This is a genomic window from Bacillus sp. UNC125MFCrub1.1, from assembly GCF_000701305.1.
Lineage (GTDB): Bacteria > Bacillota > Bacilli > Bacillales > Bacillaceae > Bacillus > Bacillus altitudinis.
In genome coordinates this window covers 1-56497 of record NZ_JNIG01000010.1, presented here as the reverse complement: position 1 = coordinate 56497, position 56497 = coordinate 1, and the positions used below count along the sequence as shown (strand labels likewise).

Below are 56497 nucleotides of genomic sequence, written 5' to 3'. Positions count from 1 at the left end.
CCCTTCAAAAAGGAATTCAAACTGCTTTGGAAATGACAAATCGAAAAATTGTTTCATTGGAGGGATAACCAATTGAGAAATCACCCGAAGATTCCAATCTTAAAATTATATAATTGTCTTCTGATTTCAATACAGTGGGAGCTTGATGATCAAACAGCTCTTCACTTTCAAGAAGACTTGCTGAATAAAATTCATGAAACAGGAGCAAACGGTGTGGTCATTGACTTAACATCCGTCGATATGATTGATTCATTTATCGCCAAGGTATTAGGTGATGTGATCACCATGTCCAAGCTCATGGGGGCAAAAGTTGTATTAACAGGAATACAACCGGCAGTCGCTGTGACGCTTATTGAACTTGGCATTTCACTGGAAGAAATTCAGACAGCACTAGATCTTGAACAAGGGCTTGAGACACTGAAGCGGGAATTGGGGGAATAGATATGAAAGACCAATCCTGTGTAAAAATATTGACGGAATGGGACATAGTCGCAGCAAGACAATTGGGGCGCAATGTTGCAAAAGAACTTGGTTTTGGAACAGTTGACCAAGCAAGAATTACGACGGCCATTTCAGAATTAGCTCGTAACATCTATTTATACGCTGGTAAAGGTCAGATTTGTATAGAAGAAGTAATGGAGCGCGGAAAGCGTGGACTCAAAGTCATCGCAGCCGATGAGGGTCCTGGCATTATGGATATACGTAAAGTAATGGAAGACGGATTTTCTACATCAGGCGGACTCGGAGCAGGCTTGCCGGGCGTCAGAAGACTGATGGATGAATTTAAATTAGATTCCGCACCAGAACAAGGAACTGAGATACAAGCTGTCAAGTGGCTTCGCTAGGAGGGAAACCATGGATTTTAAGGAGGTAATGGAGCAGCGGTATCATCAGCTGCTCAGTCGTTATATCAGTGATTTAACTGAAACATCGCTTTATCAAGCTCAAAAATTTAGCCGTAAAACCATTGAGCATCAAATACCTCCTGAAGAAATAGTGAGTGTTCACCGAAAAGTGATTCAGGAGCTTTACCCTGATTTGCCGGAAGATGTCTTTCATTCACTAGACTTCTTAATTGAAGTCATGATTGGATACGGACTTGCCTACCAGGAGCATTTAACACTAAGAGGCATCCAGCAAGAAATTAAGTCGGAAATTGAAATTGCTGCAAATGTTCAGCAAACCCTTCTGGAAACGAAAATTCCAGAAGGAGACACATTTGATATCGGAGCCATCAGTGTGCCGGCAAAACAGATGAGTGGGGATTATTACCATTTCGTAACAGATCACGATACAATCAATATCGCGATTGCAGACGTCATTGGGAAAGGCATTCCAGCTGCGCTCTGTATGTCGATGATTAAGTATGCGATGGATTCCTTGCCAGAGTCAGGCAGCGGTCCAACGAAAGTGCTCAAAACCCTTAATCGTGTGGTCGAGCAAAACGTAGACCCAAGCATGTTTATCACCATGTTTTATGGCAGCTATAATAAAGAAACACATGAATTTAAGTACGCATCGGCTGGACATGAGCCGGGCTTTTTCTATTGCAAAAAAGAGAATCAATTTTACGATTTAGATGCAAAAGGTCTTGTCCTTGGAATCGCACCAGACTTTGATTACAGGGAGTATGAGCAGCATTTGGACGTAGGAGATATGGTGATCTTATTTTCAGATGGGGTCACCGAATCCAAGTCAGAGGACGGCTTCTTAGAGCGCGAAGATATCAAAGCGCTCATAGCAGAGCATCTTTCCTATTCAGCACAGGAAATGGTCGACGCTATCTATGCAAGCTTACTCAAATTACAAGATTTTCAGCTTCACGATGACTTTACTTTACTTGTCCTTAAAAGAAAGGTTTAGAAAGTGAATATGCGGGTATATAAAACTTTAGGAAACAAGAATTTCGAGGTGAATGCATAATGAATATGTCTGTAAAAGAGCATCAAATAGATCATAAGACGAAAATTAGTGTCAGCGGAGAAATCGATGTGTACTCTGCTCCTGAGCTGAGAGAAACCCTTATGCCCAAAGCAGAGAAAGGAGAGCATCTTGACATTTGTCTGAAAGATGTTACTTACATGGATAGTACAGGTTTAGGTGTGTTTGTTGGGCTGTTCAAAGCGGCTCAAAAAGCAGGAGGATCATTAAAGCTTGAGAACTTGTCGGATCGGCTTGTCAGATTGTTTGAAATCACTGGACTAAAGGACATCATTGACATTTCTGCAAAGTCAGAGGGTGGGGTACAATGAACGAATCAGTAGATCTAATCGAGATGAAAATACCGGCGAAACCAGAATACGTAGGCATCATTCGTCTGACTCTTTCAGGCGTTGCAAGCCGGATGGGCTATGCCTACGAAGAGATTGAGGACTTGAAAATTGCCGTCAGTGAGGCGTGTACCAATGCAGTTCAGCATGCCTATAAAGGTGCAGATGGCGAAGATGGAGAGGTAGCGGTTCGCTTTCTTGTCTATGAAGATCGTCTAGAAATTATTGTCGCTGATAAAGGCGGTAGCTTTGACTTTAAGCAAAAGCAGGAAGACCTAGGGCCGTACACATCTGCTCATACGGTGGATCAATTGGCAGAAGGAGGTCTTGGTTTATACTTAATGCAAACATTGATGGATGAAGTCGAGGTGCAAGCAAACTCCGGAGTTACCGTGGCAATGACAAAGTTTTTAAACAGGGAGCGAGTTGACCATGACACAACCATCCAAAACTATGAAACTAACTAAAGATGAAGTGGATCGCCTCATTCAAAGCTATCAATCCAACCAAGACGAGCAGGCGCAGCTGACACTAGTTGAGTGTTATACAAACCTTGTGGATATGCTCGCGAAGAAATACTCCAAAGGAAAAAGCTTTCATGAGGATTTAAGACAAGTTGGAATGATTGGTCTACTCGGCGCAATTAAGCGTTATGATCCACTTGTCGGTAAATCATTTGAGGCATTTGCCATTCCAACCATTATTGGGGAAATCAAACGCTTTTTACGTGATAAAACATGGAGTGTCCATGTACCAAGACGAATTAAAGAGCTTGGACCAAGAATCAAGATGGCAGTTGATCACCTGACAACGGAAACGCAAAAGTCACCTAAAGTACAAGAAATTGCAGAATATCTAGATGTAACAGAAGAAGAAGTTCTTGAAACAATGGAGATGGGCAAAAGCTATCAAGCGCTGTCTGTTGACCAAGGCGTAGAGGCTGATTCTGAAGGAAGCACTGTGACGATTTTAGACGTTGTCGGCTCACAAGAAGAAGGGTACGAACGTGTAAACCAAAAAATGATGCTTGAAAGTGTGCTTCACGTTCTGACAGATAGAGAAAAAGAAATTATCAATCTCACGTATTTGCAAAATAAAAGCCAGAAAGAAACAGGCGATTTACTCGGCATATCTCAAATGCATGTATCAAGGCTGCAGCGGAAGGCAGTTAAAAAGCTACGAGATGCATTGTCAGAAGATGCGTCTATGGAGCTAGGGTAATGAAGCAGATCGAACAGCATGAGCATGTAAACGCCATTATCTATCAATCAAACAAAGAAGGAAAATCATGCTGCGGGGACAGTTTTTTTATTAAAGCAGATGATGAAGAACTAATTTGTGCTGTAGCAGACGGATTAGGCAGCGGCCAGTTCGCCAATGAATCATCTTCTTTAGTCAGCGAAATTGTCGAAGAATATGGACATGAGGATGTAACAACCCTCATCGATAGATGCAATCAGGCCATGAAAAATAAACGCGGGGCCACTGTAGCCATATTAAAGGTGAATTTTTCCCAGCAGCAGTTTACCTATTGTTCGGTTGGCAATATCCGATTTATCTTGAATGCACCTTCTGGCGACTATATTTATCCACTTCCGACATCAGGATATCTATCAGGTAAACCTAGAAAATATAAAACATACACCTATTCCTACGAAAAAGGATCGACATTCATTATGTATTCCGACGGACTGAATGTGCCAAACATGCGAATGTGTTTAAAGCATAGCCATTCAGTTGCAGACATCGCCAAACAACTTGAAACATACACACAAGACAAGAAGGACGATCTCACCTATGTACTTGGTCAGCTTACATGAAATAGCTGACCTTTTTTCTGTTTTGCCGGTTTTTTTGATACACTAAAAGAGAAGACACAGTGAGAGGATGCAAAGTATGAAGACATCTGACTTTTTATTGAAACAAATTGCGACAGAATTAAAGCTTTCAACAAAACAAATTGAAAGTGTGATCAAGCTTTTAGAGGATGGCAACACCGTCCCGTTTATTGCCCGTTATCGGAAAGAGCAGACAGGCTCACTGGATGAGGTGCAAATTCAAACCATTTCAGAGCGCTATACATATATCCAAAATGTCACGAACCGAAAAGAAGAAGTGATTCGCTTAATCGCTGAACAAGACAAATTAACAGATGAATTAAAACAGAAGATCGAACAGGCGCATAAGCTGCAAGAGGTCGAAGATTTATACCGTCCATTTAAACAAAAACGAAAAACGAAGGCAAATGTAGCCAAAGCAAAAGGACTTGAGCCGCTGGCGGAGTATTTACTGCAGCTGCCAAACGATGAGATCAAAAAGAAAGCATCGGCTTTTATTAATGAAGAAAAAGAAGTCACAACCGCAGAAGAAGCACTAGAGGGCGCCCAGCACATCATTGCTGAACAGCTTGCGGATGATCCTGATATGCGGAAATGGATTCGCAGTGAGACGTACCAAAAGGGAAGTCTTGTCACATCAGGAAAAGACGTTGAAAACGACGAGAAAAACGTCTATGAAATGTATTACGACTATCAAGAGCCGATTAAAAAAATTGTGCCTCATCGTGTACTCGCGGTCAACCGAGGTGAGAAAGAAGGGATTTTGAAAGCAGCCATCGAACCACCTGCTGAAAATATTCGTTTCTACCTCGATAAACAAGTCTTAAAAGGCAAGCAAACGACGGCGAGGCCTTATATTGAAGCGGCCATTGATGATGCATATAAACGCCTGATTCAGCCATCAATTGAACGGGAAATACGAAAAGAGCTGACAGAAAAAGCAGAGGAACAAGCCATTCATATTTTCGCTGAAAACTTAAGAAAGCTCCTTCTTCAACCGCCGATGAAAGGGAAACGTGTACTTGGGGTGGACCCTGCGTTTCGTACAGGCTGTAAATTAGCCGTCGTGGATGATACAGGAAAAGTCCATCATATTGGCGTCATTTATCCGCACCCGCCTGTGCAGAAAAAAGCGGAAGCCAAACAAAAAGTGAAAGAAATCATTCAATCATCCAACATTGAAGTCATTGCGATCGGAAACGGAACAGCCTCAAGAGAGACCGAACAATTCATCGCAGACTTGATCCAAGAGCTGGACCAGCCAGTTTCATATTTGATCGTGAATGAAGCAGGGGCAAGTGTATACTCTGCATCTGCGCTGGCAAGAGAAGAGTTTCCAGACTTGCAAGTCGAAGAACGAAGCGCTATATCCATTGCTCGAAGATTACAAGATCCATTAGCAGAGCTCGTAAAAATAGATCCAAAATCTGTCGGTGTAGGACAATACCAGCACGATGTGAGTCAAAAGCAATTAAACAGCTCGTTAACCTTTGTGGTAGAAACGGTTGTTAACCAAGTCGGTGTGAACGTTAATACAGCTTCACAGGCACTGCTGCAATATGTGTCAGGTCTTTCAAAAGCCGTCGCAGGGAACATCGTCAAGCGCCGCGAAGAGATTGGGAGATTCACAAGCAGAAAAGAGCTGAAGGATATCCCAAGGCTTGGTGCAAAGACTTATGAGCAGTGTATCGGCTTCCTGCGCATCACAGACGGACAAGATCCACTTGATCGCACGGGTATTCACCCTGAAAGCTATAAAGAAACAAAACAGTTCTTACGCATGATCAACATGACGCCAGACGATCTTGGAACAGAACAGTTAAAAGAGAAAATTGCAGGGGTGAAGCTGGACGAAGCAGCAGAACAGCTTGAAATTGGTTCAATCACCCTTCAAGATATCATTGATCAGCTCACAAGGCCTGAGCGTGATCCGCGCGATGAAGTACCGAAACCTCTTTTGAAAACGGATGTGTTGAAATTGGAGGACTTGAAGCAAGGGATGGAGCTACAAGGAACGGTGAGAAACGTCGTAGACTTCGGCGCATTCGTTGATATTGGCGTAAAACAGGATGGTCTTGTCCACATTTCCAAGCTAAGCAATCGCTTTGTGAAGCATCCACTTGACGTCGTATCAGTCGGTGATATTGTGACCGTTTGGGTAGACTCCGTTGACCAGGCAAAAGGCAGAGTGGCTCTTTCGATGCTAAAACCAGATTAAATAAAAAACGAGGCGCACCTTAGGACGGGGTGTGCCTTGATGTGACTGAATGTTTTTTTCTATAGAAGTACCAGCATTGATTGAGCAATTTGATTTGATAATGATTTTTCTCATAAAATGCTTTCTGCATCTGATTTTTCAGCCAGTTGGGCATCGCCCATTCCTCCTTTGATCAAAACAGTGGGTGTACCTTCAATGTATGCAAAGGGGAAATTGTCCCGTTCGAGGTTTTTATAGAAAGGAACGATCTTGATTGAACGAGAGAGAGTTACAGCAGTTAACAGAAGACATTTCAGAGCAGTTCTTTGGTAAGGCGTTTCGCCATCAGGCTGTTTTTAATCCCCGTTTAAAAACGACAGGCGGGAGATATTTACTTGGAACACACAATATCGAATTGAACCGCCGATACCTAGAAGAACATGGACGAGAAGAATTAATCGGGATCATCAAGCATGAGCTGTGTCATTATCATCTGCATCTTGAGGGAAAAGGCTATCAGCATCGTGACCGTTCCTTTAAAGAGTTATTAAAACAAGTAGGAGCCCCGCGTTTTTGTACAGCGCTAAAGACCGTACAAAATAAACGACGTGGACAGAAGCGACAAGAATATGTTTGCACAGGATGCGGTCAGTATTTTATCAGGAAAAGGCGAGTTGATACCTCTCGTTATGTGTGCGGCGTCTGCAAAGGAAAATTAAAATGGCAGCGTATAATCGGTTCAGAGTGATATGCATTCCTTTATGGGATGCTTTTTTTGTGAGATGAAGTAGACATATTGAGACAAATAGAGACGTGAGTCTCATTTTGTCTCTTTTTGATCGATGTGAATCGCTCAAATCCTAAGCTTTCAAGCGCCATGATGTTGGCACGCTTTTTGCTTGTATAGAAGTGCAAGCAAAAAAGATAGGAGGTTTTAACATGGAAATGGCACTTACAAAAGAAAAAGCCGTTTGGATGTATCAAAAAATGCAGGAAATTCGCCAATTTGAAGATCAAGTACACACGCTTTTTACAAAGGGGATCTTGCCAGGTTTTGTCCATCTTTATGCTGGTGAAGAAGCTGTTGCTGTAGGAGTCTGCGCTCATCTGAATGAACAAGACAGTATTACAAGTACACATCGTGGCCACGGTCATTGTATCGCCAAGGGCTGTGATCTAAAAGGAATGATGGCAGAAATCTATGGAAAAGCCACAGGTCTTTGTAAAGGTAAAGGTGGATCTATGCACATTGCAGATTTTGATAAAGGAATGCTCGGTGCCAACGGGATTGTTGGAGGCGGCTTTCCACTTGCGTGCGGGGCAGCCCTCACGGCTAAATATAAAAAGAAAAATAATGTAAGCGTTTGCTTTTTTGGGGATGGTGCTAACAATCAAGGGACTTTTCACGAAGGAATCAATCTCGCTGCCATCTGGAAACTGCCAGTCATTTTCATCGCAGAAAACAATGGTTACGGGGAAGCGACGCCATTTTCGTATGCTTCAAGCTGCAAATCGATTGTGGATCGAGCCGCCAGTTATGGTATTCCGGGTATTCAAGTGGATGGAAAAGATGTGACAGCCGTTTATCAAGCAGCAGAACAAGCTATAGAACGAGCAAAAAATGGAGAAGGTCCGACATTGATTGAATGCATGACATATCGGAATTATGGTCATTTTGAAGGAGACGCTCAGCGCTACAAAACCAATCAAGAAAAAACCGAACATCAAGAAGAGAAAGACGCCATCACTCTTTTTAAAAATGAATTATTAAAGCAGCAGCTGCTAACGGATCAAGAAATATCAAGTATTGAAGCGTCTGTAGCAGAAGCGATAGATGAAGCCGTGAGATTCAGTGAAGAAAGTGAATATCCAGATCAATCCGAATTACTGACCGACGTATATGTTTCGTATCAATAAATCAGAAAGGGGAGAGGAAAATGACAAGAGAAATCAGCATGTCTAGTGCTTTGAATGAAGCGATTAAACTGGCAATGAGAAGAGACGAAGATGTCATTTTAATGGGGGAAGATGTTGCGGGAGGTGCTCATGTAGATCACTTACAGGATGATGAAGCATGGGGCGGTGTTCTTGGTGTAACAAAAGGGATTGTTCAGGAATTTGGGCGTGAACGTGTCCTTGATACACCGATTAGTGAAGCTGGCTATATAGGTGCGGCCATGGCTGCTGCTTCAACAGGATTAAGACCAATTGCGGAGCTTATGTTTAATGATTTTATCGGTACTTGTTTGGACCAAGTGCTGAACCAAGGCGCAAAATTTCGATACATGTTTGGCGGAAAAGCAGAGGTGCCTATCACGATTAGAACGACACATGGGGCGGGTTTTAGAGCAGCTGCCCAGCATTCGCAAAGTTTGTATGCACTATTTACAAGTATCCCTGGATTGAAAGTAGTTGTACCTTCTTCACCTTATGATGCCAAAGGGCTGCTGCTGGCAGCCATCGAGGATCAGGACCCTGTCATCTTTTTTGAAGACAAGACGCTTTACAATATCACAGGAGATGTGCCGGAGAGGTATTACACATTGCCGCTTGGTCAAGCAGATGTGAAGAGAGAGGGATCTGATGTAACCATCTTTGCAGTGGGCAAACAAGTGTATACAGCACTCGAAGCGGCAGAGCAATTGTCTGCTCAAGGTATTGAAGCGGAAGTAATTGATCCAAGAAGCTTGTCGCCGCTCGATGAGGAGGCCATTCTGACTTCAGTAGAAAAAACAAATCGACTTGTCATTGTCGATGAAGCAAATCCAAGATGCGGAATTGCCGCAGATATCTCTTCTTTGATTGCAGATAAAGGATTTGATTTACTGGACGCACCAATCAAAAAAGTGACGGCTCCTCATACACCGGTGCCATTTTCACCACCTCTTGAAGATATATATCTTCCAACACCTGATAAAGTTGTGAACACCGTATTAGAGATGATTGGCAAGAGTCAGGACAAGATCTTGAACTAGAGAAAGGAGAGAGGGAGATGGCTGTCGAAGTTGTGATGCCTAAATTGGGCATGTCGATGAAAGAAGGAACGGTATCTGTCTGGAATAAAGAGGTCGGTGAGACCGTAAATAAAGGAGAAAGCATTGCAAGCATCAACTCCGAAAAAATTGAAATGGAGATTGAATCACCTGCTGAAGGAACCATATTGGATATAAAAGTACCTGAGGGAGAAGGTGTACCGCCTGGCACGGTCATCTGTTATATCGGTGAAGGAAATGAACAGGTGGAGAGAAAGAAAGAAAAAGAAATCCAGTCAAAACCAAAGAAAGAGAGAAAAAAAATCTCCCCTGTTGCCCGTAAAATGGCGAATAGTGCAAACCTAGACATTGATATGCTAGTGGGGACAGGACCAGGTGGAAGAATTACAAAAGAGGATGTGCTTCGTGCACTTCCTGAACGGAAAGAGAAGAAACAAAACGAGACAGTGCAACAGCCTATTAACATGATGCGGAAAACAATTGCCTCAAGAATGATGGAAAGCCTGCAAACAAGTGCACAATTAACCATTACGATGAAAGCGGACGTGACAAAACTGACAAACTTACAACAACAGCTGAATGAAACAGCCATCGCACGTTACGAGACAAAGTTGACCATCACCGATTTTGTAGCCAAAGCAGCGATCCTATCGTTGTTAGAACATCCTGCGATGAACAGTCAATATCATAACGGAGTTGTCGAAACCTTTGAGAATGTTCATCTTGGGATTGCTGCTGCGTTAGATAACGGATTGGCTGTACCGGTCATTCGGCATGCGGAGCGGTTAACGCTGATAGAGCTGGCGAAGGGCATTAAATTGTATGGTAAAAAAGCACGTGAAGGAAAGCTTCTACATGACGAAATCAAAGGTTCTACCTTTACCATCACCAATCTTGGAGCGTATGGTGTAGAGCATTTCACACCAATTTTGAATCCGCCGGAAGCGGGGATCCTTGGCGTCGGCACAATGTATAACACCCCTGTTTATCGAGAGGATGAATTGTGCAAAGGGACCATCCTGCCACTCAGTCTTACGTTCGATCACCGCGTGCTGGACGGGGCACCTGCATCTGCATTTTTATCAACGGTTAAAGCACACTTAGAAGAACCAATATCCATTCTTTTATAGAAAGAAGGTGAATGTACCATGACACTGGTCATTATAGGAGGCGGACCAGCAGGTTATGTGGCGGCCATAACAGCCGCCCGTTTTGGCAGAGAGGTTGTGTTAATTGATCAAGGTCAGCTGGGAGGTACCTGCCTCAATGACGGCTGTATCCCGACCAAAGCACTTTTGCAAAGCGCCGATATGTATGAGCATGTGAAATCGGCTGGACATTTTGGGATTGAGCTTCCAGAACATGAGCCTATCATTCAATGGAATGCTGTCCAAAAGCGGAAACAGTCTGTCGTCAAGCAGCTCACTGATGGTGTTCGTTACTTGATGAATAAAAACAAAATTACTGTGGTAAATGGGAAGGCTTCATTTCTATCAGCACATGAGCTATTCATAGAAAGTGAAGGGAAGTCTGAAATCATTCAAGCAAAACAAATCATTATTGCAACAGGGGCTGTGCCTGCGGCTTTACCGTTTGCACCTTTTGATGGCGAATGGATCATTCACAGCAAGGACGCCATGTCACTTTCTTCGATCCCAGATTCACTTTGTATCATTGGGGGCGGGGTGATTGGCTGTGAGTTTGCGAGCATCTTTAGCAGAATGGGATCAAAGGTTGTCATGGTTGAACGGGCAGTGCACATTTTACCAGAAGAAGATCGTGATACAGCACAATGTCTTCACGAGCAACTCGAAGAAACGGGTGTAAACATTTTGACGTCCGCCGCAGTCAAACAGCTTGATTCCTCTTCAAGAAAAGTAGTGGTGGAGAATAATCAAGGAGAACGTTGTGACATCCAGTCGGATCTTTGCTTAGTGGCGATTGGCAGAACTCCGCAACTTGGAGAGTTGAATCTTGATCAGATTGGAATTGAATTTGATAGAAACGGAATCTACGTCAATGAACATATGCAAACCAATCTCCCGCATATTTATGCGTGCGGTGATGTGACAGGTGGGGTCCAGCTTGCTCATACTGCCTTTCATGAAGGGACAGTTGCGGCTTCCCATGCATCAGGTGAACATCTAAAGGTCAATGAACAAGTGATTCCGAGGTGCATCTACACCTCTCCAGAAATCGCGAGTGTTGGTTTAAATGAAGAGAGTGCTAGAAAACAATATGAGGAGATTCGGATAGGGACATGTGCATTTTCTGCAAATGGAAAAGCATTAATCTTAAATCAACCAGCCGGTCACGTAAAGGTCATTGTAGAGCCGCAATATCAAGAAATATTAGGCGTTTCAATCATTGGACCGAATGCAACAGAAATGATTGGACAAGCGGCGGTGATGATGCATGCAGAGTTGACCGCTGATACATTAGAGCAGTTTATTGCGGCACATCCGACACTGTCAGAGGCAATACACGAAGCCTTGTTGCAAACGATTGGCCGAGCGGTGCACTGCTGAAAAAGACTCCTTTTCTATCCAATTGACTTCTTGGGTTAGCCAATGATAATTGAAAGCGCTTTTATGTTTATCTATAATGAATAAAAAGCCCCCAGAGGAGAGGATGGAATGAATCCGACGCCTTGTTATTTAAATACGTGGAAACGTTTTGTTCGTGAAGGTTTGCTTGATCAGTCTCGTCTGAATAAGAGAGTGGCAGAATCATGGCACAGGTGTAAACAGGCAAATGTGAATCCGTATTTAGATAAAGGACAGTCGTTGTTAGAAAAGGAACGATTCAGTGCCCAAAAAAAGAAATATTCATTATTCCTAAATGCGGCTCTTCCTTACTTAAATAAAATCAATCAGCAATTAAAAGATTCTGATATGCTGGCCTTACTCATTGATGCAGATGGTTATGTGCTAAGTCTGACAGGAAGCGAAAGAACGATGGTGGAAGCCAGAAGAATTAATTTTATGGAGGGTTCACGCTGGACTGAAACAGATGTAGGGACAAATGCGATCGGAACGGCACTCGTCATCGGAGAAGCGGTGACGATCAACGGAACGGAGCATTTTTCTATCGCCTCTCATCATTGGAGTTGTTCAGCTGCTCCAATTCGCGATGCGGACGGTACAATCATAGGGGTGATTGACATCTCCTGTATGACGGATAACAAGCACCCTTTTATGCTTGGAATGGCTTCAACGGTTGCTTATGCCATAGAGAGAGAAATTCAAGTCCAGCAAAAAAGGAGAGAGATGGAGCTGATCACTCATTGTCTCCAGCAGGTGGAAGCAGATGAACCGTATGTGGTCTGTAATGAAAAAAAGCAAATTGTGTCTGCCAGCAGGTCGATTAGAGATCGATTTTCAGACTGGCATGGAATGGATGTTGAGCGGCTTAAGGATCATTCATTTGTTATTCGGGGAAAGGAGATCATTCAATCAGAGCAAGACGGGATGGTGCTAGGTATATCCCTTTCTCTTGAAGACGCAGCGAAAAGCAGCATGACCGTTTCTTTTGCTCAATTTCCCGGGGAATCAGGAACAAGTAAGGTATTTCAACAGACGCTTAGTGAGATGAAGAGAGCGGCACAAACAGATGCTCATGTGTATATTTGGGGAGAAACAGGGACAGGGAAGGAACTCGCCGCTAGAGCCATTCACTCCGCCAGTGAAAGGCATAAAGGGCCGTTCATTGCTGTTAATTGCGGAGCCATTCCTGAAAGCCTGTTAGAAAGTGAGCTGTTTGGCTATGCTGAAGGTGCTTTTACAGGAGCAAAACGTCACGGAGCTAAAGGGAAATTTGAACAAGCCCATAAAGGAACACTCTTTCTAGATGAAATAGGCGAAATCCCATATGCGATGCAAGTAGCGCTTCTTAGGGTGATAGAAGAAAGGGCAGTCGTACCGCTCGGCGGGACACACGAAATCCCTTTGGATATTCGAATCATTACAGCGACTCACCGTAATATGAACGAACTGCTGAAGGAAGGAAAAATACGAGAAGACTTGTATTACCGTCTTCATGTCTATCCGATCAATATCCCGCCGCTTAGAGAAAGAAAAGAAGACATTCATGATTTGTATCGTTATTACCAAAAGAAGCATCACTGGAATGCAGCGTTTCCTGAATCATTTTTTCGGAAATTACAGGCGTATCATTGGCCAGGGAATATACGAGAGCTTTTTAACCTGTTTGAACATCTAAGGGTCCTCTTTCCGAAAGGTGGATGGATTGGTGAATCGCAATATGCTTCAGTATTAGAGACGATTGATCAGAAAAAACAGAAGCTGCATCCAGCAGAGCAACCCGAGACGTCAAAAGAACTCACATTCAGGGAACGCATTCAAAAGCAAACAGTGATAGACGCACTGCATAAAACAAAAGGTCATGTGTCAGAAGCAGCGAGGTTAGCAGGAGTGCCAAGAAGTACTTTTTATAAGTGGATGCGAAAGTTTCATCTGTCTTAATCTTATGAGGAAGGCTGCATCAAGGCCCTTGGTCTACGTGGAGGTCGGGGGCTTTCTGCCAAGTTAAACAAATGGCATGGAAAAAGGCTTGACTGTTATATTAGTATATGTTAAATTATAAAAGCCGTCGCAAATGGAGCAGGAATGAAACGTTTAAAAATTCTTGACACATTTTTCTGGCATAGATATAATGAAACATGTCTTATTATTCCGCAGTAGCTCAGTGGTAGAGCTATCGGCTGTTAACCGATCGGTCGTAGGTTCGAGTCCTACCTGCGGAGCCATAATGGAGAAGTACTCAAGTGGCTGAAGAGGCGCCCCTGCTAAGGGTGTAGGTCGCGCAAGCGGCGCGAGGGTTCAAATCCCTCCTTCTCCGCCATTATCATATGGCCCGTTGGTCAAGCGGTTAAGACACCGCCCTTTCACGGCGGTAACACGGGTTCGAATCCCGTACGGGTCATGTTTTCTTTTTATGTTGATTCGTTGGGCTATAGCCAAGCGGTAAGGCAACGGACTTTGACTCCGTCATGCGTTGGTTCGAATCCAGCTAGCCCAGCCATTTTTATATATATGTTTTTCTGCATAGCAGATGAGCCATTAGCTCAGTTGGTAGAGCATCTGACTTTTAATCAGAGGGTCGAAGGTTCGAGTCCTTCATGGCTCACCATTGTCACGCGGGTGTGGCGGAATTGGCAGACGCGCTAGACTTAGGATCTAGTGTCTTTATGACGTGGGGGTTCAAGTCCCTTCACCCGCATTGTTTTTTCAAACAGTGCACTTATGAATATATGAGCACATCATACACGCGGTCGTGGCGGAATGGCAGACGCGCTAGGTTGAGGGCCTAGTGGGTGAATAACCCGTGGAGGTTCAAGTCCTCTCGGCCGCATCTAAGAAACCAAAGGTTATAGACCTTTGGTTTTTTATATTTTCGAAGTGATAGAACCATTATCTATGGCATTACGATAATATCAAGTTCTGTGAAACGAAGAATATTGCTCAAATTGTGATAAAATGTTGAAGGTTAGGAAAGGAGGAAAATACATGTCAATTTACCATAAAGTCATTGGAGAGGGATTTCCGATCGTGATATTGCATGGTTGGACACTTGACCATCAAGTGATGTTACATGCATTGGAACCGGTATTTGAAAAACAAAGCGGTTGGAAAAGAATATACATAGACTTACCGGGGATGGGACGTTCCAAGCCGCATCCATCTATTCAGAACTCAGATGATATGTTAGAAGCGGTATTGCGTCTTTTGGACGAGATGATCCCTGATGAACAGTTCATTGTTTGTGGTTATTCGTATGGAGGGTACATAGCTAGAGGTATTGTTCATTCACGCCGGGAAACCGTTCGTGGATTACTGCTTGTGGCTCCAATGACTATACCTGTATTCGATAAAAGAGTCGTGCCAGAGAAGACCGTTCTAAAAAGTGACAGTCACTTAATTTCACAACTGTCTTCAGAAGAGGCGGATGAATTTTGCTCCATGGCGGTTGTGCAAGGAAAAACGGAATGGGAGAGGTTTCGCGATGAAATTTACCTTCCTTCTAAACAAACAAATCATGAATTCATCAACAATATTCTTCAAAATGGATATGGCTTTACTTTCGATATTCCTTCTGAATTTCAGTATCCTACGCTCATGATCACAGGACGTCAAGACCATGTCGTCGGATATCACGATGCGTGGCGGCTGATCGAAGACTATCCAAGGGCCACTTTTGCAGTGCTTGATATGGCTGGTCACAACCTGCAGATTGAACAACCCGATGTGTTTCATTCATTAGTCCATAACTGGTTAAATAGACTGGAGTCGGAAAATGTGTAGTATTTATCAATAAGAGTTTACTGGAGTGAGACGGAACTAGATTATTCTTTTTACCATCAATTCACCTCTCTTATTTGAGTCACTATGTCATGTGTGATATGCTTTTAAATCAACAAATTGCAATTATTTCCGATTCATGCTATAATAAAAAGTAATTATTTTTGTTCGGCGTAAAGGATAGTATGAAGATTGACTTTTCGTCTTGAGGGTACTTTGGGCAAGGATAGTATAATACATTGTGTGGTAAACGCACGAGGAGGCAACAATCATGGAACAAGGTACAGTAAAATGGTTTAACGCAGAAAAAGGTTTTGGATTTATCGAACGTGAAGAAGGCGACGATGTATTCGTACATTTCTCAGCTATCCAAGGTGACGGATTCAAATCTTTAGACGAAGGTCAAAAAGTAACATTTGACGTAGAGCAAGGTTCTCGTGGAGCTCAAGCTGCTAACGTTCAAAAAACTGCTTAATCTTCTTTTTTCAAAACAGGTTCTCTACAGAGGGCCTGTTTTTTTTGCATGAAAAAACCCTACTCAGCGTACAAGTAGGGAGATGGTGCAAGGTATTCGTAAAAAATTTCATGCTTCAAAGGTTAGTGTATAGTATAACATACTAGATTGACAAAATGCGGAATTTCCATAAATTATTTTATTTTCTTTTTTACTCAAACGTTCTTTAACAAGAATTGAATTAGTTAAAATTTATATTGTATTTCTTAAAAAAATACTCTATATTAAATGTGTAAGCAGTTTCATAATAGGATTGTGACCGTTAAGGGCGATACCTAAATTGATACGTGTACAATAATGTTTGTTATTGTATTGGTTTCAGTTTAGGTTTTTTTATACCTTTTTTCAGCAAATCTTCATGACAATGACATATATGAAAAGGGATTGTGACTGTTCGGCAGGCGAAACCTGAATTGATGTGAGTTAATTGCATTGCGATGCAATTAACCGGCCTCAATTCAGGTTTTTTTATTTCAACATAGAAAGATAACATGTTTATTGTTTTGAAGGGGGGAACTCGTAAAAAAGTTTGGTTTAAACTATTTTTCTGGAGGCGATGAAAGTGGATAAAGTGACGTTAGCAAAAGATATTTTAAAATTGGTGGGTGGCAGTGAGAATGTTCAAGGTGTCACTCATTGTGCAACAAGGCTGCGCTTTAGGGTGAGCCAAAGTGATAAAGTGAAAAAAGGTGAACTGGAGCAACATCCAGACATTTTAAAGGTAGTTGAAAGTAGCGGGCAATTGCAAGTGGTCATTGGAAGTCATGTATCTGATGTCTATCAAGAAATTGAACGTCAAGGGCAATTTAATGATGACCATTCCGTCGGGAAATCAGAGCAAAAACAAACCATTTTATCAAAAGTGTTTGCTTTAATCTCAGGAAGTTTAACGCCATTAATTCCTGCTTTTGCAGGGGCAGGTTTGATGAAAGCACTGTTAATCGTTTTAGAAAATCTTCATATATTAACGCCAGAAAGTGGTACGTACGCCGTTCTTGCGGCAGCTGGTAATGCAGTATTTTATTTCTTACCCATTTTATTAGGAGTCACGATTGCTAGAGTATTAGGTGCAAACCCATATGTAGCAGGTGCTATTGGTGCAGCACTGCTAGAGCCTAACTTCACTGCTCTGCGTGAGGCAGGAAACGTTGTCTCCTTTATAGGAATCCCAGTTCCTTTATTAGATTACGCATCATCAATATTTCCTATATTTATTGCCGTCAGTCTATTTGCATTCATTGAAAGAAATTTAAAGAAAGTCATTCACAAAAATATTCAAATATTTGCTGTTCCGTTTTTATCTATCTTGATCACTGTACCTTTAACAACCATGCTCGTTGGACCATTTGGTGTTTATTTAGGGACATGGTTAGGCGACTTGGTCAATTATTTGATCAATAGCAGTCATATTGTATCGGGTATTATCATTGGAGGGTCTTGGTCTTTCTTAGTTTTGTTTGGACTGCACTGGGCAATGGTGCCTATCATTTTAGAAAATCTTAAAAGTGGATCTGATTTAATTGTGCCATTGGCAGCAGCATCTGTTGCAGCACAAATGGGGATTGCTTTAGGGGTCTTCTTGAAAACAAAAGACAAAGATATGAAAGCCTTAAGTGGTTCGACATTTCTATCAGCCATTTTATCTGGAATTACGGAACCCATTTTATATGGGATTATCCTTCGACATAGAAAAACAATGATCTATATGGTTGTAGCAGGAGCCATTGGAGGAGCGCTGATTGCGATCTTTAACGTAAAATTAGTTGTCTTTAATTTCTTCCTTAACGTATTTACGTTCCCGGCTCAAAGTCCGATGATTCTCTATATCCTAGGTATTGTGATAACGATTGTTATTGCAGCAGTTCTTCCCATCATATTTGGATATGAATTGAAGCATCAACAGAAAAAAGAAGACAACGCTACGAATAAAGAGCTTGAAACAAACGAGTCAATCATGAGCCCTCTCTCTGGACAAGTGAAAGCACTTCAACAAGTGGGTGATGTTGTTTTTTCTTCAGAAGCGATGGGGAAAGGAATTGCGATAGAACCGAGCCAAGGGGAAGTCGTTGCCCCGGTAGATGGCGTCATATCGGTTACAATGGAAAGTGGACATGCAGTTGGCATGATTTCTAAAAAGGGAGCCGAAATATTAATCCATGTAGGAATAGATACGGTGAAACTGGATGGAAAGTATTTCACTTGTTTGGTGAATCAAGGGGATGATGTGAAACAAGGCCAGCCTCTCATCAAATTTGAATTAGATAAAATCATTGAAGCTGGTTTTCAGACGACAACACCAATTGTCATCACAAATTCCGACCAATATGAGCACATAGATGCGGTTGTTCCAGTTGAAGAGCAAATTCAAAAGAACGAAGATTTACTGAATCTAAAGAAAAAATCTTAATATGAACACCAGGTATTCTTTACCTGGTGTTTGTCTCTAAATATCAGGAAAAGGAGTGTGCTTCCGTGAGGTTAATTATCAATGCAGATGACTTTGGTTTAACAGAGTCAGTGAGTAAAGGCATTTTGAAAGGGATGCAAGAAGGGATCATTACAGATACCACGATGTTGACGAATACAAGACATTTTGATCGATCTATAGAATTAGCAAAAGAAGCAGGAATTGAAGCAATGGGAGTCCACTTAAACCTTACATTATTGAAACCTATACTTGAAAGTGGGAAGGTTCAGTCGATTGTAGATGGCAAAGGGAATTTCTATCGAAAGCCATCATTGATTCCAAGTACGTTTCATAAAGGAGAAGTCCGTGCAGAGCTCAGAGCCCAAATCGAAAAGTTCCTTTCTTCGGGATTAACACTGACACATATTGACACACATCATGGTTTTAGTGTTATGCATGCAGAGATGTTTCAGATCATCCTTGAATTGGCCAAAGAATATCGTGTTCCTATGAGAAAAGATGATGTTTTAACGGATGATCCTTTCATTAAATCTCAATTAGCCGAATCGGGTGTGAAAACGACAGATGTATTATGCGCAGATTTCTCAGTTCCCATTATGCAGGAATCTGTCCTCATCAATACGATAGCAAAATATAAACAGACAAACGCAACGATTGAAATACCGTGCCATCCTGGATTTGTTGATGATGAGTTGCGAACAATTTCTTCATTAAATGATGAGCGAGAAGAGGATCTACAGTTATTGTTAAAGCAGGAGTGGTTAGGTTACATGAAAGAACAAGGCATCGAACTGATCTCATTTAGTCAGCTTTAACATTTTAAAATGATAAAAGTATTTTTTTAATAAAGTATGATAGATTAAAATGAGAACGTTAAATTTTCTCTGGATTTTCTTCTTTAGGATTGTAGGAAAGTGGGTGATCTAAATGAAAATCAAAAAAATCTTTAATAACAATGTCATCTTATTAAGTGATGAGATGGATCATGAAATGATTGTGATGGGGAAAGGGATCGGTTTTAATAAGCATAACAGTGAAGAGGTAGACTTTTCGAAAGTGGATAAAAAGTTTGTCATTGACAAAGGTCAAACCAACAAGCTGACTGAACTCATTGAACATATTAACATCGAATATTTAGAACTAACAAAAGACATGATTGAATATGCTGAAAATAAATTAGCCGTAAGTTTCAACCAAAATATTTACCTAACCTTGACGGACCATATTAGTTTTGCCATAACACGATATCAAGAAGGCATCGATATCAGAAACCCGCTTTTATGGGAAATTCAAAAATTTCATAAAGAGGAATATCATGTGGCTTTAGAGGCACTAAAAATCGTTGAAGAGCGGCTTCAAATTGCACTGCCAACTGAAGAAGCTGCGTCCATTGCGCTTCATTTTGTAAATGCTCAACAGAGCGGGAGTGATATGAAGCAAACCATTGAAGTGACCAAGATTGTGAATGATCTAATCAATATTGTGAAATACCACTATGGCATTAAACTAGACGAAAATTCAATAAATTATAGTAGGTTTATGACACATTTAAGATATTTTGCCTATCGAATTCTCTCTAAAGAGGGAATACCGGATGAAAATGATTCGCTTTTTGAACAAATAAAAAACCGTTATCCAAAAGCATATAGCTGTGCACAAAAAATGGTCACATACCTAGAGAAAAATGATAGGATCACTCCTACCGATGAAGAGCTTGTCTATTTAATCATTCATATACATCGAGTAACCAATAGGAGTACAAATCGTTCATAATATGCTTTTTCGCAAAATATAAACCGATCTTTTGAGCTACTATTCATATAGTAGCCTTTTTTATTTTGATTGAAACAACAAAAGACCAGCCAAACTGGCTAGTCTTTGAACATGATTTTTTGATCATAATGTCGAAATATCAATCACAAACCGATAACGCACATCACTATTGAGCACACGTTCATACGCTTCATCGACTTGTTTTGCGTTGATCACTTCAATCTGTGGTGCGATATTGTGAGCAGCTGCGAAATCGAGCATTTCTTGTGTTTCTTGGATGCCGCCAACGAGTGAGCCGGCGATGCTGCGACGCCCCGTAATTAATGAAAACACATGGAAGTTGTCTGGCTTTGGTGGTGCACCGACGTTTACTAATGTTCCATCAACACGAAGTAAGGACAAATAGGCATCCACGTTGATATTGGCAGAGACGGTATTGAGAATGAGATCATATTGACCAGCTAGTGTCTTAAACGTATCAGGGTCACTTGTAGCAAAATAGTCTTTTGCACCAAATGACAGGGCCTCTTCTTTTTTATTCAAAGAGCGGCTTAATACAGTCACTTCTGCGCCAAGTGCGCGTGCAAATTGAATGGCGACATGACCTAGACCGCCCATTCCGACAATCGCCACTTTTTTGCCAGGCCCAGCCTTCCAGTGTTTTAACGGAGAATACGTTGTGATGCCGGCACAGAGAAGAGGGCTGGCGACATCGAGGGAGAGCTGGTCAGGAATATTGACAACAAATCGTTCTGTCACAACAATTTTCTGACTGTAGCCGCCGTAAGTTGGTTCTCCATCATAATCCAGGTTATTATAAGTTTGAACGACTCCTTTCTTGCAATATTGTTCATCTCCATTTTGGCAATATTCACATGTACCGCAAGAATCGACAAAACAACCGACGCCTACACGATCACCAATGTTGAATTTCGTGACAGCATCCCCAACAGCTGAAACAACTCCAGTAATCTCATGACCCGGAACCATTGGGAAAATACCGCCGCCCCATTCATCAAAGGCACTGTGGATATCTGAATGACAGATCCCGCTAAACTGAATATCAATTAAAATATCATGTGGACGAAGTGCTCTTCGTTCAATGGTTGTCCGTTCAAAGTTTGCTTTTGCATGGGAAACACTTAAAACGTTTGATTGGTGCGTCTGACACATTCTGGATCATCCTTTCAAAAGTAAGATTCGGTCCTTCCTCTATACTGTACGTCTTAAAGTGAACTTTAAGTCAACATAGAACCTTCTGATCGCTTGAATTCAGGCTTTAGCATCAACCTTGAATCAAGATTTGAGCCAAAAGTATCTTGTCTTCTCGATAAAAATAGAGATGATGGGAAAAGGGAGATCGTCAAGTAAGAGAAAGAAGAGAAGGGTGAAAACAATGAAAATAGCACAAGCCGCCAAGCAGCTCGATTTATCTACTGCTACGCTCAGGTATTATGAGAATATAGGTTTAATTAGACCGATCAGGCGTGATGAAAATGGTGTTCGTGATTATACAGAAGAAGATATTCAGTGGATAGAATTTATTAAATGTATGAGAAATGCGGGTCTGTCAATTGATGCTCTTAGAGAATATACGGCTTTATTTATCGAGGGAGAGGATCGTACATTGTCCTCAAGGAAGCGTATTTTGGTCAATGAGAGAGAAAGACTCGTAGACAAACAAAAGGAAATCGAAGAAACGATTAAACGGTTAGATTACAAGATTGAAAGTTATGAAGATATTATCCACAGTTATGAACAAAAACTAGTTCATCAATTAAAAACGAGCTCTATTTAAATGAAGAAAAACCTGTGACTTGTCACAGGTTTTGTGATGTGGTTATCTTTTTGTGTAACGCACCCAATTGTAATGAGCGTAAAGTGGAGTAACACCGTTGTAGGAGCCGAGCCATTCATCGACACCTGCACCATTCCATAAGTTCATCATAATCTTTCCTGGTGTTTGAGGGATTTGAGTAGTAGCCGTATGTTTTAATTGACCGTCCACATACCATTTAATCGAGTTAGGCTGCCAGTCGAACGCATATGTGTGATAAGAGTTTGCTGCATCAAAACCAAGGTTGACGATTTTTTCATGATTTCCGACACCATTGGTATAATAGTTGAATTGTACCTTCGTGGTATCTTTTCCGAGAAACTCAATGTCAATCTCATCCCAAGGTGTACCATCCGTCGGTCCAGTATAAGTAAAGAACGAAGATACGATCCCAACATTTTTGGCTGGTTTCATGCTGACTTCATAAAGTCCATAGCCATATGTTTGAACGGAGCGGTTTTCCCCACAGTCAAACTTATTATACGAAGGACTAGTGAGCGATAATCGCATTTCCCCTAACGACGTCATGGAGACATTGTTTGCGCGCCACGTACAGTTAAACATATTTCCGTTCGAGTACCCATCAGCTTTTTGCCATAACCCGGTATTGTAATTGTTAAAGGGTTCATAGAATGATCCACCAGTTTGTGCCGAGGCACCAGCTGTAAATGTGGACAAGCTCAAGCATAACCCAGCGACAAGCAGCATCAGCATCCGTTTTACACGATAAGACATATAAGCATTCTCCTCTCCTTTTTGGAAGCGCTTTCTTAATTGATCATACATGATTCTTGTAAAATGGAAAATCGGTCTAATTTCTGATATTAAGCAGTTGAGTTTGATAGAATCTTCTCTTATTTCATGGGAATTGAGGTATCAATAGAAAAGGATCAAAAACGCCAGTAGTGATGATTGGGTTTTTCATCCTTTACATATGTTTTCTCTTTTTCATCCCAAAATATTTATCTTATGCTGTTTACTATCTTTCTGTAACTGCGATATCTAATAAACAGTCCACAAGCTCTTTTTTTCTAGAATAGAAAGGGAAATGATCGGCATCAAGGGTATAGATGCGCTCAAAAGGTTTAGTGGCATACATTTGTCTTTGCAAGTCAATCGGAATGGAGCGATCATTTGTTGTTTCAATATAGACACTGGGCACTCTTCCAAATCTTTCATTGGTTAATGAAACTTGATCTTCAAAAGGCTGAACAGGCTGTGGACGTATTTTCTTTTTAAACAATTGCAGATCTTCCTCCGAACTTTCGTTGAGCATATCCTCCGCAATGAATTCTTCCATTAATGTGATGGTCTGATTCTTTTCGTCAAACGTTGCTTTAGGACCGCCTGATGCGATATCACTAATAGCTTGTCCGTTTTCAGGAACAAATGCACAGACATATACTAGTTTTTTGATCTTGTCTGGAATGTTCTCAGCTACTTGTGAGATCACCATCCCGCTCATACTGTGTCCAACTAAAATGACGGGTTCATCTATTTTTTCAATCGTTGTGACGACTTTGTTTACATAGCTCTCTAATGATACGTCCTGTGGAAGCGTGGCGTCTTCTTCACTGCCAGGTAAATCAATTGCTATCACTGTATGACCTTTCTGTTGAAGAGAAGGTTTTATTTGGTCCCAGCACCAGCTTCCTTGGAATGCACCATGAACGAATAGGAATGTATTCAATCCAATCACCTCAATCACTTTTTGTAACCATTATAGTTACAACAGGTGGATCAGTCAAATGATAGTAAAAATCGCCAGAAAAGAATGATTGACAAAGCGGACAGTTGTCCGTAAGATAATACCGGGACAATTGTCCTAAATGAAACCTAAAGAGCCTTGATTCAAAACATACAAATAGATGTGATGTGGATGAAGCTAGAGAAGGTGAGGTAGCATGGAAAAGGATATTGGAAAGGAAATTGAAGAGGTCGCTTTTTCTTTGTTTCAAGAGTTTGGTGTAGAGAATGTCAGTATGCATAAAATTGCTAAAACAGCTGGTGTTGGACAGGGTACTCTTTACCGCCGATATGCCAATAAAAGTGATTTATGCCTTTCGATCCTTGGAGAAAAATTTGAACAACTGATCCCTGCTTTGCATCTTTACTTAAATAAAATAAGTGATCAGCCGGTTCAAGATCGTTTGCAATATGTTCTCGAGGAGATCCATCTCATCGTTGGTCATCACTTAGACTGGATTCGGATGCTGACGATCTCTGGAAATTTAGAGCAGACAAGTAAAGTATATGATTGTCATTACAGTCAATCACTCAAACAAATCATTCGTGATTTGCTCGAGGAAGCGAAAGTAAAAGGAGAAGCGAACATACAAGACATTGAGTTGACGACATTATGTATGTCCTCTCCAATGACGCCTGAACTCATGTTTTATATTCATGAATCCGGCTACTCAATTGAAAAAATTGCACAATTCGCTGCGGAAAGACAGGTTTTGTCTGTCTTTTCCTAGACATGAAGTGGCTCATTTCTGTCCAGCCTAACTACTTATGGTTTATCAAAATTGAAAAAGAAAAGGAGCCAACTTAATATGAACAAACAGCAAACAGCAGCTTCCGACATTCGAACGCTGCCCATTATTATTTCATTTATCACAGCTGGATTTATTGGACTGTTTAGTGAAACGGCACTCAACATGGCGCTGAGAAGTTTAACATTAGACTTTGGTATTGAAGCAACGACTGCTCAGTGGCTTACAACCGGCTATTTATTAACACTAGGGATTCTTGTTCCAATTTCAGGCCTCATTCTTCAATGGTTTACAACAAGACAGCTTTTCATTACCTCACTGGTCTTTTCGATCATCGGTACATTTATTGCGGCCGTTGCACCTGTCTTCAGTATTTTAATGGTGGCACGTGTGGTGCAGGCAGTAGGAACAGCCTTGCTTCTTCCATTGATGTTTAATACGATTTTGGTTATCATTCCGCCTCATAAAAGAGGTAGATCAATGGGGATTATCGGTCTTGTCATTATGTTTGCCCCAGCAGTGGGTCCAACGGTCTCTGGTCTCATTCTTAAATCGTTAACATGGCATTGGATTTTTTGGATTTCGCTTCCGTTATTGGTTGCTGCACTTGTATTTGGGTATATTTTTATGCAAAATATTACGGAACCCACAAGACCGAAAATCGACATTTTATCGATTGTGTTATCAACCATCGGTTTCGGTGGAATTGTGTATGGCTTTAGCAGTGCCGGTGAAGGCGGCGGCTGGAGCAGTATGCATGTGATTGTGGCGATTGTTGTAGGTGTCATTGGCATTCTTGTGTTCTCCCTAAGACAGTTAAACATGAAAGAACCGATGTTGAATTTAAGCCCATTTAAATATCCAATGTTTGTGATCGGGTTACTTCTGATCTTAGTGTGTATGATGGTGATGCTGTCTGCTATGATGATTTTGCCATTATATCTGCAAACGTCCTTGGCACTTTCTACATTTACAGCAGGTTTAATGCTATTACCAGGTGGAATTATCAATGGACTGCTATCGCCAATCATGGGTGGGCTTTTTGATAAATTTGGGCCGAAGTGGCTTGTCATCCCAGGCCTTGTCATCGTTGCAGCGACCATGTTTGGCTTCACGAACTTAAGTGTGAATACGTCCATCGGTTATATCGTGACGCTTCATATTACGTTAATGATAGGAATTGCGATGATCATGATGCCTGCCCAAACAAATGGATTGAATCAGCTGCCGCCAGAGCTATATCCGCACGGTACAGCGATTATGAATACATTGCAGCAAGTATCAGGAGCGATTGGGACTGCAGTTGGTATCTCGATCCTTTCATCAGGAGCTCGCAGCTTTATGGAAAATGTGGCTGATCCCGCAAATCCAGTCAATCAGCTGCTCGCCTTTACAAATGGCGTCCAGCATGCCTTTATCTTTGCTGTCATTATGACAGTGATTGGCTTGGTGATTGCTTTCTTTATTAAACGAGTGAAAGTAGAACAACAAGTATCATAATATATGAAAAGCACTGAGGACTTAGCGCCGCAGTGCTTTTTTTATTTACTCATAGGGGTGAATGTTTGTTTCAAAGGAGCTGAAAATGGGGAGAGAGATAAAAAGTAACGACTCTCTGACGACATTGAAGGAAAAGGCGAAATTCGTAACGAATGGATAGAGATAAAAGAATAAGATAGGAGCTGAGATCATGAACTTAGACGAACAAATTAAAATGGCTGAGTCATTACGTCAACCAGCTGAAGATTCATTAGCTGGTCAATCAGAACTAAAGCCAGTCCACCCTCCTGAAGTGAACAAAATGGAATATGATATCCCAACAGGTGCTGGTGAAACAAAGGTGTGGGTATTTAAACCTGTGAAAACATTGAAACAACCCCTACCTGTTTTCGTGAATTTGCATGGGGGCGGTTTTATACTTGGAAGTGCTGAAATGGATAATCATTGGTGTCCGGTCATAGCAGATCGTGCGGAGTGTATCGTTGTCAATGTGGAATATCAGCTGGCACCGGAACACCCTTTCCCGGCCGCTCTTCATGAATGCTACGATGTGATGAAATGGTTATATGAACATCCTGATGAACTACAAATAGACCCAAATCGATTAGCCATTGGCGGACATAGTGCAGGTGGGAATTTGGCAACAGCGGTTTGTCTGCTTGATATCCAAAAAGGGAACAAACTTCCGATTGTCTATCAAGTGCTTGATTATCCGCCGCTTGATTTAGCTACTGATCCAGCACAAAAGCCAGCGTTTGAAGAAGCAATTCCAGTTGAAATGGCGAGACTGTTTAATGCCTTCTACCTGCAAGGTCAAGATCCGCACAATCCGCTCGTTTCTCCAGTCTTTGCAGAGAGAGAAGTCTTAGCACAAATGCCTCCAGCTCTTGTTATCACAGCTGAGAAAGATTCACTAGCTGAAGAAGCTGAGCATTATGCAGGCAAGTTAAAAGAAGCAGGGGTAGATGTCACATACAAACAATTTAAAGGAGTCCCACATGCGTTCACTCATGCCGGAGATTTAGAGATAGCTGAAGAGGCTTGGCATCTGATGAGCGATCAGCTTAAGAAGGCGTTTGAATAAGAAATATTCGGATATCAGTAAAAAGCACAGACTTTTTTTCTGTGCTTTTTTTGTGTTCTTGCTGACGTCTTGAAAAGAAGTGTAGATACAACAATCGCAGTAGTCGATATAATAGTAAGATAGAAGACATCTAAAAAGGAGCTAATAGAATGAAAAAAGAGACACTACAGGCATTTTGTCTTTCTTTACAAGGAGCAACCCACGACTATCAACCTGAGTGGCAGGCAGATCGTTATCATATAGGTGGAAAGATGTTTGCCATGATGGGGGGAGACGTCGATCGCAAACCAGTCATCACTTTAAAATGTGATCCGCAACGTGCTGAAGAATTAAGAGAAATGCATGAAGGAATTATTCCCGGCTATTACATGAATAAGACGCATTGGAATTCTATTTATCTTGATGCAGATATTCCATCTTCATTTGTCGAAGAGCTAATTGAACATTCCTATCAACTGGTTTTTCACAAATTAACAAAAAAAGCTCAGCAGGCTATCCTCCAACATGATTCAAAAGAAACCAATTAAATGCTGAACGTTCAGTTGTTCATGTCTCTTTGAATCTCTTCAAAATTGACTAGAGTCACATGCTCTCGCTATACTTTAAACAGCTGGAAGATACGAATAGGGGGATATACAATGGGCTATACAGTCATTACAGGAGCAAGTTCAGGTATTGGATATGAAACGGCTTTGGCCTTTGCAGCAAGAGGAAAAAATCTGATCTTAGCTGCACGCCGGCTTGATAAACTCCAAGAACTGAAAGAAAAGATTCTAGAAACATATCCCGATATTCAAGTGAAAATCCAGTCTGTTGATTTAACAGACAGAGAGCAAGTGTATTCTTTCTATGAGTCATTAGCTGGTGATGAGCTGGATACGTTCATTAATAATGCTGGGTTTGGCCATTTTGGTTCAATAGGAGAGCAGGATGTGAAAAAAATCGGGGACATGCTTCATCTCAATATTGAAGCGTTAACAATTTTATCCACTCTGTTTGTCCGTGATTATGAGCAAAAAGAGGGGACGCAGCTAATCAATATCTCTTCAAGAGCGGGTTATACCGTCGTCGGAAATGCTGTCACTTATTCAGCAACGAAATTTTATGTGAGCGCCTTTACAGAAGGGCTGGCCCTAGAATTGAAAGAAAAAGGAGGCAAATTACAGGCAAAAGTATTAGCGCCTGCTGCGACAGAGTCGGAATTTGCAAAGCGTTCATTAGATGTCGATCAATTCGAATATGAAGGCACTATCAAGAAATATCACACATCAAAAGAAATGGCAGCGTGCTTGCTTGAACTTTACGACAGTTCAAAAACAGTTGGTATCGTTGATGGGAAGACATTTGATTTTGAATTGAAGGACCCCATTTTTTCACACGCTGGCACAAGCATGAAATAAAAAGTTCCAATCACTGAGGATAGATTCTCTTAGTGATCAGCAGGTCACCGAGCCGAAAGATGTCTTGGATAATGTGGAGCGCTGTCAACACATACTAGAATAGATAAAAACACCTACACATTAGGTGTTTTTTTTATGCATTCTTTGATGAATGAAAGAATCGCAGGTCCAGTAGATGAGACTGCTGACAATTATGATCGGAAGGGATGTGGAGCTCTCAATTCCATCCATAACAAAAAGCATGACAATCATTGCTATCAGTAAGTAAGCCGCTAAATAAAGAGGATGAAAAGCCTTGGGCTGTAAAGAAAACAACAACTGTAAAGGTACCGCAAAGATGAAATAATAAACAAAAAAGATGGGAGTGTAAAGCAGCATAAACGCAGGCTCGCCCTGAATCGGTGGATATACACATACGAACAAGCTGAGTAAAATGGAACTGAAGAATAGTGTGAGTAGGATTTTGTAAAATGGTTGAACGGAACGCACTGTATGTACTCCTTTTTTGTGAGATTTCCTATATTTTATCATAAATGGGTTGAGAACAATTTCTGAAGTCAATTTAGGTATTATGGTATAAATAAATTTTGATAATAGTGCCCTTTTTCCTTTATTTGGTTCTGTGACTTTCACCTCATGCTGATGAATGAAGGAATGGTATAAAGTAAACCCTATAGACAGATAATTATTCATCACATTTAAGAAAAGAGATGATCTTATGAACGTAACAAAATGGTTTGGTGCTGCCCTTCTTTCTGTTTCACTATTGGTGACCGCAGCTTGTGCGAACGATAGCACTCAAGAGAATAATCAAAGTAATCAAGAAAGCACTACCAGTGAAACAAAAGAAAAAAACACGGCTGTTGAGACAGGGAATAAATCTTTATCCAATATTAAGGTGCTGGCAACAGGCGGAACGATTGCCGGTAGTTCAGACAGCAATACAGATACGACTGGATATAAATCTGGTGCACTTGGAATCGATAAAGTCATTGCTTCCGTACCACAGCTGAAGGATATTGCAAATGTCACGGGTGAGCAAGTAGCGAACGTCGGCAGTGAAAATGTGGATAACGCTCTGCTTTTAAAATTAGCGAAACGAGTCAATCAGCTTTTAAATGATGATCAAGTGGATGGCATTGTGGTGACACATGGTACAGATACATTAGAAGAAACGGCCTATTTTTTACATTTGGTTGTAAAAAGTGATAAGCCAGTGGTGGTTGTGGGTTCAATGAGGCCGGCATCTGCCATTAGTGCGGATGGCCCGCTTAACCTGTATCATGCAGTGAAAATTGCTTCGACAAAAGAAGCCAAAGGCAAAGGTGTAATGGTGACATTAAATGACCGAATTGCCTCTGCTCGTTTTATTACGAAGACAAATACCACCACAACCGATTCGTTCAAGTCTCTTGAGCAAGGGTACATTGGAGAAGTGGCGGGTGAAGTTGTCTCTTTCTATAACGAACCGACAAGAAAACATACAGCTGACAGTGAATTCGATATTTCCAAGCTAAAAGAGCTGCCGCAAGTGGATATCTTATACGGCTATCAAAATGATCAAAAGTATGTGTATGATGCTGCCGTTAAAGCAGGAGCGAAAGGCATTGTCGTTGCCGCCGCAGGAAATGGAACGATGTCAACAGAAGCGATCAATGGGGCAACAGATGCAGTGAAGAAAGACGTGGTGATTGTGAGGTCAAGCCGTGCAGGAAATGGCATTGTCACACATGAAAAAATGGATGATGAACATCATTTTGTCTCATCGGATTCATTAAATCCACAAAAAGCACGCATTTTACTCATGCTGGCTCTGACGAAAACAAAAGATCCAGATAAAATTCAATCCTATTACGAGCAGTATTAAAAAGAAGAAGACCCGACGAATCATTGGGTCTTTTTTATATGTGTACCTGATGTTCAGCCCGTTTTTTTAAAGAGAGTAAAATGTCTCTCCAAACATCATCTATATCAGTCAGAAAATGTCCTGCTTGCTCGATATAGTGCGTTTTGGCGTTTGGAATGTTGGGAGCAATGCTTTCTATCTCTGCAAAAGGGGCCATCTGATCCTCTTTTCCATGCCAGACATCCACAGGGATTTGTATATCTTTCATATCGAATGCCCATGACCGTGAGAGTAAATCTGGTTCATGAATACATTCATCAACCGATTGACGAGTAGCTTCGTATAAATGCCGCATCATCAGCTCCAGTTGCTCATCGGTTTGAAGAAATTGCCGATCCGAAGGATGTAAATGTTTGTTCCCTTTTTTCGTTAGTTTCTTGAATTTCTCTGGTTTCTTTTCAATGAGTTTTTTCTGAGCGCGATAGCTTGCCTTTAAGAGCCAAGGCATTCTTTTACTGAGGAAAAAGGCAATCTTGTTCTCCTTTAGCATACTTTTAGGCGGTTTACCATCCTGAAATGGGGTGGTACTTGAGACGAGAGCAGCTGAAAGAATGCGGTCTGGCAATTGATAGGCACAACCAGCAGCGAATGCCCCGCCTCCAGAGACACCAATCACTGAAAAATGGGAGATATCAAGATGATCGGCCACTTCCTGTACGTCTTTTGCCCAGTCTAAAATGGTGCGGTCAGGTTGCGGATCAGATAAACCAAAACCAGGTCTGTCTAAAGAAATAAGACGAATGCCAAGCTCTTTTGAGATTGGATCATCATCTAAAAACATCACTCTCGATCCAGGTGTCCCATGAAAAAAGAATACTGGGAATCCTTCAAGATCACCGTATTGAGACAAACCAATATGACGTCCATCTTGCAAATGAATCCTGTCCATTTGATCATCCCTTTCATCGTTTATCTAACTTACATATTCATGCATGAAACGCCGGGTTAAGGCGTTTCTTTCGCAATTTGATAGATTTTTTCGTAAAGCGATAATAATGTTTTTAGATCTTCTTTTGAAAGCTGGGCATAGTATTTTTGAATAAGATGCAGCTGAATTTTTTCAATATCTTTATGATAGTCATGGCCCTTTTGAGCAAAATCAACAATGATTTCTCTACGGTTATGTGGATTAATCTCTCTTTTCACATATCCAAGCTGTTCAAGCTTTGATATGAGCTGGCTAGCGGCACTAGATGAAATGGAGAAATAATCAGCCAGTTCATTGATTGTTCTCGTCTTCGACCGCAGCAATTCAAGGGTCAGTTCTTGTTTGCTTGTTAAATCTGCATACTCATTTTTTAAGAATCGTTGATACTCTTCTACATAGATAGAACCTAGTGCGTTTGAGTACTCAATGATTTTTTTGCTGTAATGAATGATATCCTCATCCAATGACATCACCTCTTTTCTCCTATATTATATGCGATCTTAATATTTAAGTGAAGTTAAATGTTAAGGAAAATTAAATAAAAAGAGAATAGACTTGATGAGAAAATGACCTCTATCTCCACTTTTCATCAACAATGGACAAAGAATACTTCCTGTTTGGTGATGGCATAAATGATCGTTTTGTTTGTTTTCACTTAGATTCACTCCTTTGGAAGTCGGGACTTTTTCATTGAATTATGGGCGATCTCCATTTATAATAAAAAAATAAACCAACTGGTCGGTTTTATTTGTCCGTGTGAAGAAAAGCAAGGTAGAAGGGATTGTTCATAGATGACAAGTGCACAGAGCGGGGCTGGAAAAAGTGAAAAGACGAAGCAGAAAATTGTCACCGCTTCACGTGATTTATTTGCGAAAAAAGGATATTCGGAAACATCCGTGCGAGATATTCTAGAGGCGGCTGAGATTAGTAAAGGCAACCTCTATCATCATTTTAAAGGAAAAGAGTTTTTGTTCCTTCATATTATGGAAGAGGATCATCGATTCATGATGGAGACGTGGCATGAAGAGAAACAAACGCTGCATCGGGCCATTGATAAGCTCGCAGGGTTTGCAGAGCTACTTAGTCAAATGGGGATTAACTATCCTTTAATGAGAGCAAGTGAAGAATTCTGTGCCAGTGCATTTACATCAGATGAAGTCATGGAGCGGCTGAACAAGATTGATGTAGACTTTGATGATGTGATGAGAGACATCCTGCTTGAAGGAAACGAAGATGGCAGCTGGTCGATTCAGCATGTTGAATCAAAAGTGAAAATATTACTTTCTGTATTCTATGGATTAGACGTGTTATATAAAAATGACACGATGCAGCAGAAAAAGGAATTACAAAAAGAGGCGATCTCATTGTTTATTCACGGAATCAACCATCATGAGTAACAAGTGAGTCAGTAAAGGGGAAACAAACATCATGCAAAAACCGATTCGTGAGCAAAAAGCCGTACTTGTTATTTTATTAAGTAATATATTTATTGCGTTTTTAGGTATCGGTCTGATTATACCTGTCATGCCGCTCTTTATGAATGTCATGCATTTAACGGGCAGTACGATGGGATATCTTGTGGCGGCGTTTGCCGTTGCACAGCTTATCGCATCACCTATTGCGGGAAGATGGGTAGACCGATACGGAAGAAAGATCATGATTGTGTCAGGCCTTTTTCTATTTGCGTTATCAGAACTCGTTTTTGGCTTAGGAACACACGTATATGTTCTGTATTTTGCAAGGGTTCTTGGCGGTATTAGTGCAGCATTTATCATGCCGGCTGTCACCGCTTATGTCGCCGATATCACGACTGTTCAAGAAAGATCAAAGGCAATGGGGTATGTATCCGCTGCTATTAGTACCGGATTTATCATCGGCCCAGGAATTGGCGGATTTATTGCAGAATATGGCGTTCGCCTGCCGTTTTTCTTTGCAGCAGGGATTGCATTTATTGCTGTGATTTCATCTATGTTTATGCTGAAGGAACCATTAACAAAAGAAGAGCGAGAGAAACAAATGGATCAAGTGAAAGAATCGACCTTCTTTAAAGACTTGAAAAAATCGATTCATCCAAGCTATCTCATTGCTTTCATCATTGTCTTTGTGCTGGCGTTTGGACTATCTGCATATGAAACGGTCTTTAGCTTGTTTACAAATCACAAGTTTGGATTTGGTCCGAAGGATATTGCGATTATCATTACCGTCAGTTCAATTGTAGCCGTCATCATCCAAGTCCTCGTGTTTGGTAAAATGGTGAATGCGCTTGGGGAGAAACGAGTTATTCAACTATGCTTGATTGTTGGAGCAGTTCTCGCTTTTGTTTCTACAGTCGTGTCAGGCTTTATGGTTGTGCTGATCGTGACGTGTGTGATTTTCCTTGCGTTCGATTTATTGCGCCCTGCACTCACGACCTTCTTATCAAAAATCGCTGGCAATCAGCAAGGATTTGTCGCAGGGATGAACTCTACCTACACAAGTCTTGGTACGATTTTTGGCCCGGCACTTGGCGGTATTTTATTCGATCAAAATATTCATTTCCCATTCCTGTTTGCAGGTGTTGTCTTATTTCTTGGATTAGGCTTAACCCTTATTTGGAAGGGGAAGGCGACGGTTGAATCTGATTAGATGAGGGGCTCTAACTAGGGCTCTTTTTTTTGTTCCTTTTGGATAGATGATTGAAAAATAATCACAAGGTCCCTGTTGATAAGGTGTTATACATGTTAATCTAATACATGTTTTACCAAAATGCAGGAGGAGGATGTTCAATGCAAATTAAAGAGATTTTTTATATTCGGTGTATCTCGTGTTTGAGTGTTGTGTTCATTCATGCAATAGCCATTTTATCTAGCCCCCATTCATCATCTATTCTTGTAGCACTACTCATGTTCAGTACCCCGAGTTTTATTTTCATTTCTGAGTTTTTATTGGCTCATGCTTATCCGAATGGTACCCCTAAAGGATTTATGTGGAAGAGGGTGAAAGCCATCTTTTTCCCATTTGCTTTTATTGGGATTGTCGATGGTTTCTTGCATTCGGCATCGTTAAATGGAGGGGCAGTTGACTTTTTTAAAAGAGCTTCAGCAAATGTCTTATTAGGGAATTATATTGGTTATTTTGTTCTGATTATTTTTCAATTTTACTTTTTGCACATGTTTTTCCACAAAATGGCTAAGCGTACCTCAGCCAAATGGGTATTGCCGATCTCCTTTATCATCACAGTTGGTTATTTAAGTGTCATGAACCTCGTCAAAATCCCACAACCTCAATTACCTAATCCAATGTTCGGCTTAGAATGGATTCCATTTCCAGGGTGGTTGTTCTATTTTTGTTTAGCCTATTATTGTGGAGCGAATTATCAGCAGTTTATCACAAGACTTCATCGTTTTAAGTATGCCGTGTATGGACTTGTTTTGATTTCAGCAGCGACCCTTCTAAGTAATTCATATGTAGGTTTTTTCGAGTCTTCTTCTAAGAGACCAGACGTTGTTCTTTATACAGTCAGTATTGTCTTCTTATGTTTTCTCTTGTTTTCTAAAGTGAAAAGCGTTCCACCTTTCGTAGCTGTCATTAGTCAATATTCATTCACCATCTATTTGCTTCACGGGTATTTTCTAGGTATCTCTGTGTTACTATGGGGACAATTAAAAGATTATCCATTCTTTGTAGGGACAATCATCATATCAGCACTTGCAATTGCAGGACCTATCCTATTGTCACGGATAGCAAATCATTATAGATATGGCTATATGTTTGTCGGTAAAATCAACAGAACGAGGCGAAAAACAGTCGCTTCATAAACGTTTTAAAGGGGATCTTAAGAAGATGCCCTTTTTTTGTTGCCTAAAAGTACAATGCTTCTTGCCCGAAAGTACAATTTCAATCGACCATCTCATTGCTTAGAATAAAAAGATGAAGTTCACGAAGTTGAAGAAAAAGGAGTAAGTGAATGGCAAAATTTTTATATCATTTAGGAAAAAGTGCTTTTTCTAAGCCGAAACGGATGATTATCGGTTGGTTACTTGTTTTAGTAGCTGTTGTGGCGGCAACAATAGGGACAGGTGTTTCATTTAATGGCGATATGTCGATTCCAGGAACAAAGTCAGAAAAGGCAATGGATCTCTTGGAGAAAAAGTTCCCAGCAGGTGATGATGGCGGGACGATTCGTCTGATCTTTAAAGCACCTAAGGGTGAAACATTAGAAACAAAAAAAGTAAGAAACAAATTGAACGAAACGATCAAAGAAGTCAAAAAGGATAAAGCAGTCAAGCAAGTGACGGATTTATATCAGACATTTGCTATTAGTAAGGATAAGAAAATAGGGTATGCGGATATTACATACCGGGTAAAGGCGGATGAGGTAAAAACATCCTCAAAAGAGAAAGTATTAGATAGTATTAAGATTTCAAGAAAAGCTGGCATCCAAACAGAATTAGGCGGCTCCGTCACATTCTCAGAAATTGAGGTAGGCGGGATTTCGGAAGTCATAGGTATTGTCATGGCCTTCTTTATTTTAGCCTTTACCTTCGCTTCACTATTGATTGCAGGACTACCGATCTTGACGGCTGTCATTGGGTTAATAATCGGCGTGATGGTCATATTAATTACCTCAAATTTTGTTGAGATGTCTGCATTTAGTCTTACATTAGCTGTGATGATTGGACTTGCAGTAGGAATTGATTATGCATTATTTATCATTTCTCGTTATCGACAGTTATTAGCAGAGGGTTACGAATTGAAAGAAGCAGCTGCTAGAGCTGTTGCTACAGCAGGCAGCGCTGTATTGTTTGCAGGTGTTACCGTCGTAATTGCACTATGCGGACTTGTATTAGTCGGTATACCATTTTTAGGCGTTATGGGTCTTGTAGCTGCATTCATGGTACTATCAGTTATGCTTGTGTCTCTCACAATTGTTCCTGCCATACTAGGGATTCTTGGTGATAAAGTAAGCCCTTCAAGAAAGAATAAATGGTTCTCTAAATTACAATTTCAACAAAAAGAAGAAGCTACAGCTTGGGGAAGGTTTATCAAGAAGTATCCAGGTAAGATCATCCTAGGTGTCATTGTATTGACTGGTCTACTCAGTTGGCCAGCACTTCATATGGAGTTGGGTCTTCCTGATAACGGCATGAAGGGGAAGGAAACAACTGAACGTAAGGGCTATGACCTGTTAGCAGAAGGATTTGGTAAAGGGTTTAATGGGCCACTGGTTGTTATCATTGATGCCTCCCATGCAAATAACGCAATGAAATCTATTGAGAAAACAACAAAAGTATTAGAGAAGATGGATGGCATCAAACAAATGGCACCGCCTGTTCCTAATCCATCGGGTAAGTACGCCATGCTGACCATCTTACCGAAAAGCGGTCCGGAAGATAAGGCGACAAAGCAATTAGTCAAAGATATACGAAACGAATCCAGTCAGACTGCTGCAAAGTATGATGCGAAATTACTTGTTACTGGTTCTACGGCAGTTAATATCGATATTTCAGATAGACTCAGTGAAGCGTTACCGAAATTTGCAGGAGTCATTATTGGATTTGCTTTGATTTTGATGATTCTTGTGTTTAGGTCATTCCTTGTTCCATTAAAAGCGGTTTTAGGATTCCTTATGACATTGACCGCTACACTAGGTTTTTCAGTCTTTGTTTTACAGGATGGACACCTTGCGCCATTGTTTGGAATACCAGCAAATGGCCCATTGTTAAACTTTATGCCTGTACTAGTGACAGGAATATTATTTGGTCTTGCAATGGATTATGAGGTCTTTTTAGTCAGTCGAATGAGAGAAGATTTCCTTCAATCAGGTGATGCGAAAAAGTCCGTTGTATCAGGTTTGAAGCATAGTGGAAGAGTAGTGACTGCCGCAGGCTTAATCATGATCCTCGTCTTTGCTAGTTTTATCTTTGCAGATGACTTGATTATCAAAACAATGGGGTTAACGTTGGCATTCGGCGTTCTGTTTGATGCATTTGTCATAAGAATGACTTTTATCCCAGCATGTATGATGCTAATCGGACGAGCTGCTTGGTACTTACCCAAATGGTTTGAAAGCTGGCTTCCACGTATAGACATTGAAGGTGAGTCTATTTCTCAGAAGGATGAGAAAGAAGAGAAGGTGATTTAGTCACTGATAGTCTTACATGGTATGATTGATGATACCGCCATTACCTCGATAAAGGGTGGGCGGTATTTTTTGAATGAATATGAGGCTCGGATGGTGATATTTATGGCGAAACGACGGGTAGACCCTTTTAATGAAATGATCTATTCGCGCATTCCAACATTATTATGGGTCATTCTTGTTTATATTGCAGCAATGATATTTCAGTTTATAACCACCCCATTAGCACTTTCTAGCCTGTTTTTTTCTGCACTTATTGCCATACATCTGATTCTGCATTGGTGGTCATTTTACTGGTTTCAGCAGAATCCATGGGTATATTTTCTGATTCAAGGAATAGTGATTCTACTTTGTGTTTCAGTCATGCAGGCGGCTTCCCCTGTGATCTTAATTGGTCTGTTACCGGTACTAATAGCGCAAAGTATTGGGGTATATTATCATACATTGAAGGTGATTTTGACAGGGCTTAGTTTTTATGTTCTTTTTTTTCTTGCCCTTATTTTGGTCAATGATACAGATGATTTGACCGTATATATTCCTATTTTGTTTTTGATTCTGATTGTAGTCATCGCATACTCCATTTTATTTTTTAGACAAGTCAAAGCTAGAATTCGTACACAAACATTTTTAAAGGAACTTGAATTGGCCCATCAACAAGTGGAAGAGCTGACACTTGCAAATGAGCGTCAAAGAATGGCGAGAGATTTACATGATACCCTTGCACAAGGGCTGGCAGGTATTATTATGCAATTAGAAGCGGTCCATGCCCATTTAGAGAATCAGAATGTTGAGCGCGCTCAAAGCATTATTAAAGGTTCAATGAGCCATGCGCGGACGACGTTAGGTGAGGCGAGATTGGTCATTGACGACCTTCGAACATACAGCCAGGATCAATATGACTTAGCTGATTCTGTGAAAGATGAAGTGAATCGGTTTATGACGGCGACGAATATTCCAGTTCATACAAAAGTGGCTGTCTCTTATCAAGTGTCCCCTTTCCTCATCGAACATACTGTATACATTGTCAGTGAATGTTTGACGAATATTGCCAAGCATGCCAAAGCAAGTAAGGTCGAATTGATGATGAAGCAAAAAGATGATCACATCTCCTTGCAAATCACAGACAATGGAGTGGGTTTTGATGAGAAAAAACAAGAATCCACTTCCGGGCATTACGGTCTAATTGGTATGTCAGAACGTGCCCGACTGCTTGATGCACAGCTACACTTGAAAAGTGAAAAAAATGAAGGTACACAAGTGACGGTAACCATACCTTTGAAAAAGGAGTAAAAACAATGTCTTATCAAATTGTGATTGTCGATGATCATTTTGTTGTTAGAGAAGGATTAAAATTAATTCTTGAGACAGATCAACGATTTGATGTTGTTGGTGAAGCAGAGGATGGAGCAAAGGGTTTAGATATCTTGAAAGAGAAGGCTCCAGACCTTGTATTACTTGACCTCAACATGCCTAACATGAGTGGGCTTGAGATGTTAAAAGAGATGCAGTCTCTTCAATTAAAAGTACCGGTCCTGATTCTCACTACCTATAACGAAGAGAAATTAATGATTGAAGGGCTGCAACTTGGAGCAAAGGGCTATCTTTTAAAGGATGCCAGCAGAGAAAATTTATTTTATACAATTGAAGCAGCTATCAGAGGGGATATTCTTCTTCAAGCAAACGTCGCTGCTAAAGTATTTGAATCAACAGAGCATCAAGTGACTCCGACCCATTTGAAAAAAGAAATAAACATGCTGACTGAAAAAGAGATGCTTGTCTTGCAAGCAGTGGCTAGAGGATATCGAAGTAAGGAAATTGCATTTGATATGGGGATTTCCGAGAGAACTGTCAAAGCTCATTTAACAAATATTTATCAAAAGCTGGAGGTCACTTCAAGAGCGGAAGCAATTAAAGCAGCAGTGGAATTAGGGGTGATTCATTTTTAGAGAGAATGAGTTAGTAGCAGAATAATAGAAAAGAGACCTTTCAAATAAGGTCTCTTCAGCGTGTAGACAAACCCTCGCATTCGGTGTCAGTCCTGCGCTTCGGTGCTCACGAATGTCAAATTCGCTCCGCGCCGATGCTCGTCCTTCCTAGACTGCAAAGGTTTTCTATCACGCTGAAAAGAAGACAAAGGGCTAAAATCAAGTTCATTTTAGCCCTTTGTCAACAATCTGAAGAGACCTTTCAAATAAGGTCTCTTTTTTTAAGGCTGCGGCTTCAGGTGATTCAGTGCCTGCGCCAGTTTTTGATTTTGTTGTTTTTTGTAAAATAGAAAGGCGATGATATGGCCTACTAATGTGAGAAAGGCTATACCGATAAAATAAGGCATGATCCATTCGAGCAGTGTAGTCGAATATAAAGCGACGGCTCCTACTTGAAACCCTAAATTGACGACAGTGGAGATGAGAATGTTGATGGGTGCTGGAAAGGTAAAGTAGTTCCATAGTAAAGGATACATGACCCCAAAGACGATGCCTGCCAAAGTACCGATGGCAATGATGTGCCACACGTAATGAAAAGGGATAGAGGATGACCATTGAGTGATGGACAGGATGAGTGTCAGCCATACGATAGAGACAAAAGCTGTTTGCATAAATTGATGTTTTAGTTCCTTGATCATTTGAATCGCTCCTTTATATATTTGGCGTAATGACGACTGACGGTGTAGCTGTTTTTCGAGATGGTTTCGACCTCTAAGCGAGCGTACGTACCAGCGACAAAGCTGTCGACTTGCGCTAAATTGAGAATGACTGCATTGTTGATACGATAGAAATGTTCACGCTCTAACGACTTCAGATCCTTCAGCCGTTTACTGAGAAAATACGTCGTACCTTGAGTCGTGATCACCTTTGACAGATGTCCAAGCGCAGAGATCGCTTCAATTTGTTCTAATGGTAAAAGAGACTGCCGATCATTTTTTGGATCTTTGACCGTTAGAGATGTACTAGTCTCCAGCATTGATGTTATCTTTTGTAAACGCTCTTGATTATGTGGATGGCTGATGACGTCTACTTCCGTCACATCCTTTTCTTGATTCCAGAAAAAACGAAATTTCATTCATAAACCTCCTCTCACAATGAGCATAGCAATAGATGAAAGCGAATGCGATGGAATGTTGCTTTGATGCAGAAGAATTCTTTTTGTTGCAAAGATTCACTGCGAGTCTACGGCTTTCCTTTATAATGAAAAGATACTCGTTCGTGAATGGAGGGATGATGTTGTATCTTGTAGATCAACAAAGGACAGGAGCGGTGAAAGAGGAAATTCTGCGGATTGATCCTGCCTATCCAGTGTTCGTAGATGCGATACTCGATGGCGTGATACAAGGAGATTTATATGTGGATCACCGAGATCACCCGTGTGTCTATTTTGCAGGGACGACAACCGGCATTTATTATGTCGCAGGCAGGACAGAAGCAGCACTCTCATTATGTTCAACGTTCATTGTGGATGTTTATAAAAAGCAGAAAAGAGAGAACGGACGTTTCACTTTGTTTTCAGCAAATCCAGCATCAGATGAGATGATGAAAAAATGCTTCGGTTCCCAACTGAATGAAATGAAAAGACATGCGTATTCTTATGACTTGACCTCTCCTGATCTGATTGTGCCTGATCAAGATGAAATGATTAAACGCACGAATGAACAAGTCATTGCCGCTAGCAAAGTATTCCCATCCAGCTATTATGAAGCATATTGGGGAGGAGTAGATCACTTTTTATCTAATGGCGTCGGAGTTGCCATCTTAAATGGTGAAGACGTGGTCAGTGAATGTATCTCTATTTTTTCAAGTGAAAAACGTGTGGAAATCGATATTTGGACAGATGAAGCCTGCCGTGGAAAAGGGTTGGCTTTGTTAGCAGCTCAGCAAATGATCAGCATCTGTGTTGAAAAAGGGAAGACACCGCATTGGGATTGCGATGTCCATCATGCAGCCTCGGCCAAATTGGCAGAGAAGCTAGGTTTTCAGTGGACAAAGACGTATCGCTTATTTTATGCCTCACACTGAAAAGGTTTTGAAATACCAAGCATCCATGGCAGAATGCTCTGAGCCTTCAATCGGTGTAGGAAGAAGAGAAAAGTCATACCGTTGATAAAGACCAGTAGCAGCTGTTAATTCACTGCGGGTTTCTAAATAACAAGCATCGTAGTATGTAGCAGCATATTGCAGGGCCGTATCCATCAGTTTCTTGCCCGCACCTTTGCCTTGTGCTTTTGGGCTTAAATAAAGCTTTTGTAGCTCACAAATGCCATCTGTGAAAGGGGCAATGCCAACGCCACCAACAATTTCACCATGTTCTTCGGCAATCCAATAGGCTGCATGAGTCAATGATTGATAGTATTCGAAAAGCTGATCAAGGTGCGGGTCTGTGTAGGCTGTACCTTCAATCGCAAGATTCGCTGATTCTAATGACTGGCGGATAATGGCCGCGATAAAAGGATTGTCCTGCTTTTGAATCGGTCTAATATTCATTGGAAAAACCTCCGTTGTCATAGGATAAAAAAGAAAAGGAGTTGATGCGATATGTTCTGGCTGCAAACCGCTATTTTTACTGTCATTGTACTCTGTCTCTCGTGGTGGGCAGGAAAAAGACGCAGGCATCGCCATGCCGGGCTGATTGTTCCGGTATGTATCACCTTGTTTGGATTGCTGTTATTGATCGGCAGTTTCTTCATCGGCAGATGGGAAGGGATGGCGCTCAGCATATCAAGCGTCTCTATCGTTCTCTCTTCTATCATTTGTTTGATCATCGTTACAGGGGTTCATTTGTTTAAAAAAGATGACCCATCGTAGGCTGGGACATTTTTATGATTTGATTCTATCGTATTCCTCACGAAGGATGCCCATCATGATGACATCCGAATAAGCACCGTTGAAATAGAGCGCTTGACGTCTTTTTCCTTCATATTGAAATCCGGCTTTCTCATAGCTTCGAAAGGCTCGTGGGTTATGGGAAAAAACTTCAAGCTCAAGCCGATTGAGTTCTAACGTCTCAAAGGCAAATGTTTGGACCATCCGAACAGCCTCAGTGCCATATCCTTTGTGAAAATGCTCTGGACCATGCAGCGCAATGCGGAAACTTGCCGTATGGTTTATCGGATCAATATCTACAATCGCCGCATCCCCGATCATTTCTTTCGTGTCTAGCAGACAAATAGCAAAGTCTCGTCTACTGTCATCTAGCAGAAAACGGGTATAGGCTGAACGAATTTCTTCTAGTGTGAACGTTTTGCGTGTGCCAGTCATATAAAGTGTTTCTGCATGCTGGCATCCTCTATGAATACCAGGATAATCTTTTTCTTCAATCGGTCTCAAGAATAATCGAGTCATGATGGATCAGCCTCCTCTATATATCGGGAGATTTCAATTAAGTTCATATCAGGATCACGGATATAAATGGATTCAATCGGACCTAATGCACCAGAACGTCTGACCGGACCTTCTTCAATTGGAACAACCTGCTTTCGAAGATGAAGCAATAAACTGTCTATATCTAAATCGGTGATAAAACACAAGTCAGCAGATCCAGGCTGGGGATGAGCAGCTTTTGGTTCAAATTCATGACCCGCTTCATGAAGGTTAATCTTTTGTAAGCCAAAACGAAGGGCTTTACGGCCTTCTCCAAAAGTTTCTTCCTTCATTCCTAATACGTTTGTATAAAAGCGAATGGTTTCCTCCATATGTTGAACAGTCAACACGATATGATCAAGTCGTCGTATCATCAGTCTCTCCTCCAAGTATGATCATTGTCTGAACTGCTTCTATTATATCATCCCTTGAAGAAGATACCTTATTTGATCACGGTTTTATAACTCCAGCTTTCTAGGGACATCTCTTCTCCGTGCAGTACTCTCTCATCAAACTCCGTCCACCCATTTTTTCGATAGAAATGACGATTGGCCTCGTTGTGTGTAATCAGTGTGAACAGTCCGCCGCCTTGCCGGGCGATAAAGGGGAAAAGGCATTGCTTTAACATACGGCTTCCAAGTTTTTTTCCTTGTTGGTCTTTTGCAACGACAAGAGCTTCTAAATACCAGTAAGGTTTCTTTAAGGAAGAACACGCTTTTTTTGCCTCCTTTAACATACGGAATACATGCTGAATCGCCGATATGCCACCAGTAAAGAGCAGCTTTAACCCACCAGATAACACATAATCCATGAGTCCTGGTTCAGGAAGACGGGGATGTTTTAACAGGGCGGCAGACACAATTTTCTCGTTCTCAACCCCGACCAAACAGATTTGATGCTGAAAATATACCTTTGTATTGATCAAATGCAGCTGACGGGCGAAAGCAGAACGCTTGGTCACCTTTTCGCATAATAAATCAAAAAATGAATAGTTCTGAAATGAATCATCTAACAACGCTGCCACTTGAGGCAGTTCATCCTCTCTAGCAAGTCTGAATTGAAGCATATGATGGTCCTCCTTTTTTGAACAGATATAGATTATTGAACATGTGTCCATTATAATAAGAGGAAAATAAACCGAACATCGGCAATGAATGATCTCTTGTTCATAAATAGACAGGTATAGCCAGATTGTTCAAAAATGGAGGGTGTTTGATGAAGGACAGACGAACAATCAAAACCAAAAAGGCGATACGGGAAAGCTTTCTTGAGCTTTTAAAGGAAAAAGATGTTCAGCAAATTACAGTATCAGAGCTATCTAGAAGAGCGGATTTAGGTAGAGGGACCTTTTATTTGCACTACCAAGATGTATTTGATTTGCATGAACAGCTTGAGAAGGAACTATTTCATCAGCTTGGCGGACTGTACGATGAATCGTTTCCAAGCCAGGACCCGCTTGATATGCTGTCCTTTTTAAACAAAACAACTGAGTATTTAAAAGAAAAACAATTCATGATGACGTTATTTGTCAAACCGAATAGCCCAACGACGAATCAATTTAAAGCGTTTTTTAAAGAAAAAATCATGAAAGAGTGGCAACTTGATCAGCGTCAAATTACGGAACGTGAACAGATTGAGGCTTCATTTGTTGTGTCTGGTGTTGTTGGTGTACTGGAGGAATGGATTCATGAAGGGATGACAGTCGAAGCGGGGCAGCTTGCGCACATCTTGTACAAGCTTCTTATGAAGGTAGAACAGGAATCGTAAGAAACGAATTGATCATATATCATTTTTCTATTCTTTCTGTTAAAATGGGAATATACGTTCTTATTTCAGGCGGGGAGTGGTGAGATTGAAAAGGAAATTACTATTTTATGGGGCAATGAGCATTGATGGATATTTAGCAAGGGATGATCACCGTTTAGATTGGCTCATAGGAACAGAGGGCGAAGAGGATACGAGATATGAGGAATTTTATGCATCAGTCGATACGCTGATCATGGGAAGGAACACATATGAGCAGATTCTCAAACTTTCACCTGATGTGTTTCCTTATGAAGACAAGACATGTTATATCGTTTCTCGCACTTTACAAGACAGTCATACAGGAACCCACATCGTTCGTGAAGATGTTCTCTCGTTTATCAAAAATTTAAAAAATGAAAAAGGCCAGCATATTTGGATTTTAGGGGGCGGGGAACTGCTTCAAGCATTATTAAAAGAAAAATTAGTCGATGAGCTGTATCTCCAAATCGCACCTGTCATGATTGGAAAAGGAATCCCTCTTTTTCCTCCAACTGAACAGGAATCTAGATTTTCATTACAACAAGTGAATCAATACAAACAAATTGCTGAAATGCATTTTGTGTTAAAAGAAGACCACTAAATCAAAGGGGTCTTTTTTTAATCAAACAAACACGTTGACAAGAAAATATCCTAGTGTTAGGATAAATTTATCCTAGTTTTAGGATTTATTGAAAAAGGAGTAGTTGCCATGGTGCAGCAAGAACAGGAATTAGACTTAAGGCTTTTCCGAGTGTGGATGAAAGCCTATCATGCCCTTTTTGCAAATATCCAAAAAGACATAGAACGTTATGATATCGGATTTGAAAACTTTCAAATTCTTGAATTACTGTATAGTAAGGGACCACATCCCGTTCAAAAAATTAGTGAGATTTTATCCATTCCAAGTGGGAGCATCACCTATGTGGTCAACAAATTAGAAAAACAAGAATTAGTCAAAAGACAATGTGCACCTTCTGATAAACGTGTATTCCATGTATTACTGACAGATAAAGGGAAGCAGCTATTTGACGATATTTTCCCAAAACATACAGATGTCATTTCACAAAATCTGTCCTTTATCGAAACAGAGGAAAAAGAGCAGCTCATCGAATGGTTGAAAAAAATCGGTTTAGGTGCAAAACAACTTCACGAAAAGGGGAAACAAGATGACACGCAGCTTTGATACATTGGTACGTGAAAGACGATCAGCATCAAATTTTTTGCCGAATATCTCGATTTCGAGAGAAGAGCTTAATAGTATCTTTGAAGAAGTGAAGCTGGCACCTTCAGCCTTTAATTTACAGCATACGCAATATGTCGTCGTCCAATCAGAAGCGCTTAAAGAGCAAGTAAGAGATGCTGCATTTGGACAATATAAGGTGCATTCCGCTTCAGCAGCGATCATTGTGCTCGGCGATCCGAAAGCTTATGAGCAAGCAGGAAACATTTATGAAGGCCTAAAAATGCTCGGCATCTTAAATGCGCAACAATATGAGGAAATGGTCAGAGAGACGATGAGTTTTTATGTGCAGAGAGGATCAGACTTTCAGAAAGAAGAGGCGATTCGAAATGCTTCATTATCTGCCATGCTATTTATGCTTGCCGCCAAAAACAAGGGATGGGATACTTGCCCAATGATCGGCTTTGACCCCGAAGCAATGAAAAAGGTGTTAAACATCGAATCAGATTTGGTTCCTGTATTAATGATTACACTTGGAAAAGAAAAAGTAGAGAGCAGACAAGCGAGAGGCTACCGCAAGCCGGTCTCTGAATTTGTGACATATTTATAAGATAGGGGGTTCCATTCATGGAACTAGGAATTAGTACATTTGTAGAAACAACACCTGATTTTCAAACAGGAAAAACAGTCAGCCACGCACAGCGCATTCGTGAAGTAGTAGAAGAAATTATTTTAGCAGATCAAGTGGGTCTCGACGTTTTTGGTGTAGGAGAGCATCATCGTGAAGATTTCGCCGCATCAAATCCAGCAGTCGTATTAGCAGCTGCGGCAACGCAAACAAAGAATATTCGTCTGACAAGTGCCGTAACTGTTCTTTCATCGGCAGATCCTGTTCGTGTGTTTCAAGATTTTGCGACATTAGATGGCCTTTCTAACGGGCGTGCAGAGATCATGGCTGGCCGTGGATCATTTATTGAATCGTTCCCGCTTTTTGGCTATGACTTAGATGATTATGAAGAGTTATTTGAAGAAAAACTAGATTTACTGTTGAAATTACAGCAGTCAGAGCGTGTGACATGGAGCGGTAAGCACCGTCCTTCCATTCAGAATGTCGGCGTATACCCAAGACCTGTTCAAGATCCGCTTCCGATCTGGATTGGCAGTGGAGGAAACAGAGAATCTGTCGTACGTGCTGGATTATTAGGATTACCACTTGTCCTTGCCATTATTGGCGGCAGCCCTAGACAGTTCGCACCGCTCGTGCAGCTCTACAAGCAAGCTGCGATTCACGCTGGACATGACCCTGAGAAATTAACGGTGGCATCCCATTCACATGGATTTGTTGCGGAGGAAACAGAATTGGCAGCAGATCAATTCTTCCCTTCTACACAGCATGTCATGAATACATTAGCAAGAGAACGAGGCTGGGGACCTTATACCCGTTCTACATTCGATGCAGCAAGAACATTAGAAGGTGCATTGTATGTAGGAGATCCAGATGCCGTAGCAGAGAAAGTGATTCATCTGCGAAAAAATGTAGGCATTACGCGCTTCATGCTGCACGTACCAGTCGGTTCGATGCCGCATGATCAAGTGCTGAAAGCTATTGAGTTATTTGGAAAAGAAGTGGCTCCTAAAGTAAGAGAAGAGGTTGCTCGCTGGGAAGCCGAACAAGCATAACAAAAAAGTCGATCAAGTGAATAGGCTTGATCGACTTTTTCTTATGCTTAAGGATCAATAACGCATGGTTTCACTGTAGGGCATGAAGCAGCAGAAGCAAATGGTGTGGCCGTCAAGGTGAAGAGGAAAACAAGTTGAAAACAGATAAGCCATTTTTTCATGAAATCACCTCCGTTATCAATTGTTTCACTAGAAACGAGATGAGGATAAAAGCATAGAAGTATATAACGCCCTCTATCCAGCATAAGACAATCATATCATAATTTTCAAAAAAATGAAAAAATAACTTACGAAAGTTCTAAATTATGGTATGGTTAATATGTTCAACAAAAAAGGGAGGGATTTTTGTATGAAAAAGGTCATAACTTCTGTTTTGGTTGGAGCAATTGTTTTAACGGGTGCGGGTGTCACCGCTGTCCCGGTAGAAGCGAAGGGGAAAGTAAACAGTGAAGTAACGGTACAAGCAAGTCGAACCGTCTCGGAAACGAGAACATATACGACGTCAAACATCCCATCAAGTATTACATATGCAAAGGATGGATGGGTCGGTATTCTCTATCAATCGTCAATTGAAGAGTTAGGTTTAGGAAAGTATAGAGTTACCTTTACTGGAACGGTTGTACGCGATCCAGGATTTAATTAAATAAAATGTAAAGCTGACAGGTGGACAAGCCTGTCAGCTTTTTTTAATGGGGATAATAAAGAATCATTTGCATCCGTACCATCTGTTCTCCTGATTGTTTATACTCATGGGCACGGTCAGCTTTAAACCGAATCGAGTCGCCAGCTTGTAATGTGTATTGCTCATCACCGATCGATAAATCAAGTGCTCCCTCAAACACGGTAATCAATTCCTCTGTACCGCCGATATGTTCTTCCGCACTTAACGACCCATGAGGATCAATTTCTACCTGATAGACTTCAAATTTTCTCAGGTCATCAAATGGGAACGTCGTATATACCCGATACCTTCCCTCGTCCTCTGTTAAAACTTGTCCTTCTTCTTTTCGCACAAACTTAATCTCAGGCTGCGGTGCGTAAATAAGTTCACTAAAAGACACCTTCAACCCATTGGCGATTTTCCACAGAGTGGTGATGGTCGGTGTGGATTCTCCTCTTTCGATTTGTCCGATCATCGTTTTACTCACATTTGTTACCTCAGCCATCTTTTCTAGGCTTAATTTCTTTTGCTCTCTTAGCAGTTTTACATTTCTAGCAATAATCGATTGTACATCCTCCATCAAAAAAACTCCTTTCTGCATTTACTTTATAACGACTGAATAGTACAATAAAACGTAATATATACGCAATAAAGACTTTTAAGTCTAAATAACGTATGAAAAAGGAGGTAACAGTTTGATTGTTTCCATGTTGATTTATGCTTTTGTTACCAGCTTTACCCCTGGACCGAATAATATCATGGCGATGGTCTTTACGAATAAATATGGGGTCAAGCAAACATTTCGATTTTGTTTAGGTGTTGGGAGCGGATTTTTGGTCATTTTGTGTTTGAGCGGTTTCTTCAATATGATTCTTTATCAAGTCATGCCGAAAATCGGCTGGGTCATGGCTTTCATCGGAGCCAGTTACATGATCTATTTGGCTGTCAAAATCATGAAAAGTAAAGGCGGAGATGACGAAACACTAGACCGCTATAATCATTTTATCCCGGGGATGCTGCTGCAATTTATTAATCCGAAAGCCATCTTGTATGGATTAACCGTCATTTCCACTTTTGTTCTGCCGTATGGACAGTCCAATATGCAATACATGTTATTGACACTGATTCTTGCCATCATCGGTTTTTTAGGCACATTTAGCTGGAGTTTATTTGGCTCTGTATTCAAGCGGTTTTTAACTCTTTATCAGCGGCCGTTCCAGTTCGTCATGGGGCTTCTGCTTATCTATAGTGCGATTTCGATGATCTGGGGATATGTCATGTAAGCGGTCAGGAGACTGGTCGCTGCCTGCCCATCACAACCGTATCATAATACATGCCGTCCGCCAGTCGTTTATCTTTTTTTAGCAAGCCTTCAATCTCAAAGCCATAGTGTTCATATAAACGAATGGCTTTTTGATTGGTTTCCATTACTTGAAGTGACATCTTTTGAATGCCTTGCTGATCTGCCCAGTCGATCGATGCAGCTAAAAGTTCTTTCCCGATGTGATAGCCCCAAGCGGCCTTCTGTACGGCGACGCCAAACGTTACTTTGTGAGCAGAGCGCTTAAGAGAATGCCCTTCGCATCTTGAAAAACCGACAATGTCTCCTTCAATATCTGCAACTAAAAAGAGATGACGGCATTCCTTGGAATCCTCTTGAATCAACGCCTCGAACCCTTTCTCATCAATAAAAGCTTCACCCGGTTCGCGATCTAAATATTCGGTTTCACCATCGATTTTCAGTCTGAGAGCTGATAACTGTTTGGCATCTGCTAATGCAGCAGAGTGAATACGATAGGTCACACCACGTACAGTGAACGTACTTTCAGAAATGATCATTGAACAGACCACCAACCTTTCATTCCATTATGTCTATCATACCTGAAACGCGCACACAGCACACTCAGATGTTTTGTCATGTGCAAAAAGGCTAAATAAACAGTATCAAACGTGGAGGTGGAACAAATGAGTGAACAAAATGGACATATGGATAAAGCGAAAGGAAAAACAAATCAAGTCAAAGGTCAAGTGAAAGAAAAACTTGGCGAAGCGACAGATCGTCAAAACCTGAAAGCAGAAGGAAAGAAAGATCAAGTAAAAGGAAAGCTTCAAGATAAAAAAGGTGACGTGAAAAATAAGCTGAATCAGTAGTTTGCGTATACTTGCACTCGCCCCATGTATCCATCATCACATTCCTTTCATCAATAAAATCAATAGGTGTGTGAAAAGAATTGATTATAAATTCTCGCTTCCGTCATGTAGAATTTAAATAGAAGACATGAACAAGGGAGATGGATAACTTGGAGCAAGTATGGGGGAAAGTTGACGAGTATATCAAAGACAAATTGATGGCTAAAGATGACGTATTGGAGCAAACTCTTATCAAGAATAAGCAAGCCGGGTTACCAGAAATAGATGTGTCGCCGGCCCAAGGAAAACTACTTTATTTGTTAGCAAAAACCAAGGGTGCAAAGCGCATTTTAGAAATCGGTACACTTGGCGGTTATAGTACCATTTGGCTTGCCCGTGCACTTGAAGCGGATGGAGAACTCATGACATTAGAGGCTGTCAGACATCATGCAGAAACCGCACAGCAAAACATAGACAGAGCAGGCCTAGCAGAACGTGTCACCATTTTACAAGGAAAAGCGTTAGATACTTTATCTCAGTTAAAAGAGCAGGATACGCTTCCGTTCGATTTGATTTTCATTGATGCAGACAAACCAAACAACCCGAAATATTTGAAGTGGGCGTTACATTTCTCAAAAAAGGGAACAGTCATTATTGCAGACAATGTGGTCAGAAATGGAGCAGTTCTTCATGCCTCTGATCAAGATGAGCGAGTGAAGGGAACGCGTGAATTTTTCGATTTACTCAAACAAGAGTCGAGAATTGAAGCAACCGCTATTCAAACTGTTGGCGAAAAAGGCTATGACGGCTTTATATACGGTATCGTAAAATGACAAAAAGCTTAACCGCATCCGGTTAAGCTTTTTCTTTTAGAAAAGCCATCTAGCTGTGCCCATCAGCATGACGCCTACTAGAACGGTGAGGGACAAGCTTTTTGTCCAAATAGCGATTAACACAGTTGGAACCAAGACAGCAAGGTACATCCAGTGAATGGTGACGCCTGCTGTAGTATGTATGAAAAGATGCTCTGCAATCAAAGCGGTAAATATACAAATGGGGATAAACGATAACCATTTGAGCACCACTTCTGGCATCTGGATACTCCTTACAAATAAAAATGGAACGACTCTTGGGATGATGGTCACAATCATACAGCCAAGAATGAGCCATAACATAAAACCACTAATCATTTATCTGTCACCACCCCAATAGTGGCAACAAGCACAGTTGCCAACAAAACAGCCACGTGTGAAGGAACAAAATGAAGCAGCACAAACATCGCAACAAACATATATAAAACAAGTGACAAGCGATGGGTGAGCTTATTTTTTGGCACCGTCTGTAAAGAAAGAATGAGCAGCGCAGCAAACATCGCGGATAGGGCAAAATCAAGACCAAGCGCCTCTGGATTTGAAATCCAGTGTCCGAATATTCCGCCAAGTGTACATGCAGCAATCCAGCATAAATAAGCTGTAATATTCAGTCCATGCATCCATCTGTTATTCAATTTTCCTTGCTGTGCTAATTTATTCATCGCTACGCCAAAGGATTCATCAGTAAGCAGAAGACCAAACCCGATGTTCTGCTTTACAGAGTAGCGTGTAAAATGGGGGGCAAGCGTAAGGCTGAGTAACAAATGCCGTAAATTGACAATGAACGTGGTGAAAATAATAGCGGAAAGGGGGCTTCCTGTCACAAGTAATGCACAGATGATAAACTGTGAAGCGCCAGCATATATAAAGATAGATAACAGCGCGATTTCCCATATACTTAACTGCGAACTAATGCCAACAATTCCAAAGGCAAACCCAATGCTCATATAACCAAGCAAGGTTGGCACACAATCTTTTATTCCCTCAAGAAACGGTTCGTTTCCGGCAGTGGGAATGTGTTTCCTAGCTTCAACATCCAAAGACCTCTACTCCTTTTCTGTGTAAACATCAATTGTTTTACTTACTATAAGAAAACGAATTCATCATGTCAATCCTATCGAACTTCTATTATATGAAGAAACATGGCGATAAAAAAGGATTGAAGTGAACCAGATTTTGTTATAAAGTAATCAGAAAATAAAAACAATTGGGGTGACTGATATGCAATGGAAGCCTTTATTTGAACATGATGTACCAAATCACCTCCGTCCATAACGGAGAGTGATCTCCGTTTGTGGATATCGCAGTGAATATATCCAGTAACGGAGGGGAAAAAATGAATGAAAAATATATAGGAGCCCTTTACTTAGCGTTAGCTGCTAGTATTTGGGGCGGTATGTATGTAGTGGTCAAAGTAACAGTTGCGGTGGTCCCGCCACTTGAGCTCGTCTGGATGAGATATGCAATAGCTGGAGTCGTTCTTGTGTTCACGATTTGGCGTTTGGGCTACTCTTTTCGGTTAGACAAAAAGGATATCCCGCTGATTCTAGCGATTGGATTGATTGGCAACTTTCTCTCGATCGTGACCCAAGAAATTGGCACAATGTATACGTCTGCACAAATGGGTGCCGTCATCACATCGGCCACACCTGCTTTTATGGTGCTTTTCGCTTTCTTTCTATTAAAAGAATCATTCACAGTGAGAAAGTGTGTCTCCATTCTGCTTGCTACAGTAGGTGTGCTGACGATGATTGGGCCTGTCGCTGTTCAAACGGATGAGTTTGTTGGCGGTCTTTCACTGGTTATTGCTGCATTAACATGGGCGCTCATGTCTGTTCTTTTGAAACGAGTTCCAGGAAAGTATCCTCAAGTAGTGACGACAACATATGCGATCATTGTGGCCTTTATCGTATTAACACCACCCGTCTTGTTTCGTTTGCCTCATCTTGATGTGCATCAAATGGCAAGACCGGAAATATGGGGCGGCATTCTGTATCTAGGTATCATCTCAACGGCCCTTGCTTTCTTTTTGTGGAATAGAGGGCTTCAACTGATGGACGCTTCAAGCGGTGGTCTGTTTTTCTTCTTTCAACCAATCGTTGGCACGGTCCTTGGATGGATGCTTCTAGGTGAAGAGATGGGCTTACGTTCGTTTGTTGGGATTTTGTGTATTTTCGCAGGTGTATATACTGTCCTGCGTCAGAGAGAGTAAGACGAGATTCCCCTTGGAGAAGGGGAATTTTCTTTACAATGAATAGATGAGAGATTCATAGAAGGTGGAGGTGAGCAGGATGATCCAGTATCCATTTTTGCAAAAAGGACAAACGATTGGGGTGACAGCACCGTCCTCAGGTGTGCAACCCTCTTTGCATGAGATGTTTCAACTGTCTTGCGATCGGATGAAAAAAAGAGGCTATGAAGTCATATGTGGAGAGACAGTATGGCAGCAGGAAAAAGCGAAATCAGCCCCTGCAATCAAGCGAGCAAATGAGTTACAGCGGATGATGACTTGTCATGAGATTGACCACATCATCCCGCCATGGGGCGGACAGCTGCTTATTGAAGTGTTAGAGCATCTTGATTTCTCAGTGATGCAAAAAAAGTGGATTCTTGGTTATTCAGATACAAGTCTCCTTCTATTAGCTTTGACATTAAACACAGGCATTGCGACAGCGCATGGACCGAACCTTGTGGATCTTCAGGGGGAAGAGCTTGATCAGGTGACTTCTATGTGGGAACAAATACTTTCCACTCCAGAGAAAAAGGACGTTACTCAATTTTCTTCTGATATGTATCAAAAGGAATGGCAGTATGACCATCCAAGCATTCATGTCTTTCATTTAACCGAACCAACCGCATGGCGTACTGTTGATCACTTAGAGACGACGATGAAGGGAAGACTGATGGGTGGCTGTATTGATGTGATCCGGCACTTAGCTGGCACGCCTTTTGGAGATGTCAAAGCTTTTCAAGAAACATACCTGAAAGGTGAACCCATTCTATGGTATTTTGAAAACTGTGAATTAAATGCTGCGAGCATGAAGAGGTCTCTTGTTCAATTAAAACTAGCAGGCTGGTTTGATCATTGCTCTGGCATCATGTTTGGCAGGAGTGCAGTGGACACTCCTGTGGAAGGATATGAATATACGGATCTATATGAAGAATTGCATAAGGAATTACAAATACCGATTGTTTACGATATTGATTGTGGACACGTACCGCCTCAAATGACCCTCATTAACGGAGCATATGCGGAGGTGCAGTTGCAACAAGAAGGTAAAGCCGTGCTGAAGCAGACATTTTTGCCATGAAAAAAGGAAAGGGCGCCCCCTTTCCTTCATAAAAAACATTACATTCCTTTTGTTTCTTCACCTGCTTTTGGAACTTCCCATGCAGACTCTCGGAATACTTTTTCCCATTTAGAGACGACAATACAGGCAACCGCATGTCCAGGAACATTCACGCCTGTTCGAGCCATATCCATAATCCGATCAACCCCGGCGATAATAGCGACACCTTCTGCTGGCAGACCTACTGCATGAGCTGTTGCCAAAAGAACGACAAGCGAGCCAGACGGGACAGCCGCAATGCCTTTACTTGTTAAAACAAGGACAAGCATCATGAGGAGCTGCTGTGATAAACTCATATCGACACCAAACGCTTGTGCAAGAAACACACAGGAAACCGATAAATATAAACTTGAACCATCGCAATTAAGAGAAAGACCTGACGGGATGACGAAGGAAACGATTCTTTTTGGACAGCCGTATTTCTCCATCCGTGACATGAGCTGTGGAAGAACAGTTTCTGTACTTGTAGTAGAAAAGGCCACTAAAAACAAATCCCAAATCATTTTCAACACTTCGAAGTAGTTAAAACGGAAGATCAGTGCGACAAGAGGGAACAAAACAAATAGAATAATAAACAATCCTAAGAAGACAGTGCCAACAAGTTTCATCATAGGAATGAGTAAAACAATGCCGTATTGTCCGACAGAAGCTGCCATTAATGCTAAAACTCCAATAGGAGCTGTCACCATGACCATTTGTGTGAGCTTAAACATAATTTGTGCTACTGATTCAAAGAAGGTAAGGACAGGAGCGGAAGCTTTCCCAATGCCGCTTGCGGCTACACCGAATAAAATAGCGAAGAAAATCACTGCTAGTAAATCATTTTGAGCCATGACATCGATAATATTGGTTGGAATGATGTCTAAAACCATCTGTTTAAAATCGACGACCTTTTGAGTATAACCATCGAGTTCCCCAATATCTTTCTTAGCTAATTGAGAGAAATCGAGTCCAACGCCTGGCTTTAACACGTTGGCCAATAAAAGTCCGATTCCAAGAACGATGGTCGTAATGACTTCAAACCAAATGATTGTCTTTAATCCGAGACTGCCCATTTTCTTCATTCCACCGCTGCCAGCTGCGCCGATGACAATCGTAGAGAAAACAATAGGGACTACAATCATTTTAATCAATCGGATAAAGCCATCCCCAATGGGCCGCAGTGCCATTCCGAAATCAGGGAAGAAGTGGCCGATAAGAGCTCCTATCACCAAAGCGATCATGATTTGAAAAGCGACAAACTTTTTCATCATCTCCTACCTCCTTTAAATGCATGGAAAATATTAAGAATTTTCCAATAAATAAAAATTCTAGGTGACCATGTTTTGTCCTCCTTTGGATTTAGAAAGATTTTATTTAAGAATCATTAGAATTATGAAGAAAGAAATGAAAATAGGGCGATTGAAACTCTATTTATCTAACAAAAGAGCACTTCTTAAAAAACATGAAACTTTTTTAGAAAAATGTATTGACCCTTTTGCGTGATTCATGGTATATTTTTATTCGTCGCTGATGACGCATCTGAAACACTGATGCTCAGACAGATACGATAAACAAACTTCAAAAAGATGTTGACTTAATAAAAACGATATGTTAAGATAATTAAGTCGCCTGATTAAGCGCCCGTAGCTCAATTGGATAGAGCGTTTGACTACGGATCAAAAGGTTAGGGGTTCGACTCCTCTCGGGCGCGCCAATAACATTCAACCACGCGGGTGTAGTTTAGTGGTAAAACCTCAGCCTTCCAAGCTGATGTCGTGAGTTCGATTCTCATCACCCGCTCCATTTTAAAAGATGATCTTTGAAAACTAAACAAGACAAAACGTACCTGTTAATTCGAGTTTTTATAAAAAAATCCTATGATACATCATAGGTAGTCAGTCA

General features: G+C 41.1%; 63 protein-coding genes and 9 tRNA genes (1 of these 72 cut by a window edge). 55 read left to right on the top strand and 17 right to left on the bottom strand.

The window, feature by feature from the left end:
* The 9 genes from N521_RS05680 to N521_RS05640 all read left to right on the top strand — a co-directional run.
* Window positions 1–68: the 3' end of an RsbT co-antagonist protein RsbRA gene (locus tag N521_RS05680; protein ID WP_007496484.1), read on the top strand. 763 nt of this gene lie to the left of the window's left edge; 68 of the gene's 831 nt are visible here — the last part of the coding sequence; its start codon lies beyond the left edge, outside the window; the stop codon is at window positions 66–68.
* A 4-nt stretch (window positions 69–72) separates the two neighbouring features.
* Window positions 73–441 (top strand): RsbT antagonist protein RsbS, encoded by a 369-nt coding sequence (gene rsbS / locus N521_RS05675; RefSeq protein WP_003214235.1) that lies wholly within the window; start codon window positions 73–75, stop codon window positions 439–441.
* A 2-nt stretch (window positions 442–443) separates the two neighbouring features.
* Window positions 444–845, top strand: a complete 402-nt coding sequence (locus N521_RS05670; RefSeq protein WP_003214085.1) for an anti-sigma regulatory factor — start codon at window positions 444–446, stop codon at window positions 843–845.
* Window positions 846–855: 10 nt separating this feature from the next.
* Entirely contained in the window at window positions 856–1863 is a 1008-nt protein-coding gene (locus N521_RS05665) for a PP2C family protein-serine/threonine phosphatase (protein ID WP_008346904.1), read from the top strand.
* A gap of 59 nt (window positions 1864–1922) precedes the next feature.
* Window positions 1923–2252 (top strand): anti-sigma factor antagonist, encoded by a 330-nt coding sequence (locus N521_RS05660; RefSeq protein ID WP_008346902.1) that lies wholly within the window; start codon window positions 1923–1925, stop codon window positions 2250–2252.
* A complete protein-coding gene (gene rsbW, locus N521_RS05655; RefSeq protein WP_007496471.1) occupies window positions 2249–2737 on the top strand; it encodes an anti-sigma B factor RsbW in 489 nt (162 codons plus the stop codon). Before N521_RS05660 ends, rsbW begins: the two co-directional genes overlap by 4 nt.
* A complete protein-coding gene (gene sigB / locus N521_RS05650) occupies window positions 2703–3491 on the top strand; it encodes an RNA polymerase sigma factor SigB (RefSeq protein WP_012009000.1) in 789 nt (262 codons plus the stop codon). Before rsbW ends, sigB begins: the two co-directional genes overlap by 35 nt.
* The gene (locus tag N521_RS05645) at window positions 3491–4090 is read left to right on the top strand and encodes a PP2C family serine/threonine-protein phosphatase (RefSeq protein WP_008346897.1); all 600 of its coding nucleotides are present in this window, start codon (window positions 3491–3493) and stop codon (window positions 4088–4090) included. The genes sigB and N521_RS05645 overlap by 1 nt, the downstream gene beginning before the upstream one ends.
* Before the next feature lie 76 nt (window positions 4091–4166).
* Entirely contained in the window at window positions 4167–6326 is a 2160-nt protein-coding gene (locus tag N521_RS05640) for a Tex family protein (RefSeq protein WP_035390374.1), read from the top strand.
* A gap of 19 nt (window positions 6327–6345) precedes the next feature.
* Here the strand turns inward: N521_RS05640 and cmpA are convergent, their stop codons facing one another.
* Window positions 6346–6480 (bottom strand): cortex morphogenetic protein CmpA, encoded by a 135-nt coding sequence (gene cmpA, locus N521_RS19555; RefSeq protein ID WP_008346893.1) that lies wholly within the window; start codon window positions 6478–6480, stop codon window positions 6346–6348.
* Window positions 6481–6579: 99 nt separating this feature from the next.
* Here cmpA and N521_RS05635 point away from each other — a divergent pair, with 99 nt between their 5' ends.
* The 18 genes from N521_RS05635 to licT all read left to right on the top strand — a co-directional run bounded on the left by N521_RS05635 (window position 6580) and on the right by licT (window position 20333).
* Window positions 6580–7053, top strand: coding sequence for a SprT family protein (locus N521_RS05635; RefSeq protein WP_035390372.1), 474 nt, complete (start codon window positions 6580–6582; stop codon window positions 7051–7053).
* A gap of 191 nt (window positions 7054–7244) precedes the next feature.
* Window positions 7245–8222 carry a thiamine pyrophosphate-dependent dehydrogenase E1 component subunit alpha gene (locus tag N521_RS05630; protein WP_035390370.1) on the top strand — a complete coding sequence of 326 codons (978 nt, stop codon included), beginning with the start codon at window positions 7245–7247 and terminating at the stop codon, window positions 8220–8222.
* 20 nt (window positions 8223–8242) lie between these two features.
* Complete coding sequence (locus N521_RS05625; RefSeq protein WP_035390369.1) at window positions 8243–9280, top strand: alpha-ketoacid dehydrogenase subunit beta; 1038 nt, start codon at window positions 8243–8245, stop codon at window positions 9278–9280.
* A gap of 17 nt (window positions 9281–9297) precedes the next feature.
* The gene (locus N521_RS05620; RefSeq protein WP_035390368.1) at window positions 9298–10428 is read left to right on the top strand and encodes a dihydrolipoamide acetyltransferase family protein; all 1131 of its coding nucleotides are present in this window, start codon (window positions 9298–9300) and stop codon (window positions 10426–10428) included.
* 18 nt (window positions 10429–10446) lie between these two features.
* Window positions 10447–11826 (top strand): dihydrolipoyl dehydrogenase, encoded by a 1380-nt coding sequence (gene lpdA, locus N521_RS05615; RefSeq protein WP_035390366.1) that lies wholly within the window; start codon window positions 10447–10449, stop codon window positions 11824–11826.
* Window positions 11827–11934: 108 nt separating this feature from the next.
* Window positions 11935–13782, top strand: coding sequence for a sigma-54-dependent Fis family transcriptional regulator (locus N521_RS05610; RefSeq protein WP_035390364.1), 1848 nt, complete (start codon window positions 11935–11937; stop codon window positions 13780–13782).
* Window positions 13783–13991: 209 nt separating this feature from the next.
* Window positions 13992–14066: transfer RNA gene (locus tag N521_RS05605), tRNA-Asn, on the top strand.
* 4 nt (window positions 14067–14070) lie between these two features.
* Window positions 14071–14161, top strand: a tRNA-Ser gene (locus N521_RS05600).
* Window positions 14162–14170: 9 nt separating this feature from the next.
* A tRNA-Glu gene (locus N521_RS05595) sits at window positions 14171–14242 on the top strand.
* 24 nt (window positions 14243–14266) lie between these two features.
* Window positions 14267–14341, top strand: a tRNA-Gln gene (locus N521_RS05590).
* A 32-nt stretch (window positions 14342–14373) separates the two neighbouring features.
* A tRNA-Lys gene (locus N521_RS05585) sits at window positions 14374–14449 on the top strand.
* Window positions 14450–14456: 7 nt separating this feature from the next.
* A tRNA-Leu gene (locus tag N521_RS05580) sits at window positions 14457–14539 on the top strand.
* Window positions 14540–14587: 48 nt separating this feature from the next.
* Window positions 14588–14671, top strand: a tRNA-Leu gene (locus N521_RS05575).
* 155 nt (window positions 14672–14826) lie between these two features.
* Entirely contained in the window at window positions 14827–15621 is a 795-nt protein-coding gene (locus N521_RS05570) for an alpha/beta fold hydrolase (RefSeq protein ID WP_035390362.1), read from the top strand.
* A gap of 268 nt (window positions 15622–15889) precedes the next feature.
* A complete protein-coding gene (locus N521_RS05565) occupies window positions 15890–16093 on the top strand; it encodes a cold-shock protein (RefSeq protein WP_003214229.1) in 204 nt (67 codons plus the stop codon).
* A gap of 601 nt (window positions 16094–16694) precedes the next feature.
* Entirely contained in the window at window positions 16695–18539 is a 1845-nt protein-coding gene (locus N521_RS05560) for a beta-glucoside-specific PTS transporter subunit IIABC (protein WP_035390358.1), read from the top strand.
* A gap of 65 nt (window positions 18540–18604) precedes the next feature.
* On the top strand, window positions 18605–19375 hold the full coding sequence (locus N521_RS05555; protein ID WP_017366671.1) for a carbohydrate deacetylase: 771 nt from the start codon (window positions 18605–18607) through the stop codon (window positions 19373–19375).
* 112 nt (window positions 19376–19487) lie between these two features.
* Window positions 19488–20333 carry a BglG family transcription antiterminator LicT gene (gene licT / locus N521_RS05550; protein WP_017358459.1) on the top strand — a complete coding sequence of 282 codons (846 nt, stop codon included), beginning with the start codon at window positions 19488–19490 and terminating at the stop codon, window positions 20331–20333.
* Between the two features lie 123 nt (window positions 20334–20456).
* Here the strand turns inward: licT and N521_RS05545 are convergent, their stop codons facing one another.
* Window positions 20457–21506, bottom strand: a complete 1050-nt coding sequence (locus N521_RS05545) for an NAD(P)-dependent alcohol dehydrogenase (protein ID WP_035390355.1) — start codon at window positions 21504–21506, stop codon at window positions 20457–20459.
* A 223-nt stretch (window positions 21507–21729) separates the two neighbouring features.
* Here N521_RS05545 and N521_RS05540 point away from each other — a divergent pair, with 223 nt between their 5' ends.
* Entirely contained in the window at window positions 21730–22131 is a 402-nt protein-coding gene (locus N521_RS05540) for a MerR family transcriptional regulator (protein WP_017366673.1), read from the top strand.
* A gap of 42 nt (window positions 22132–22173) precedes the next feature.
* On the opposite strand, the gene bglS is transcribed toward N521_RS05540, so the two are convergent.
* The gene (bglS, locus tag N521_RS05535; protein WP_007496444.1) at window positions 22174–22905 is read right to left on the bottom strand and encodes a beta-glucanase; all 732 of its coding nucleotides are present in this window, start codon (window positions 22903–22905) and stop codon (window positions 22174–22176) included.
* 244 nt (window positions 22906–23149) lie between these two features.
* Window positions 23150–23869: an alpha/beta fold hydrolase gene (locus tag N521_RS05530; RefSeq protein WP_225310485.1), complete on the bottom strand. Its 720-nt coding sequence runs from the start codon at window positions 23867–23869 to the stop codon at window positions 23150–23152.
* 205 nt (window positions 23870–24074) lie between these two features.
* Between N521_RS05530 and N521_RS05525 the strand changes: the two genes are divergently transcribed.
* The 6 genes from N521_RS05525 to N521_RS05495 all read left to right on the top strand — a co-directional run bounded on the left by N521_RS05525 (window position 24075) and on the right by N521_RS05495 (window position 30516).
* Window positions 24075–24647 carry a TetR/AcrR family transcriptional regulator gene (locus N521_RS05525; protein ID WP_035390350.1) on the top strand — a complete coding sequence of 191 codons (573 nt, stop codon included), beginning with the start codon at window positions 24075–24077 and terminating at the stop codon, window positions 24645–24647.
* 78 nt (window positions 24648–24725) lie between these two features.
* Window positions 24726–26165, top strand: coding sequence for a DHA2 family efflux MFS transporter permease subunit (locus N521_RS05520; RefSeq protein ID WP_008346741.1), 1440 nt, complete (start codon window positions 24726–24728; stop codon window positions 26163–26165).
* A 190-nt stretch (window positions 26166–26355) separates the two neighbouring features.
* Window positions 26356–27249 (top strand): alpha/beta hydrolase, encoded by an 894-nt coding sequence (locus N521_RS05515; RefSeq protein ID WP_035390348.1) that lies wholly within the window; start codon window positions 26356–26358, stop codon window positions 27247–27249.
* Window positions 27250–27398: 149 nt separating this feature from the next.
* On the top strand, window positions 27399–27776 hold the full coding sequence (locus N521_RS05510) for an MmcQ/YjbR family DNA-binding protein (RefSeq protein WP_007496439.1): 378 nt from the start codon (window positions 27399–27401) through the stop codon (window positions 27774–27776).
* A 111-nt stretch (window positions 27777–27887) separates the two neighbouring features.
* Window positions 27888–28649 carry an SDR family NAD(P)-dependent oxidoreductase gene (locus N521_RS05505; RefSeq protein ID WP_008346737.1) on the top strand — a complete coding sequence of 254 codons (762 nt, stop codon included), beginning with the start codon at window positions 27888–27890 and terminating at the stop codon, window positions 28647–28649.
* A 718-nt stretch (window positions 28650–29367) separates the two neighbouring features.
* Window positions 29368–30516 carry a type II asparaginase gene (locus N521_RS05495; RefSeq protein WP_007496435.1) on the top strand — a complete coding sequence of 383 codons (1149 nt, stop codon included), beginning with the start codon at window positions 29368–29370 and terminating at the stop codon, window positions 30514–30516.
* 34 nt (window positions 30517–30550) lie between these two features.
* On the opposite strand, the gene N521_RS05490 is transcribed toward N521_RS05495, so the two are convergent.
* Both N521_RS05490 and N521_RS05485 read right to left on the bottom strand, forming a co-directional pair.
* Complete coding sequence (locus N521_RS05490) at window positions 30551–31444, bottom strand: alpha/beta fold hydrolase (protein WP_035390346.1); 894 nt, start codon at window positions 31442–31444, stop codon at window positions 30551–30553.
* 56 nt (window positions 31445–31500) lie between these two features.
* Complete coding sequence (locus N521_RS05485) at window positions 31501–31953, bottom strand: MarR family winged helix-turn-helix transcriptional regulator (protein WP_007496431.1); 453 nt, start codon at window positions 31951–31953, stop codon at window positions 31501–31503.
* A 321-nt stretch (window positions 31954–32274) separates the two neighbouring features.
* On the opposite strand from N521_RS05485, the gene N521_RS05480 reads away from it, so the two are divergent.
* The 6 genes from N521_RS05480 to N521_RS05455 all read left to right on the top strand — a co-directional run bounded on the left by N521_RS05480 (window position 32275) and on the right by N521_RS05455 (window position 39550).
* Entirely contained in the window at window positions 32275–32880 is a 606-nt protein-coding gene (locus N521_RS05480; protein ID WP_017358446.1) for a TetR/AcrR family transcriptional regulator, read from the top strand.
* 31 nt (window positions 32881–32911) lie between these two features.
* Window positions 32912–34108 carry an MFS transporter gene (locus N521_RS05475; RefSeq protein ID WP_017358445.1) on the top strand — a complete coding sequence of 399 codons (1197 nt, stop codon included), beginning with the start codon at window positions 32912–32914 and terminating at the stop codon, window positions 34106–34108.
* Window positions 34109–34248: 140 nt separating this feature from the next.
* Window positions 34249–35280, top strand: coding sequence for an acyltransferase family protein (locus tag N521_RS05470; protein WP_017358444.1), 1032 nt, complete (start codon window positions 34249–34251; stop codon window positions 35278–35280).
* A 149-nt stretch (window positions 35281–35429) separates the two neighbouring features.
* The gene (locus N521_RS05465; protein WP_035390343.1) at window positions 35430–37607 is read left to right on the top strand and encodes an MMPL family transporter; all 2178 of its coding nucleotides are present in this window, start codon (window positions 35430–35432) and stop codon (window positions 37605–37607) included.
* A gap of 102 nt (window positions 37608–37709) precedes the next feature.
* Window positions 37710–38894 carry a sensor histidine kinase gene (locus N521_RS05460; RefSeq protein WP_035390686.1) on the top strand — a complete coding sequence of 395 codons (1185 nt, stop codon included), beginning with the start codon at window positions 37710–37712 and terminating at the stop codon, window positions 38892–38894.
* 5 nt (window positions 38895–38899) lie between these two features.
* The gene (locus N521_RS05455; RefSeq protein WP_017358441.1) at window positions 38900–39550 is read left to right on the top strand and encodes a response regulator; all 651 of its coding nucleotides are present in this window, start codon (window positions 38900–38902) and stop codon (window positions 39548–39550) included.
* Between the two features lie 260 nt (window positions 39551–39810).
* On the opposite strand, the gene N521_RS05450 is transcribed toward N521_RS05455, so the two are convergent.
* Together N521_RS05450 and N521_RS05445 are read right to left on the bottom strand one after the other, a co-directional pair.
* A complete protein-coding gene (locus N521_RS05450; protein ID WP_035390341.1) occupies window positions 39811–40227 on the bottom strand; it encodes a hypothetical protein in 417 nt (138 codons plus the stop codon).
* On the bottom strand, window positions 40224–40664 hold the full coding sequence (locus N521_RS05445; RefSeq protein ID WP_035390339.1) for a LytTR family DNA-binding domain-containing protein: 441 nt from the start codon (window positions 40662–40664) through the stop codon (window positions 40224–40226). Before N521_RS05445 ends, N521_RS05450 begins: the two co-directional genes overlap by 4 nt.
* Before the next feature lie 161 nt (window positions 40665–40825).
* Between N521_RS05445 and N521_RS05440 the strand changes: the two genes are divergently transcribed.
* Entirely contained in the window at window positions 40826–41614 is a 789-nt protein-coding gene (locus N521_RS05440; RefSeq protein WP_035390337.1) for a GNAT family N-acetyltransferase, read from the top strand.
* On the opposite strand, the gene N521_RS05435 is transcribed toward N521_RS05440, so the two are convergent.
* On the bottom strand, window positions 41606–42079 hold the full coding sequence (locus N521_RS05435) for a GNAT family N-acetyltransferase (protein ID WP_035390335.1): 474 nt from the start codon (window positions 42077–42079) through the stop codon (window positions 41606–41608). The genes N521_RS05440 and N521_RS05435 overlap by 9 nt on opposite strands.
* Before the next feature lie 51 nt (window positions 42080–42130).
* On the opposite strand from N521_RS05435, the gene N521_RS05430 reads away from it, so the two are divergent.
* Window positions 42131–42400 carry a YesK-like family protein gene (locus N521_RS05430; protein ID WP_035390333.1) on the top strand — a complete coding sequence of 90 codons (270 nt, stop codon included), beginning with the start codon at window positions 42131–42133 and terminating at the stop codon, window positions 42398–42400.
* Window positions 42401–42412: 12 nt separating this feature from the next.
* On the opposite strand, the gene N521_RS05425 is transcribed toward N521_RS05430, so the two are convergent.
* From N521_RS05425 to N521_RS05415, 3 genes are all read right to left on the bottom strand, one after another.
* Window positions 42413–42937: a GNAT family N-acetyltransferase gene (locus tag N521_RS05425; protein WP_024719169.1), complete on the bottom strand. Its 525-nt coding sequence runs from the start codon at window positions 42935–42937 to the stop codon at window positions 42413–42415.
* Window positions 42934–43329: a VOC family protein gene (locus N521_RS05420; RefSeq protein ID WP_008346708.1), complete on the bottom strand. Its 396-nt coding sequence runs from the start codon at window positions 43327–43329 to the stop codon at window positions 42934–42936. The genes N521_RS05425 and N521_RS05420 overlap by 4 nt, the downstream gene beginning before the upstream one ends.
* A gap of 68 nt (window positions 43330–43397) precedes the next feature.
* Window positions 43398–44021: a GNAT family N-acetyltransferase gene (locus tag N521_RS05415; protein WP_035390330.1), complete on the bottom strand. Its 624-nt coding sequence runs from the start codon at window positions 44019–44021 to the stop codon at window positions 43398–43400.
* A gap of 149 nt (window positions 44022–44170) precedes the next feature.
* Here N521_RS05415 and N521_RS05410 point away from each other — a divergent pair, with 149 nt between their 5' ends.
* The 6 genes from N521_RS05410 to N521_RS05385 all read left to right on the top strand — a co-directional run bounded on the left by N521_RS05410 (window position 44171) and on the right by N521_RS05385 (window position 48243).
* Window positions 44171–44722 (top strand): TetR/AcrR family transcriptional regulator, encoded by a 552-nt coding sequence (locus N521_RS05410; protein WP_008346703.1) that lies wholly within the window; start codon window positions 44171–44173, stop codon window positions 44720–44722.
* A gap of 115 nt (window positions 44723–44837) precedes the next feature.
* Complete coding sequence (locus N521_RS05405; RefSeq protein WP_046526822.1) at window positions 44838–45341, top strand: dihydrofolate reductase family protein; 504 nt, start codon at window positions 44838–44840, stop codon at window positions 45339–45341.
* A gap of 108 nt (window positions 45342–45449) precedes the next feature.
* Window positions 45450–45923 (top strand): MarR family winged helix-turn-helix transcriptional regulator, encoded by a 474-nt coding sequence (locus tag N521_RS05400; RefSeq protein WP_017358433.1) that lies wholly within the window; start codon window positions 45450–45452, stop codon window positions 45921–45923.
* On the top strand, window positions 45907–46530 hold the full coding sequence (locus N521_RS05395) for a nitroreductase family protein (RefSeq protein ID WP_008346699.1): 624 nt from the start codon (window positions 45907–45909) through the stop codon (window positions 46528–46530). The genes N521_RS05400 and N521_RS05395 overlap by 17 nt, the downstream gene beginning before the upstream one ends.
* 17 nt (window positions 46531–46547) lie before the next feature.
* Window positions 46548–47600: an LLM class flavin-dependent oxidoreductase gene (locus tag N521_RS05390; protein ID WP_035390325.1), complete on the top strand. Its 1053-nt coding sequence runs from the start codon at window positions 46548–46550 to the stop codon at window positions 47598–47600.
* Between the two features lie 349 nt (window positions 47601–47949).
* Complete coding sequence (locus tag N521_RS05385) at window positions 47950–48243, top strand: hypothetical protein (protein ID WP_008346693.1); 294 nt, start codon at window positions 47950–47952, stop codon at window positions 48241–48243.
* A 43-nt stretch (window positions 48244–48286) separates the two neighbouring features.
* Here the strand turns inward: N521_RS05385 and N521_RS05380 are convergent, their stop codons facing one another.
* Window positions 48287–48841: a helix-turn-helix domain-containing protein gene (locus tag N521_RS05380; protein WP_035390323.1), complete on the bottom strand. Its 555-nt coding sequence runs from the start codon at window positions 48839–48841 to the stop codon at window positions 48287–48289.
* Between the two features lie 115 nt (window positions 48842–48956).
* Between N521_RS05380 and N521_RS05375 the strand changes: the two genes are divergently transcribed.
* Window positions 48957–49544 carry a LysE family transporter gene (locus N521_RS05375; protein ID WP_035390320.1) on the top strand — a complete coding sequence of 196 codons (588 nt, stop codon included), beginning with the start codon at window positions 48957–48959 and terminating at the stop codon, window positions 49542–49544.
* A gap of 4 nt (window positions 49545–49548) precedes the next feature.
* Here the strand turns inward: N521_RS05375 and N521_RS05370 are convergent, their stop codons facing one another.
* Window positions 49549–50100: a GNAT family N-acetyltransferase gene (locus N521_RS05370; RefSeq protein WP_035390318.1), complete on the bottom strand. Its 552-nt coding sequence runs from the start codon at window positions 50098–50100 to the stop codon at window positions 49549–49551.
* Between the two features lie 126 nt (window positions 50101–50226).
* Between N521_RS05370 and N521_RS05365 the strand changes: the two genes are divergently transcribed.
* Complete coding sequence (locus tag N521_RS05365) at window positions 50227–50412, top strand: CsbD family protein (RefSeq protein ID WP_035390316.1); 186 nt, start codon at window positions 50227–50229, stop codon at window positions 50410–50412.
* A gap of 149 nt (window positions 50413–50561) precedes the next feature.
* The gene (locus tag N521_RS05360; protein WP_081038914.1) at window positions 50562–51224 is read left to right on the top strand and encodes an O-methyltransferase; all 663 of its coding nucleotides are present in this window, start codon (window positions 50562–50564) and stop codon (window positions 51222–51224) included.
* 36 nt (window positions 51225–51260) lie between these two features.
* Here the strand turns inward: N521_RS05360 and N521_RS05355 are convergent, their stop codons facing one another.
* Both N521_RS05355 and N521_RS05350 read right to left on the bottom strand, forming a co-directional pair.
* Window positions 51261–51581 carry an AzlD domain-containing protein gene (locus tag N521_RS05355; RefSeq protein ID WP_035390312.1) on the bottom strand — a complete coding sequence of 107 codons (321 nt, stop codon included), beginning with the start codon at window positions 51579–51581 and terminating at the stop codon, window positions 51261–51263.
* The gene (locus tag N521_RS05350) at window positions 51578–52303 is read right to left on the bottom strand and encodes an AzlC family ABC transporter permease (RefSeq protein ID WP_007496390.1); all 726 of its coding nucleotides are present in this window, start codon (window positions 52301–52303) and stop codon (window positions 51578–51580) included. Before N521_RS05350 ends, N521_RS05355 begins: the two co-directional genes overlap by 4 nt.
* A gap of 296 nt (window positions 52304–52599) precedes the next feature.
* On the opposite strand from N521_RS05350, the gene N521_RS05345 reads away from it, so the two are divergent.
* Window positions 52600–53475, top strand: coding sequence for a DMT family transporter (locus N521_RS05345; RefSeq protein ID WP_035390309.1), 876 nt, complete (start codon window positions 52600–52602; stop codon window positions 53473–53475).
* Between the two features lie 79 nt (window positions 53476–53554).
* On the top strand, window positions 53555–54574 hold the full coding sequence (locus N521_RS05340) for a S66 family peptidase (protein WP_025206826.1): 1020 nt from the start codon (window positions 53555–53557) through the stop codon (window positions 54572–54574).
* A 38-nt stretch (window positions 54575–54612) separates the two neighbouring features.
* On the opposite strand, the gene gltP is transcribed toward N521_RS05340, so the two are convergent.
* A complete protein-coding gene (gene gltP, locus N521_RS05335) occupies window positions 54613–55863 on the bottom strand; it encodes a glutamate-aspartate/proton symporter GltP (protein WP_024719154.1) in 1251 nt (416 codons plus the stop codon).
* Between the two features lie 369 nt (window positions 55864–56232).
* On the opposite strand from gltP, the gene N521_RS05330 reads away from it, so the two are divergent.
* Window positions 56233–56309, top strand: a tRNA-Arg gene (locus N521_RS05330).
* Between the two features lie 15 nt (window positions 56310–56324).
* Window positions 56325–56398, top strand: a tRNA-Gly gene (locus N521_RS05325).
* The last annotated feature ends 99 nt before the right edge of the window (window positions 56399–56497 follow it).

What these genes read in the sequence shown, in the direction of transcription:
- N521_RS05420 (WP_008346708.1), bottom strand. Translation starts at nt 43,329, where the DNA reads ATGATACGACGACTTGATCATATCGTGTTGACTGTTCAACATATGGAG.
- N521_RS05525 (WP_035390350.1), top strand. Translation starts at nt 24,075, where the DNA reads ATGGAAAAGGATATTGGAAAGGAAATTGAAGAGGTCGCTTTTTCTTTG.
- N521_RS05470 (WP_017358444.1), top strand. Translation starts at nt 34,249, where the DNA reads ATGCAAATTAAAGAGATTTTTTATATTCGGTGTATCTCGTGTTTGAGT.
- N521_RS05415 (WP_035390330.1), bottom strand. Translation starts at nt 44,021, where the DNA reads ATGCTTCAATTCAGACTTGCTAGAGAGGATGAACTGCCTCAAGTGGCA.
- N521_RS05610 (WP_035390364.1), top strand. Translation starts at nt 11,935, where the DNA reads ATGAATCCGACGCCTTGTTATTTAAATACGTGGAAACGTTTTGTTCGT.
- N521_RS05540 (WP_017366673.1), top strand. Translation starts at nt 21,730, where the DNA reads ATGAAAATAGCACAAGCCGCCAAGCAGCTCGATTTATCTACTGCTACG.
- licT (WP_017358459.1), top strand. Translation starts at nt 19,488, where the DNA reads ATGAAAATCAAAAAAATCTTTAATAACAATGTCATCTTATTAAGTGAT.
- N521_RS05425 (WP_024719169.1), bottom strand. Translation starts at nt 42,937, where the DNA reads ATGACTCGATTATTCTTGAGACCGATTGAAGAAAAAGATTATCCTGGT.
- N521_RS05445 (WP_035390339.1), bottom strand. Translation starts at nt 40,664, where the DNA reads ATGAAATTTCGTTTTTTCTGGAATCAAGAAAAGGATGTGACGGAAGTA.
- N521_RS05380 (WP_035390323.1), bottom strand. Translation starts at nt 48,841, where the DNA reads ATGGAGGATGTACAATCGATTATTGCTAGAAATGTAAAACTGCTAAGA.
- N521_RS05340 (WP_025206826.1), top strand. Translation starts at nt 53,555, where the DNA reads ATGATCCAGTATCCATTTTTGCAAAAAGGACAAACGATTGGGGTGACA.
- sigB (WP_012009000.1), top strand. Translation starts at nt 2,703, where the DNA reads ATGACACAACCATCCAAAACTATGAAACTAACTAAAGATGAAGTGGAT.
- rsbW (WP_007496471.1), top strand. Translation starts at nt 2,249, where the DNA reads ATGAACGAATCAGTAGATCTAATCGAGATGAAAATACCGGCGAAACCA.
- N521_RS05475 (WP_017358445.1), top strand. Translation starts at nt 32,912, where the DNA reads ATGCAAAAACCGATTCGTGAGCAAAAAGCCGTACTTGTTATTTTATTA.
- bglS (WP_007496444.1), bottom strand. Translation starts at nt 22,905, where the DNA reads ATGTCTTATCGTGTAAAACGGATGCTGATGCTGCTTGTCGCTGGGTTA.
- N521_RS05460 (WP_035390686.1), top strand. Translation starts at nt 37,710, where the DNA reads ATGGCGAAACGACGGGTAGACCCTTTTAATGAAATGATCTATTCGCGC.
- N521_RS05515 (WP_035390348.1), top strand. Translation starts at nt 26,356, where the DNA reads ATGAACTTAGACGAACAAATTAAAATGGCTGAGTCATTACGTCAACCA.
- N521_RS05625 (WP_035390369.1), top strand. Translation starts at nt 8,243, where the DNA reads ATGACAAGAGAAATCAGCATGTCTAGTGCTTTGAATGAAGCGATTAAA.
- gltP (WP_024719154.1), bottom strand. Translation starts at nt 55,863, where the DNA reads ATGAAAAAGTTTGTCGCTTTTCAAATCATGATCGCTTTGGTGATAGGA.
- N521_RS05370 (WP_035390318.1), bottom strand. Translation starts at nt 50,100, where the DNA reads ATGATCATTTCTGAAAGTACGTTCACTGTACGTGGTGTGACCTATCGT.
- N521_RS05400 (WP_017358433.1), top strand. Translation starts at nt 45,450, where the DNA reads ATGGTGCAGCAAGAACAGGAATTAGACTTAAGGCTTTTCCGAGTGTGG.
- N521_RS05565 (WP_003214229.1), top strand. Translation starts at nt 15,890, where the DNA reads ATGGAACAAGGTACAGTAAAATGGTTTAACGCAGAAAAAGGTTTTGGA.
- lpdA (WP_035390366.1), top strand. Translation starts at nt 10,447, where the DNA reads ATGACACTGGTCATTATAGGAGGCGGACCAGCAGGTTATGTGGCGGCC.
- N521_RS05510 (WP_007496439.1), top strand. Translation starts at nt 27,399, where the DNA reads ATGAAAAAAGAGACACTACAGGCATTTTGTCTTTCTTTACAAGGAGCA.
- N521_RS05450 (WP_035390341.1), bottom strand. Translation starts at nt 40,227, where the DNA reads ATGATCAAGGAACTAAAACATCAATTTATGCAAACAGCTTTTGTCTCT.
- N521_RS05665 (WP_008346904.1), top strand. Translation starts at nt 856, where the DNA reads ATGGATTTTAAGGAGGTAATGGAGCAGCGGTATCATCAGCTGCTCAGT.
- N521_RS05505 (WP_008346737.1), top strand. Translation starts at nt 27,888, where the DNA reads ATGGGCTATACAGTCATTACAGGAGCAAGTTCAGGTATTGGATATGAA.
- N521_RS05410 (WP_008346703.1), top strand. Translation starts at nt 44,171, where the DNA reads ATGAAGGACAGACGAACAATCAAAACCAAAAAGGCGATACGGGAAAGC.
- N521_RS05640 (WP_035390374.1), top strand. Translation starts at nt 4,167, where the DNA reads ATGAAGACATCTGACTTTTTATTGAAACAAATTGCGACAGAATTAAAG.
- N521_RS05660 (WP_008346902.1), top strand. Translation starts at nt 1,923, where the DNA reads ATGAATATGTCTGTAAAAGAGCATCAAATAGATCATAAGACGAAAATT.
- cmpA (WP_008346893.1), bottom strand. Translation starts at nt 6,480, where the DNA reads ATGCCCAACTGGCTGAAAAATCAGATGCAGAAAGCATTTTATGAGAAA.
- N521_RS05620 (WP_035390368.1), top strand. Translation starts at nt 9,298, where the DNA reads ATGGCTGTCGAAGTTGTGATGCCTAAATTGGGCATGTCGATGAAAGAA.
- N521_RS05365 (WP_035390316.1), top strand. Translation starts at nt 50,227, where the DNA reads ATGAGTGAACAAAATGGACATATGGATAAAGCGAAAGGAAAAACAAAT.
- N521_RS05385 (WP_008346693.1), top strand. Translation starts at nt 47,950, where the DNA reads ATGAAAAAGGTCATAACTTCTGTTTTGGTTGGAGCAATTGTTTTAACG.
- N521_RS05465 (WP_035390343.1), top strand. Translation starts at nt 35,430, where the DNA reads ATGGCAAAATTTTTATATCATTTAGGAAAAAGTGCTTTTTCTAAGCCG.
- N521_RS05405 (WP_046526822.1), top strand. Translation starts at nt 44,838, where the DNA reads ATGAGCATTGATGGATATTTAGCAAGGGATGATCACCGTTTAGATTGG.
- N521_RS05670 (WP_003214085.1), top strand. Translation starts at nt 444, where the DNA reads ATGAAAGACCAATCCTGTGTAAAAATATTGACGGAATGGGACATAGTC.
- N521_RS05395 (WP_008346699.1), top strand. Translation starts at nt 45,907, where the DNA reads ATGACACGCAGCTTTGATACATTGGTACGTGAAAGACGATCAGCATCA.
- N521_RS05630 (WP_035390370.1), top strand. Translation starts at nt 7,245, where the DNA reads ATGGAAATGGCACTTACAAAAGAAAAAGCCGTTTGGATGTATCAAAAA.
- N521_RS05490 (WP_035390346.1), bottom strand. Translation starts at nt 31,444, where the DNA reads ATGGACAGGATTCATTTGCAAGATGGACGTCATATTGGTTTGTCTCAA.
- N521_RS05545 (WP_035390355.1), bottom strand. Translation starts at nt 21,506, where the DNA reads ATGTGTCAGACGCACCAATCAAACGTTTTAAGTGTTTCCCATGCAAAA.
- N521_RS05485 (WP_007496431.1), bottom strand. Translation starts at nt 31,953, where the DNA reads ATGTCATTGGATGAGGATATCATTCATTACAGCAAAAAAATCATTGAG.
- N521_RS05435 (WP_035390335.1), bottom strand. Translation starts at nt 42,079, where the DNA reads ATGAATATTAGACCGATTCAAAAGCAGGACAATCCTTTTATCGCGGCC.
- N521_RS05355 (WP_035390312.1), bottom strand. Translation starts at nt 51,581, where the DNA reads ATGATTAGTGGTTTTATGTTATGGCTCATTCTTGGCTGTATGATTGTG.
- N521_RS05430 (WP_035390333.1), top strand. Translation starts at nt 42,131, where the DNA reads ATGTTCTGGCTGCAAACCGCTATTTTTACTGTCATTGTACTCTGTCTC.
- N521_RS05390 (WP_035390325.1), top strand. Translation starts at nt 46,548, where the DNA reads ATGGAACTAGGAATTAGTACATTTGTAGAAACAACACCTGATTTTCAA.
- N521_RS05520 (WP_008346741.1), top strand. Translation starts at nt 24,726, where the DNA reads ATGAACAAACAGCAAACAGCAGCTTCCGACATTCGAACGCTGCCCATT.
- N521_RS05480 (WP_017358446.1), top strand. Translation starts at nt 32,275, where the DNA reads ATGACAAGTGCACAGAGCGGGGCTGGAAAAAGTGAAAAGACGAAGCAG.
- N521_RS05645 (WP_008346897.1), top strand. Translation starts at nt 3,491, where the DNA reads ATGAAGCAGATCGAACAGCATGAGCATGTAAACGCCATTATCTATCAA.
- N521_RS05570 (WP_035390362.1), top strand. Translation starts at nt 14,827, where the DNA reads ATGTCAATTTACCATAAAGTCATTGGAGAGGGATTTCCGATCGTGATA.
- N521_RS05495 (WP_007496435.1), top strand. Translation starts at nt 29,368, where the DNA reads ATGAACGTAACAAAATGGTTTGGTGCTGCCCTTCTTTCTGTTTCACTA.
- N521_RS05455 (WP_017358441.1), top strand. Translation starts at nt 38,900, where the DNA reads ATGTCTTATCAAATTGTGATTGTCGATGATCATTTTGTTGTTAGAGAA.
- N521_RS05345 (WP_035390309.1), top strand. Translation starts at nt 52,600, where the DNA reads ATGAATGAAAAATATATAGGAGCCCTTTACTTAGCGTTAGCTGCTAGT.